This window comes from Halocatena marina (assembly GCF_023276375.1).
Taxonomy (GTDB): Archaea; Halobacteriota; Halobacteria; order Halobacteriales; family Haloarculaceae; genus Halocatena; species Halocatena marina.
Genome location: NZ_JALLPK010000001.1, coordinates 2,589,882 through 2,645,806 on the forward strand (window position 1 = coordinate 2,589,882; position 55,925 = coordinate 2,645,806).

59 protein-coding genes and 3 tRNA genes (2 of these 62 cut by a window edge) are annotated in these 55,925 nt (G+C 55.0%); 27 read left to right on the plus strand and 35 right to left on the minus strand.

The window, feature by feature from the left end:
• Nucleotides 1–455 carry the 3' portion of an NOG1 family protein gene (locus MW898_RS11875; protein ID WP_248907467.1) on the plus strand. It extends 511 nt beyond the left edge of the window, so only the last 455 of its 966 coding nucleotides appear in the window; its start codon lies off the left edge, out of view; it ends in the stop codon at nucleotides 453–455.
• Between the two features lie 47 nt (nucleotides 456–502).
• Entirely contained in the window at nucleotides 503–1,120 is a 618-nt protein-coding gene (gene engB, locus MW898_RS11880; protein WP_248907469.1) for a GTP-binding protein EngB, read from the plus strand.
• A 1,019-nt stretch (nucleotides 1,121–2,139) separates the two neighbouring features.
• Here the strand turns inward: engB and MW898_RS11885 are convergent.
• The 4 genes from MW898_RS11885 to MW898_RS11900 form a co-directional block, all read right to left on the minus strand.
• Entirely contained in the window at nucleotides 2,140–3,381 is a 1,242-nt protein-coding gene (locus MW898_RS11885; RefSeq protein ID WP_248907472.1) for a mandelate racemase/muconate lactonizing enzyme family protein, read from the minus strand.
• 156 nt (nucleotides 3,382–3,537) lie between these two features.
• Nucleotides 3,538–3,774, minus strand: a complete 237-nt coding sequence (locus tag MW898_RS11890; RefSeq protein WP_248907474.1) for a hypothetical protein — start codon at nucleotides 3,772–3,774, stop codon at nucleotides 3,538–3,540.
• A 3-nt stretch (nucleotides 3,775–3,777) separates the two neighbouring features.
• Entirely contained in the window at nucleotides 3,778–4,086 is a 309-nt protein-coding gene (locus tag MW898_RS11895; protein ID WP_248907476.1) for a hypothetical protein, read from the minus strand.
• Between the two features lie 594 nt (nucleotides 4,087–4,680).
• Nucleotides 4,681–5,421 (minus strand): SDR family NAD(P)-dependent oxidoreductase, encoded by a 741-nt coding sequence (locus MW898_RS11900; RefSeq protein WP_248907478.1) that lies wholly within the window; start codon nucleotides 5,419–5,421, stop codon nucleotides 4,681–4,683.
• A 167-nt stretch (nucleotides 5,422–5,588) separates the two neighbouring features.
• On the opposite strand from MW898_RS11900, the gene MW898_RS11905 reads away from it, so the two are divergent.
• Together MW898_RS11905 and MW898_RS11910 are read left to right on the plus strand one after the other, a co-directional pair.
• Nucleotides 5,589–6,503, plus strand: coding sequence for an ABC transporter ATP-binding protein (locus tag MW898_RS11905; RefSeq protein WP_248907480.1), 915 nt, complete (start codon nucleotides 5,589–5,591; stop codon nucleotides 6,501–6,503).
• Nucleotides 6,500–7,282: an ABC transporter permease gene (locus MW898_RS11910; protein ID WP_248907482.1), complete on the plus strand. Its 783-nt coding sequence runs from the start codon at nucleotides 6,500–6,502 to the stop codon at nucleotides 7,280–7,282. Before MW898_RS11905 ends, MW898_RS11910 begins: the two co-directional genes overlap by 4 nt.
• Before the next feature lie 177 nt (nucleotides 7,283–7,459).
• Here MW898_RS11910 and MW898_RS11915 read toward each other — a convergent pair whose 3' ends face one another.
• The 3 genes from MW898_RS11915 to MW898_RS11925 all read right to left on the minus strand — a co-directional run bounded on the left by MW898_RS11915 (nucleotide 7,460) and on the right by MW898_RS11925 (nucleotide 9,725).
• Nucleotides 7,460–7,885 carry a hypothetical protein gene (locus MW898_RS11915; protein WP_248907484.1) on the minus strand — a complete coding sequence of 142 codons (426 nt, stop codon included), beginning with the start codon at nucleotides 7,883–7,885 and terminating at the stop codon, nucleotides 7,460–7,462.
• A 68-nt stretch (nucleotides 7,886–7,953) separates the two neighbouring features.
• A complete protein-coding gene (locus MW898_RS11920) occupies nucleotides 7,954–9,357 on the minus strand; it encodes a ribonuclease FAU-1 family protein (protein WP_248907486.1) in 1,404 nt (467 codons plus the stop codon).
• A complete protein-coding gene (locus tag MW898_RS11925; RefSeq protein ID WP_248907488.1) occupies nucleotides 9,354–9,725 on the minus strand; it encodes a DUF7532 family protein in 372 nt (123 codons plus the stop codon). Before MW898_RS11925 ends, MW898_RS11920 begins: the two co-directional genes overlap by 4 nt.
• A gap of 105 nt (nucleotides 9,726–9,830) precedes the next feature.
• On the opposite strand from MW898_RS11925, the gene MW898_RS11930 reads away from it, so the two are divergent.
• A complete protein-coding gene (locus MW898_RS11930; protein ID WP_248907490.1) occupies nucleotides 9,831–10,496 on the plus strand; it encodes a riboflavin synthase in 666 nt (221 codons plus the stop codon).
• A 17-nt stretch (nucleotides 10,497–10,513) separates the two neighbouring features.
• On the opposite strand, the gene MW898_RS11935 is transcribed toward MW898_RS11930, so the two are convergent.
• Nucleotides 10,514–11,542 carry a PrsW family intramembrane metalloprotease gene (locus tag MW898_RS11935; RefSeq protein ID WP_248907492.1) on the minus strand — a complete coding sequence of 343 codons (1,029 nt, stop codon included), beginning with the start codon at nucleotides 11,540–11,542 and terminating at the stop codon, nucleotides 10,514–10,516.
• A gap of 124 nt (nucleotides 11,543–11,666) precedes the next feature.
• On the opposite strand from MW898_RS11935, the gene MW898_RS11940 reads away from it, so the two are divergent.
• Nucleotides 11,667–11,852 (plus strand): HVO_0416 family zinc finger protein, encoded by a 186-nt coding sequence (locus tag MW898_RS11940; RefSeq protein WP_248907494.1) that lies wholly within the window; start codon nucleotides 11,667–11,669, stop codon nucleotides 11,850–11,852.
• Between the two features lie 140 nt (nucleotides 11,853–11,992).
• Nucleotides 11,993–13,822, plus strand: a complete 1,830-nt coding sequence (locus tag MW898_RS11945; protein ID WP_248907496.1) for a UvrD-helicase domain-containing protein — start codon at nucleotides 11,993–11,995, stop codon at nucleotides 13,820–13,822.
• Nucleotides 13,823–13,838: 16 nt separating this feature from the next.
• Here the strand turns inward: MW898_RS11945 and MW898_RS11950 are convergent, their stop codons facing one another.
• A complete protein-coding gene (locus tag MW898_RS11950) occupies nucleotides 13,839–14,108 on the minus strand; it encodes a DUF7533 family protein (protein ID WP_248907497.1) in 270 nt (89 codons plus the stop codon).
• Nucleotides 14,109–14,171: 63 nt separating this feature from the next.
• Nucleotides 14,172–14,762 carry an LURP-one-related/scramblase family protein gene (locus MW898_RS11955; protein ID WP_248907499.1) on the minus strand — a complete coding sequence of 197 codons (591 nt, stop codon included), beginning with the start codon at nucleotides 14,760–14,762 and terminating at the stop codon, nucleotides 14,172–14,174.
• A 223-nt stretch (nucleotides 14,763–14,985) separates the two neighbouring features.
• Here MW898_RS11955 and MW898_RS11960 point away from each other — a divergent pair, with 223 nt between their 5' ends.
• The 3 genes from MW898_RS11960 to MW898_RS11970 all read left to right on the plus strand — a co-directional run bounded on the left by MW898_RS11960 (nucleotide 14,986) and on the right by MW898_RS11970 (nucleotide 20,105).
• On the plus strand, nucleotides 14,986–15,777 hold the full coding sequence (locus MW898_RS11960) for a DUF4013 domain-containing protein (protein WP_248907501.1): 792 nt from the start codon (nucleotides 14,986–14,988) through the stop codon (nucleotides 15,775–15,777).
• Nucleotides 15,778–16,001: 224 nt separating this feature from the next.
• On the plus strand, nucleotides 16,002–19,004 hold the full coding sequence (gene uvrA / locus MW898_RS11965) for an excinuclease ABC subunit UvrA (protein ID WP_248907503.1): 3,003 nt from the start codon (nucleotides 16,002–16,004) through the stop codon (nucleotides 19,002–19,004).
• A gap of 132 nt (nucleotides 19,005–19,136) precedes the next feature.
• Nucleotides 19,137–20,105 carry a WD40/YVTN/BNR-like repeat-containing protein gene (locus MW898_RS11970; protein WP_248907505.1) on the plus strand — a complete coding sequence of 323 codons (969 nt, stop codon included), beginning with the start codon at nucleotides 19,137–19,139 and terminating at the stop codon, nucleotides 20,103–20,105.
• Between the two features lie 3 nt (nucleotides 20,106–20,108).
• Here the strand turns inward: MW898_RS11970 and MW898_RS11975 are convergent, their stop codons facing one another.
• Nucleotides 20,109–20,585, minus strand: coding sequence for a DM13 domain-containing protein (locus MW898_RS11975; protein WP_248907507.1), 477 nt, complete (start codon nucleotides 20,583–20,585; stop codon nucleotides 20,109–20,111).
• Nucleotides 20,586–20,790: 205 nt separating this feature from the next.
• Between MW898_RS11975 and MW898_RS11980 the strand changes: the two genes are divergently transcribed.
• Complete coding sequence (locus MW898_RS11980; RefSeq protein ID WP_248907509.1) at nucleotides 20,791–21,882, plus strand: geranylgeranyl reductase family protein; 1,092 nt, start codon at nucleotides 20,791–20,793, stop codon at nucleotides 21,880–21,882.
• 40 nt (nucleotides 21,883–21,922) lie between these two features.
• Here MW898_RS11980 and MW898_RS11985 read toward each other — a convergent pair whose 3' ends face one another.
• The gene (locus MW898_RS11985; protein ID WP_248907511.1) at nucleotides 21,923–22,300 is read right to left on the minus strand and encodes a DUF7577 domain-containing protein; all 378 of its coding nucleotides are present in this window, start codon (nucleotides 22,298–22,300) and stop codon (nucleotides 21,923–21,925) included.
• Nucleotides 22,301–22,487: 187 nt separating this feature from the next.
• Between MW898_RS11985 and MW898_RS11990 the strand changes: the two genes are divergently transcribed.
• On the plus strand, nucleotides 22,488–22,673 hold the full coding sequence (locus MW898_RS11990; RefSeq protein WP_248907514.1) for a hypothetical protein: 186 nt from the start codon (nucleotides 22,488–22,490) through the stop codon (nucleotides 22,671–22,673).
• 127 nt (nucleotides 22,674–22,800) lie between these two features.
• On the opposite strand, the gene MW898_RS11995 is transcribed toward MW898_RS11990, so the two are convergent.
• A tRNA-Leu gene (locus MW898_RS11995) sits at nucleotides 22,801–22,884 on the minus strand.
• 126 nt (nucleotides 22,885–23,010) lie between these two features.
• Between MW898_RS11995 and MW898_RS12000 the strand changes: the two genes are divergently transcribed.
• Nucleotides 23,011–23,319 (plus strand): transcription initiation factor IIB family protein, encoded by a 309-nt coding sequence (locus MW898_RS12000; protein WP_248907516.1) that lies wholly within the window; start codon nucleotides 23,011–23,013, stop codon nucleotides 23,317–23,319.
• Nucleotides 23,320–23,465: 146 nt separating this feature from the next.
• Here the strand turns inward: MW898_RS12000 and MW898_RS12005 are convergent, their stop codons facing one another.
• The 7 genes from MW898_RS12005 to MW898_RS12035 all read right to left on the minus strand — a co-directional run bounded on the left by MW898_RS12005 (nucleotide 23,466) and on the right by MW898_RS12035 (nucleotide 28,995).
• Nucleotides 23,466–23,960: a phosphopantetheine adenylyltransferase gene (locus MW898_RS12005; protein ID WP_248909764.1), complete on the minus strand. Its 495-nt coding sequence runs from the start codon at nucleotides 23,958–23,960 to the stop codon at nucleotides 23,466–23,468.
• Between the two features lie 101 nt (nucleotides 23,961–24,061).
• On the minus strand, nucleotides 24,062–24,553 hold the full coding sequence (locus MW898_RS12010) for a winged helix-turn-helix domain-containing protein (RefSeq protein WP_248907517.1): 492 nt from the start codon (nucleotides 24,551–24,553) through the stop codon (nucleotides 24,062–24,064).
• Nucleotides 24,554–24,652: 99 nt separating this feature from the next.
• Complete coding sequence (locus tag MW898_RS12015; RefSeq protein WP_248907519.1) at nucleotides 24,653–25,783, minus strand: glutamate--cysteine ligase; 1,131 nt, start codon at nucleotides 25,781–25,783, stop codon at nucleotides 24,653–24,655.
• Complete coding sequence (locus MW898_RS12020) at nucleotides 25,780–25,938, minus strand: hypothetical protein (RefSeq protein WP_248907521.1); 159 nt, start codon at nucleotides 25,936–25,938, stop codon at nucleotides 25,780–25,782. Before MW898_RS12020 ends, MW898_RS12015 begins: the two co-directional genes overlap by 4 nt.
• Before the next feature lie 212 nt (nucleotides 25,939–26,150).
• Nucleotides 26,151–26,612, minus strand: a complete 462-nt coding sequence (locus MW898_RS12025; RefSeq protein WP_248907523.1) for a DUF5804 family protein — start codon at nucleotides 26,610–26,612, stop codon at nucleotides 26,151–26,153.
• Between the two features lie 795 nt (nucleotides 26,613–27,407).
• Nucleotides 27,408–27,872 carry a hypothetical protein gene (locus MW898_RS12030; protein ID WP_248907526.1) on the minus strand — a complete coding sequence of 155 codons (465 nt, stop codon included), beginning with the start codon at nucleotides 27,870–27,872 and terminating at the stop codon, nucleotides 27,408–27,410.
• 493 nt (nucleotides 27,873–28,365) lie between these two features.
• Nucleotides 28,366–28,995: a pyridoxamine 5'-phosphate oxidase family protein gene (locus MW898_RS12035; RefSeq protein ID WP_248907528.1), complete on the minus strand. Its 630-nt coding sequence runs from the start codon at nucleotides 28,993–28,995 to the stop codon at nucleotides 28,366–28,368.
• A 322-nt stretch (nucleotides 28,996–29,317) separates the two neighbouring features.
• Between MW898_RS12035 and MW898_RS12040 the strand changes: the two genes are divergently transcribed.
• The 8 genes from MW898_RS12040 to MW898_RS12075 all read left to right on the plus strand — a co-directional run bounded on the left by MW898_RS12040 (nucleotide 29,318) and on the right by MW898_RS12075 (nucleotide 38,367).
• The gene (locus MW898_RS12040) at nucleotides 29,318–29,869 is read left to right on the plus strand and encodes a heme NO-binding domain-containing protein (RefSeq protein WP_248907530.1); all 552 of its coding nucleotides are present in this window, start codon (nucleotides 29,318–29,320) and stop codon (nucleotides 29,867–29,869) included.
• Nucleotides 29,870–29,897: 28 nt separating this feature from the next.
• Nucleotides 29,898–30,434, plus strand: a complete 537-nt coding sequence (locus MW898_RS12045; RefSeq protein WP_248907532.1) for a heme NO-binding domain-containing protein — start codon at nucleotides 29,898–29,900, stop codon at nucleotides 30,432–30,434.
• Nucleotides 30,435–31,053: 619 nt separating this feature from the next.
• Nucleotides 31,054–32,574, plus strand: a complete 1,521-nt coding sequence (locus MW898_RS12050) for a methyl-accepting chemotaxis protein (RefSeq protein ID WP_248907534.1) — start codon at nucleotides 31,054–31,056, stop codon at nucleotides 32,572–32,574.
• A complete protein-coding gene (locus MW898_RS12055; protein ID WP_248907536.1) occupies nucleotides 32,574–33,116 on the plus strand; it encodes a chemotaxis protein CheW in 543 nt (180 codons plus the stop codon). Before MW898_RS12050 ends, MW898_RS12055 begins: the two co-directional genes overlap by 1 nt.
• 3 nt (nucleotides 33,117–33,119) lie before the next feature.
• Nucleotides 33,120–33,485: a response regulator gene (locus MW898_RS12060; protein WP_264822277.1), complete on the plus strand. Its 366-nt coding sequence runs from the start codon at nucleotides 33,120–33,122 to the stop codon at nucleotides 33,483–33,485.
• A gap of 49 nt (nucleotides 33,486–33,534) precedes the next feature.
• Nucleotides 33,535–36,423 carry a chemotaxis protein CheA gene (locus MW898_RS12065; RefSeq protein WP_248907540.1) on the plus strand — a complete coding sequence of 963 codons (2,889 nt, stop codon included), beginning with the start codon at nucleotides 33,535–33,537 and terminating at the stop codon, nucleotides 36,421–36,423.
• A gap of 175 nt (nucleotides 36,424–36,598) precedes the next feature.
• Nucleotides 36,599–37,864 (plus strand): chemotaxis protein CheC, encoded by a 1,266-nt coding sequence (locus MW898_RS12070; RefSeq protein WP_248907542.1) that lies wholly within the window; start codon nucleotides 36,599–36,601, stop codon nucleotides 37,862–37,864.
• Nucleotides 37,861–38,367 carry a chemotaxis protein CheD gene (locus tag MW898_RS12075; protein WP_248907544.1) on the plus strand — a complete coding sequence of 169 codons (507 nt, stop codon included), beginning with the start codon at nucleotides 37,861–37,863 and terminating at the stop codon, nucleotides 38,365–38,367. The genes MW898_RS12070 and MW898_RS12075 overlap by 4 nt, the downstream gene beginning before the upstream one ends.
• 128 nt (nucleotides 38,368–38,495) lie before the next feature.
• Here the strand turns inward: MW898_RS12075 and MW898_RS12080 are convergent, their stop codons facing one another.
• From MW898_RS12080 to MW898_RS12095, 4 genes are all read right to left on the minus strand, one after another.
• Entirely contained in the window at nucleotides 38,496–39,740 is a 1,245-nt protein-coding gene (locus MW898_RS12080) for an MFS transporter (protein ID WP_248907545.1), read from the minus strand.
• Between the two features lie 166 nt (nucleotides 39,741–39,906).
• Nucleotides 39,907–39,981, minus strand: a tRNA-Glu gene (locus tag MW898_RS12085).
• 153 nt (nucleotides 39,982–40,134) lie between these two features.
• Nucleotides 40,135–40,539, minus strand: coding sequence for a hypothetical protein (locus MW898_RS12090; protein WP_248907547.1), 405 nt, complete (start codon nucleotides 40,537–40,539; stop codon nucleotides 40,135–40,137).
• A gap of 165 nt (nucleotides 40,540–40,704) precedes the next feature.
• Nucleotides 40,705–40,780: transfer RNA gene (locus MW898_RS12095), tRNA-Arg, on the minus strand.
• A gap of 290 nt (nucleotides 40,781–41,070) precedes the next feature.
• Between MW898_RS12095 and MW898_RS12100 the strand changes: the two genes are divergently transcribed.
• Both MW898_RS12100 and MW898_RS12105 read left to right on the plus strand, forming a co-directional pair.
• On the plus strand, nucleotides 41,071–41,628 hold the full coding sequence (locus MW898_RS12100; protein WP_248907549.1) for an AAA family ATPase: 558 nt from the start codon (nucleotides 41,071–41,073) through the stop codon (nucleotides 41,626–41,628).
• Entirely contained in the window at nucleotides 41,612–42,085 is a 474-nt protein-coding gene (locus MW898_RS12105; protein WP_248907551.1) for an RNA-binding domain-containing protein, read from the plus strand. Before MW898_RS12100 ends, MW898_RS12105 begins: the two co-directional genes overlap by 17 nt.
• A gap of 132 nt (nucleotides 42,086–42,217) precedes the next feature.
• On the opposite strand, the gene MW898_RS12110 is transcribed toward MW898_RS12105, so the two are convergent.
• The 5 genes from MW898_RS12110 to MW898_RS12130 all read right to left on the minus strand — a co-directional run bounded on the left by MW898_RS12110 (nucleotide 42,218) and on the right by MW898_RS12130 (nucleotide 47,032).
• Nucleotides 42,218–42,769 (minus strand): magnesium transporter, encoded by a 552-nt coding sequence (locus tag MW898_RS12110; protein WP_248907553.1) that lies wholly within the window; start codon nucleotides 42,767–42,769, stop codon nucleotides 42,218–42,220.
• Entirely contained in the window at nucleotides 42,766–43,335 is a 570-nt protein-coding gene (locus MW898_RS12115) for a magnesium transporter (protein ID WP_248907555.1), read from the minus strand. Before MW898_RS12115 ends, MW898_RS12110 begins: the two co-directional genes overlap by 4 nt.
• A gap of 66 nt (nucleotides 43,336–43,401) precedes the next feature.
• On the minus strand, nucleotides 43,402–44,511 hold the full coding sequence (locus MW898_RS12120) for a DNA-methyltransferase (protein WP_248907557.1): 1,110 nt from the start codon (nucleotides 44,509–44,511) through the stop codon (nucleotides 43,402–43,404).
• Between the two features lie 159 nt (nucleotides 44,512–44,670).
• Nucleotides 44,671–45,516, minus strand: coding sequence for a halocin C8-like domain-containing protein (locus MW898_RS12125; protein WP_248907559.1), 846 nt, complete (start codon nucleotides 45,514–45,516; stop codon nucleotides 44,671–44,673).
• 139 nt (nucleotides 45,517–45,655) lie between these two features.
• The gene (locus tag MW898_RS12130) at nucleotides 45,656–47,032 is read right to left on the minus strand and encodes a signal recognition particle protein Srp54 (RefSeq protein ID WP_248907561.1); all 1,377 of its coding nucleotides are present in this window, start codon (nucleotides 47,030–47,032) and stop codon (nucleotides 45,656–45,658) included.
• A gap of 412 nt (nucleotides 47,033–47,444) precedes the next feature.
• Between MW898_RS12130 and MW898_RS12135 the strand changes: the two genes are divergently transcribed.
• Nucleotides 47,445–49,493, plus strand: a complete 2,049-nt coding sequence (locus MW898_RS12135) for a S9 family peptidase (RefSeq protein ID WP_248907563.1) — start codon at nucleotides 47,445–47,447, stop codon at nucleotides 49,491–49,493.
• Nucleotides 49,494–49,507: 14 nt separating this feature from the next.
• Here MW898_RS12135 and ftsY read toward each other — a convergent pair whose 3' ends face one another.
• From ftsY to MW898_RS12165, 6 genes are read right to left on the minus strand one after another with little or no spacing between them, the layout of a single operon-like run.
• A complete protein-coding gene (gene ftsY, locus MW898_RS12140; protein ID WP_248907565.1) occupies nucleotides 49,508–50,650 on the minus strand; it encodes a signal recognition particle-docking protein FtsY in 1,143 nt (380 codons plus the stop codon).
• 3 nt (nucleotides 50,651–50,653) lie between these two features.
• Entirely contained in the window at nucleotides 50,654–51,118 is a 465-nt protein-coding gene (pfdA, locus tag MW898_RS12145) for a prefoldin subunit alpha (RefSeq protein ID WP_248907566.1), read from the minus strand.
• On the minus strand, nucleotides 51,115–51,288 hold the full coding sequence (rpl18a, locus tag MW898_RS12150; protein ID WP_248907568.1) for a 50S ribosomal protein L18Ae: 174 nt from the start codon (nucleotides 51,286–51,288) through the stop codon (nucleotides 51,115–51,117). The genes pfdA and rpl18a overlap by 4 nt, the downstream gene beginning before the upstream one ends.
• 35 nt (nucleotides 51,289–51,323) lie before the next feature.
• Nucleotides 51,324–51,989: a translation initiation factor IF-6 gene (locus tag MW898_RS12155; protein WP_248907571.1), complete on the minus strand. Its 666-nt coding sequence runs from the start codon at nucleotides 51,987–51,989 to the stop codon at nucleotides 51,324–51,326.
• A gap of 3 nt (nucleotides 51,990–51,992) precedes the next feature.
• On the minus strand, nucleotides 51,993–52,268 hold the full coding sequence (locus tag MW898_RS12160) for a 50S ribosomal protein L31e (RefSeq protein ID WP_248907573.1): 276 nt from the start codon (nucleotides 52,266–52,268) through the stop codon (nucleotides 51,993–51,995).
• A 3-nt stretch (nucleotides 52,269–52,271) separates the two neighbouring features.
• On the minus strand, nucleotides 52,272–52,424 hold the full coding sequence (locus MW898_RS12165) for a 50S ribosomal protein L39e (RefSeq protein WP_248907575.1): 153 nt from the start codon (nucleotides 52,422–52,424) through the stop codon (nucleotides 52,272–52,274).
• Nucleotides 52,425–52,644: 220 nt separating this feature from the next.
• Between MW898_RS12165 and MW898_RS12170 the strand changes: the two genes are divergently transcribed.
• The 3 genes from MW898_RS12170 to MW898_RS12180 all read left to right on the plus strand — a co-directional run.
• Entirely contained in the window at nucleotides 52,645–53,958 is a 1,314-nt protein-coding gene (locus MW898_RS12170) for an MFS transporter (RefSeq protein WP_248907577.1), read from the plus strand.
• A gap of 260 nt (nucleotides 53,959–54,218) precedes the next feature.
• Entirely contained in the window at nucleotides 54,219–55,271 is a 1,053-nt protein-coding gene (locus MW898_RS12175) for an ABC transporter ATP-binding protein (RefSeq protein WP_248907579.1), read from the plus strand.
• Nucleotides 55,268–55,925: the 5' portion of an ABC transporter permease gene (locus MW898_RS12180; protein WP_248907581.1), read on the plus strand. 164 nt of this gene lie beyond the right edge of the window; 658 of the gene's 822 nt are visible here — the first part of the coding sequence; it begins with the start codon at nucleotides 55,268–55,270; its stop codon lies off the right edge, out of view. The genes MW898_RS12175 and MW898_RS12180 overlap by 4 nt, the downstream gene beginning before the upstream one ends.

Sequence of the window (55,925 nt, forward strand, 5' to 3'; positions counted from 1 at the left end):
CGACGTTCGTCAACAGCGTGACGAACGCCCGCAACGAAATCGCCTCGTATCCATTCACGACGAAACAGGTCCGCGTCGGTCACATCGAACGCGATCACATCCGCTATCAGCTCATCGACACACCAGGACTGCTCGACCGTCCGGCCGATGAGCGAAATGATATCGAATCGCAGGCAGTGAGCGCACTGACTCATCTCGCAGACTGCATCCTCGTGTTCATTGATGCCAGCGCATCGTGTGGCTATCCCGTGGACGTCCAGCGCACACTCCGAGACGAGATCGAAACGCGCTTTTCGGACGTTCCCGTGCTGACCGTCTGTGCTAAAGCCGACCGCTCACAGGATCTCGAAACCGATCACTACCTCAGCGTAACGGAGGACGAAGGCGTCGATGCACTGCTCGAAGCGGCCGTCGCTGCTGTCGATCACGAAATTGAGCTCCCGTTCGACGGATAGTCGATCTGGCTCGCCAGCCTTAATCCGCACGCTGTGAAAGAACAGTCATGTTCGACACCCGTCCAGACCGCGATAGTGAGGTGGTGTTCGTCGGCCGCTCGAACGTCGGGAAATCGACGCTCATGCGCGAGTTTACGGGACATACGTTTTCGACCGGTGCGAACCCCGGCGTCACACGCAAACCGAATCACTACGACTGGGCTCCGGAAGATTTCGTTCTCACCGATCTTCCTGGATTCGGATTCATGGAAGGCGTCCCCGAAGAGCGCCGCGAAGCGATTAAAACCGACGTCGTCCGCTACGTAGAAACCAACGCAGAGCACATTCTCGTCGGTGTTCTCGTCATCGACGGCAAGAGTGTCATCGACATCATCGATCGCCACACCGAACGCGGGGAGATTCCACACGATGTTGAGCTGTTTCATTTCCTCCGAGATGTCGATATTCCACCCGTGGTCGCCGTCAACAAGATGGATAAGGTCGACGACCGCGACGACCGCCTCGATGCTCTCTGTGAGCGACTCGGTCTGTACCCGCCGTGGCAGCAGTGGCGCGAGACGATCGCACCGATCAGCGCAAAGCGGGGCACCATTCAACCACTTGAGGAAGCAATCGGACACCACCTTCACGAAGCAAAGCGAGACGACCTGCTGAAGTTCTTCTGACCCCGTCGCAGTTCCCTTATCAAACGAAACGTCTAGAAACCAGATTTAGCAGACATATCGGGTGAGCTACTCGACAACATCATCTGGCGTCATACCACACCAGTAAGACACACGACAACCAATATATAAATTAAATTATAACTCATAGAGGAGAATCCATTAGAAGTAATAACTCATCTACCTACAGAGTGGAGTAAGATATACCCTGAGAATTAGTCGTATCTCGAACCGGCAATGGAACTGACCGAAACGGACAAATGAAAGCCATTCGACTCCCAATTCGGTCTATCACATGCTCGCTTCGAACGCAGATCGGCGTTATACCGCTCATTAATTGACAGCCGCATTCTGTCCGACTTATCGACACCCTCGTATACGGAGAGTTTCGTCAACATCCATCTTTCAAGCGTACAAAGCGACGTTGATCGGATATTCGGCAACTCGTTTGCGTTCGACAGCCTCAAATCGACACGCTGATCCGACTGAACGAGGATGATAAAACAACGAATTTTGCCATAGTGAGTGAGTAAAATATTCTAGTGGTATGAAACAGCTTACGAAGATTATCAGTTACCGTATGTTTATTCGACGTCACACAGCATCGATCGTGTATTAGTCAGATGCCTATCGTTCCCTTAAAGGGAACACAATTCATTCAAACAACAGGATAGTATAACCAATTTTTGGAATAGTTTATTGTTAATCTGGGTAGCAAACGGCAAAGTCGCGCACATTTCCGATCACTTGGCGATTACGAATGTACTTTTGTAATGCCAGTCGCCACGTCATACTACACGGCCGATGCGACGCGGTTCTTATCGTTTGAGATACTCTGGTGTTGAATAGAGAATAGTTCGTTCCCTTTTCGGGAACATCGGCGTGAGTATACCGATCGGCGAATCAATCACTGGCGCACCTGATCGCATAGTCACAAGGCTGGTTGTAAACAGTTCCGGGAGGACCACTTAGATGGCGAACGTCACAACCGGTCCCTCCGATTTCGAAGATCGCACTCATACTCACCGATCATCGTAGTGGAACTCTGTCCACGGACCTTCGATGAACGGGTAGTCCTCGATGACCCCAAGGTCGACATCGATTCCAAGACCGGGACCATCGGGAACGGTCAGCTGTCCGTTCTCGACTGCTGGCTGACCGTCAAGAATGTCGAACGCAAGATCGAATGGGTACATTCCTGGATCGGGAGTACCGTCAAGCACCGGATCTCGCTCGAAGACGGGGTATTCGAGGAGACGTACTTCTGGTGCACCAGCAACGAGGTGTGCGTTCGCAATCAGCCCGAGCCATGTCCCGAAGTTGTGCGGGACAAACGCAATCTCCCGATTTGTACAGTACTCGATGGCGGTCAGACAACCGGTGTACCCGTTGTGGTGTCGAACGTCTCCCTGAAGATAATCAAGCGCTCCGGTACGAGCGAGTTCCACGAGACCAGCTGAAGATGCCTCGCTTTCACCGCCCGCGAGCGGCGCACCGGTTTCGGCCAGTTCGACATAGCCGGCACGATCCGACGGCTCAACCGGTTCCTCCACCCAGTAGGCTCCGTGGTCGGCGGCGTGTTCGACCAGCGCACGAACGGTGTCTCGACCGTAGGATTCACCGAGTTTCCACCACGTGTGTACGTCGAGCATGATCTCCATCTCGTCAGTGGATTCGACTAATCGTTCAACGGTCTCACGGTCACCATCCGGTCCGATACCGGGCCGATATTTATAGCCCATAAAACCGAGATCTTCGATGCGTTCGGCCTGCTCGACGTAGCCATTCGGCTGCATGTACATCCCTGCACTCGCATAGAGCGGTATCTCGACCGTTGGTGTCGTGTCGTACTCCTCTCCGAGCAGTTCGTAGATCGGTGCCCCCACTTCCTTTCCTCGGAGATCGAACAGCGCCACGTCGAGTGCTGACGCTGCCTCCGTCTGAATCCGCTCTGGAAGATCGACCGAGTCAATCAGGTCGTGGATTTCGGCCGGCTGCTCGACCGTTTCACCTTCGATGGCGTCGGCGACTGATCCCTCGACGATGTCGGCAAACGTACCCTGTGATTCGCCTTCGAAATACTCACGCATCGCTGAGCTGCTCGCACCCGCCGTCGCGTATCCCTGTTCACCGTCCCTCGTCTCGACGACGATGAGAACGACATCTCGCTTGAGAAGCCGACGTGTTCCCCCGAAAAACAGTCTGTCTTGATGTGGATTGATTGGTGATGAGAGTGCGTACCCTCGAACGTCGCTGATATCCATGTATTCGTCGTGCGTGGCAACCAGTATAAATCATGAGGCAACTGGGACAGTCGGTCGTTCAATCGATACCCCACCACACAGCAACACTCACACAGCTAATATCCCACAATACCCCTAATAGTAGAAGATTTGAAATAATAGAATGGACGATTACATCTAATGTATCATTATGACATCAGATCGGCGCACGGTTCTCCGTGCGATCGGCGCAATGAGCATTGGCACTGTGGCTTCCCTTGCGAGCATGAGCGCCTCAGCTCCAGCGCGTTCGGCGCGTTTTGCTTCTTCGACCGCTTTCGGAGTGCTCTCACCATGAATGCACGAAACGACCATCGAGTCCGAAGAAGCGTCTGCGTGGATCTCGATCACCCGCTCTTTCTTGTCAGCAGGCATCGTTTAACACTCACCGGAATGTGTACTGGCGATGGTTGCGACCACGCCGTCTGTCGTACTGAGCGTAGTAATATGCGTATGGAGATCGTCTACTGCAACATCGAGATCCGGTGTCAGCGGTGTGACTGTCGCTGGAATGACGTCATCCTTAATCGCGTCTTTGACGTGACTGTCGCTCATTCGCATGACGTACAATCGACAGTCGGAACAACGCGACATAATACTTTTATCGTGAGCCTTGATACCACAGAGACGAGTACCGCCCTCGATAGCGTGGTCCTCAGCAGGAGATTTACACTCTTCAATTGTCATTTGATACGACCGCAAAGCACAACAGAAACGACTCGTTGTAGTAATTATTACTGCGTGGCTACAACCGAGGATCGATCCGGAGACGTCCAAAAGATAGAACTAATTGCACCTGCTGTAGAGACATAACTGTTTTACTATGGTTTTCAATCTGCTCTCGTAGTGTCGACCGACCAGAGCGATCGTGGTGTGACACTACCACCAACAGGAACGGTTGAACGAGATCGAATCTTCCGGGAAGATCGGCCATTGCTCCGTTTTTGGTGTGACAGAACGAACAGTACAGCACCGTCTGTTGTCTGCTCGGATTCAGCTTGTGAGACAGAACAACCAGCACGGCCCTCAGACGAGCGTGGGGCTGCCATCTTCGTGGGCTGGCGAATCGTATCGACCACACAGCGCTCTATAGATCGATATGGATAGCGACGGTCTTTGGAAGGTTCACGCACAATTGTCGTGTTTCCGTGCCTGACCGTATCACCGACCACTATCACCGTCGGTCAAATGACAGATAACCGGCGGCAACGAACACCAGAACACTCGCCACTATCCTCAACTAGTACCTGTGAAAATACGATTTTTAATGTTTCAGTTGTTTCAGATTGTTTCTGGAAGCCAGCCACCATCCACCTCGATATTCTCGCCGCTGATGTACTCTGGTCCATCGAGGAAAAACAGGACGGGCTGGATCAGATCGTCGAAGGCGGCTGGCCGGCCACGGGGCAGCTCCGAGGGAAACTCATCGGAGTTCTCAACGACATAGGGTGAAACAGCGTTCACGGTGATATCGTCAGATTGTGTGTCTGATGCGAGCATTCGCGTAAACATGATAACGCCGGTTTTTGCAACGAAGTAGGGGAAGTTCGTGGTGTTGACGAGTCCTTTCCCTGCGCTGGCGTAACCGATGTTGACGATGCGACCATATCCAGTCTCGCGCATCGGAGAGAGTGCGCGTTTCGAACAGAGGTAGGTTGCGTTGAAGTTCGTATCCAGCACCCGGTTCCACGTCTCCCAGTCGATATCTTCCCAGTGAGTGGGAGCGAACGCACCGACGTTGTTCACGAGGAGATCAACAGTTCCGATGTCATCCGCGACCGTCTCGAACAACTCATCGACGGAGTCTGGATCAGTGACGTCGCCACGAGCAGTCGTCGTTTCGATGTCGCTATCCCGAGCACGAGCCTGCTCTGCGACTGTCTGTGCTGCGTCAGCGCTTGTATGGTAGTGGACGGCAACGTTTGCGCCACACTCCGCAAGTGCGAGCAAGAGCGCACGCCCAACACCCTTTGCACTCCCAGTCACGAGCGCAGTCCGTCCGGTGAGATCCGGTCGATTCATACGCACAGTTCGACCACCGAGACCATTAGCGTTCGGCGACCGGCAGTCATCGTCCCACGCCTCGATGATCCTAAAACGACTACCACGACATATTACAATATCAAGCAGCTAATTCAATTCAGTCAGATCACAAAGCATATAATATGCATGTCTGAAGTTCAAATAGAATGTCCGCGATTGAATTGGAATCACTCCGCAAGCAGTTCGATGGTGTCGTTGCCCTCCACGAAGTTAACCTCACCGTCGAAGCGGGTGAAGTATTCGGTTTTTTGGGGCCAAACGGCGCCGGCAAATCGACGACAATTGATATTCTTCTCGATTACGTTCGACCAACAGCGGGGCGAGCGAGTGTTTTCGGTTACGATGCACAACGAGAGACGAAGTCGGTCCACCAGAAGATTGGGGTTCTTCCCGACGCCTACCACCTCGAGGAGAGTCTGACCGCCCGCCAACACCTCGTGTTCGCCATCGAGTCGAAATCCGCTGCCGACGATCCGGCGGTGCTCTTAGAACGAGTCGGGCTCTCATCCGTTGCTGATCGGGATGTCGGTGGCTTCTCGAAAGGGATGGCTCAGCGACTCGTTCTCGCGCTGGCGCTCGTCGGGCAGCCAGAGCTTCTCATTCTCGATGAGCCGTCAACCGGTTTGGATCCGAACGGTGCGCGCATGATGCGGACTATCGTTCGAGAGGAAAACAATCGCGGTGCGACGGTGTTCTTTTCGAGTCACATCCTCGGACAAGTCGAAGCGGTATGTGATCGGGTGGGTATCCTTGCGGACGGTTCGCTTGTCGCACTGGACAGCATTGAAGGATTGCAGGCAGCGGTTGGAGCAAAATCGAGGATTGAAATGACACTCGACAGACATCCCGGGCCATCGATCGAAGCGGTTCGTAATCTCGCTGGCGTGGCAGACGTAAGCATCAACAGTGATCACGGAACGATTTCCGTCTCGTGCTCTAGCGAACAGAAGGCAGCCGTCATCGATACGATTCGTTCGAACGGAGCACGAGTACTCGATTTCAAAACCAGCGAGGTTTCACTCGAGGAACTGTTCGCGTCGTACACGGGAGGGCGATCATGAGCTGGCTCGTTGTGGCAAAGCGGACGATACTCGATCCGGTTCGGTCGCGACATCTGTGGGTCACACTCGCTTTAGTTGGACTCGTCCTCGGGCTTCTCACGCACTTGATGACAGGACGGTACGCATCTGAAGTGCTGTTCACGAGTTTTGCGCCCTTGTTCGTCCTCATCGCCATCGCGCGTAGCTATCAGACGATCTCCAGTCGGCGTCAGAGCGGGAGTCTCCGAGTCGTGCTTTCCTATCCACACTCGCGCAAAGACGTCGTTCTCGGAACGGCTCTCGGTCGGAGCATCCTCATGGCGGGTGTCGTTTCGTTCGGCCTCATCGTGACGGTCGGAGTACAGTTCATCAACACAGGCCTCCCGGATAGCAAACTAGTCCTGTACACGTGGGGCATCGCCGTCCTCCTCGCGGTATCGATGACAGGGCTCGCTGTCGGGATCTCATCGAGCGTTCGAACGACGAACCGATCGGTGCTCCTCTCGTTCACCGCTTTTCTCCTGTTCTTCGGATTCTGGCAACAGCTTCCGGGCGTGATTCGCTACGTGCTCAACGGTCTCTCTAAACCGGCCCCACCACGACCCGAGTGGGTCGATGTATTCGTTGCACTGAATCCCATCCAAGCGTACAACACCATCCTCAGTGCGCTCGTACCGGCCATCGATTGGAGTTCCAACCTCTACTACGAAACCGCGTGGTTCGGCGTACTCGTTCTTCTCGGATGGTTGCTGTTGCCGCTCCTGATCGGCCTCTGGCGGTTCGAACGAAGCGACCTCTGAGGCGGGACGTCGATCGATAAAAGTCGTTCCACGGCAGGCAACCGTGGGCTTCAGCTAAGAGAAGATCACGCTCGCTGGAGCCTCGGTATGTGATTGTCGCAATCGATGATGCGGGCCACTCATTCATCTGGACGAAATCGACGTGCTCGAATTCCTCGTGATGAGACCCGAGACAGTTCACTCTGTTTGCTTCTCGTTCGGTCCGTTCTGCACCCTCCGTTTCCAGTCACGCTTTTGTGCTCGTTCTGCCACGTGTCGCTGTCCATCTGAGATAGACCAGCGCGCCTTTTCCTCAAAATCGGCCATTTCTTCGAGGAACCCTTCTTGGAAATTCTCCAGCAGATCGTAGCTCCAGCGGTCCCCATCGACCACTCCACGCGGAAGATGCTCGTCTCGAAGCGCGTTGGCGAGCGCTGTCGACCCGGATTGACGGAACAGTACTTCTGCACACGCAAAGTGATCCATTGCGTGACCAATGTCGTGATGGAACTCAATGAGTGCGCCGTGTGCGCGGTGCAACCACTCGATGCCGAGCTCGACCTCGTGGAGTGCCGAGCGCTCGGCATCGCTCAGCTCGCTCGATTCACCTTCGTCGATACCCATGATAAATGATAACACTCATATACAGATATATCTGTCTCACGGAGCGTGGCGCACTCGATCAGCCAATCTCACAGCGCTCGTTCGATAGCCGTCGCTACACTTCGTGCTTTCTCTGCGAGGGAGTCGGTCACCTCGCCTCGTTCGAGTGCCACATTGAGTTCGGCATCGTCGACGCGCTCGACGGTTCCGTCTGCGTGCTTTACCACATCGACGTGGAGATCGACGTACCGAGCCGTATGTGGGAAGAGTTCGACAGGGGTACAGACGTTGACGTACGTTCCTCTGCGCTCGCCATCAGATCCACGGTAGACGGTTGGATACCACCAGCGTCCCTCTTTCAGTTTCGTGATAGCGACATCGCCTGCCTGCCGTTCGACACCGAGCGCATCGTACGATCCGCCAGGAGACATCTGCCGTTCGAGCGTGATCGTCCCCGCCGGGTCGTAGTCGGTCACTTCGCCCCGGCCGAGAGTAATGCATCTTCCGTCTGGTTTGCCGTGGCTGATCGTAATGCGGTCTCCTTTCTGCGGACCGAATCGTCGCGCTGTCACGTCGAACGGGAACGATTCTGTATCACTGCGTGGTGATTCACAGATCGCTTCGGCGAAGTCAACGGCCGCGCTCGCGGTCTCGGTTCCGGCTTTGATGCGGTGGTGACCAGACATTGTCGCTGTCACCGACCGTCGCTGTTCGTCGAGGGCAAAGCGCGACTCCCTGCCGAACCAAACCCACGCTGTCCGGGGAGCTGTGAGCCGATCCGGAGCACTAATATCGCTGTTGTGTGCGCTATCGATCCGCTCGGCGCGATCGTTGAGATCTGCCATCGCTGCTTCGAGAACGTCGAATCCGACATCGGTGGCTCGGTCACGCCACCGAATGGCCCACCCGTCTCGTGGTTCGTTCGGAAGGAGATCAACAAAATCGATCGACGAGGTTTCTCTCTCACCGCCACGCATCAATCGCGCGAAGCCGTTCGAAACCGACACTTTCGTTCGAAGAACCGGACGGTCGTCCTCCCACGGTGGAACCGCTTCTTCCACCTGAACCCGGACGTTATCGTCCTCCTCGACGTATTCGGTGTTCGCGTAGGAGAGATACCCCTCGCTTTTGCCTCCGGTTTCGTCTGTGCTCTTGTTCTCTCCGAGATCGACCACAGCTCCGTTGGCGTGAGTCTCTTTCACACGGCCGTCGAAAATTGCCTCAGAGGGTGTCGGATCCGGCCACGCAAGCGTATCGATACCGGTACGTCGAAGGGTATCGACGATGGTATCGACGTTCTCGGTCTCTTCACCGCTAACGCGCACGCCCTGTCGGTCGTCGCTCGATGCGATCGTGACCGCGGCTGGTGTATCGGGAAACGATGCTTCAAAGCGGGCACGGATCGGTTCTGAACCTTGAACGATCTCGTGCTCCGAGGAGAGGAGTCGCGTCAGCGCAGTCGCGTAAATTCCCCGGATTCGGACGGTCGTCATAGACGGCTCGGGTCGTCTGTGAATCGAACGCGGTCGTGAACGGTCGGTCCGAGCGTGAGTTCGATTCGGTCATCGAGAACACGACCTCCTTCGACCGGAACGCCCCACGAGTCAAACCGAAGATAGCCGCGGATGTCCGCCGCGTGCGTGTAAAGATCGATATACTCTACGGTGTGTTCTTGTGTCTCGCTTGCGCTGTGGGCACGGTCCATGTCCGAGTAGACGACCTCGTGTTCCTCGAAAAACGTCTCGATCTCGCTTGCTGTCTCGCGGGTGGCGGTGACCGCGTGCTCGGATGCCTCTCGAATCTCGTCCATCGAGAGACCAACCGCTCGCAACGCGGCTAGTGTCCGCTGATCGAAGTGCATACCGAGCGTGGGACGGCTGGAACCGAAAAGCCAGCGGTCTCCCCGTATCAACCCATCACCCACCGAGAACGGAACGCTTTCGGGCGACAGGCTGGTAGGAAATGTATGTTCACTGGAATCGTCGAGGAAACTGGCGAAGTCGTCGCGGTCACCGACGCGGATGGGGGGCGTCGGATCCGCGTCGCGGGCTCGTTTTCGGATGAACTCACCACCGGACAGAGCATCGCTGTCAGTGGCTGCTGTCTCACCGTCGAAGATCACGACGACGACAGCTTCGAGCTGTTTCTCTCCCGAGAAACGACCGAGCGCACCTATCTGGGAACGATTGAGGCGGGCGACAACGTCAATCTCGAACGTGCGCTGTCGGCGAACGGACGATTCGACGGTCACGTCATGCAGGGACACGTTGATGCGACCGCAGAGGTGGCACGGATCGAGCGGATCGGTGATGACTGGACGTTCGAATTCTCGCTCCCTGGCGATCTTGATCAGTACGTCGTTGAGAAAGGATCGATCGCCGTTGATGGTATCTCGCTCACCGTCACAGACAATCAGGATGAGGATCGAACTGCAACGGAAACTGGATCACAAACGTTTTCGACCGCGATCATCCCCACGACGTACGAACTGACGAATCTCTCCGAGAAGCAGGTTGGTGATCCCGTCCACCTCGAAGTTGATATTCTTGCGAAGTACGTCGAAGGGATGCTTTCGGACCACGAGACAGCGCGTGATCGGCTCAATCCCGCCAATCCCGGTCCAACACCATAACTACGCGTTTCGTTCGCTTATCCATCGAACTCCGTTCGCTCGACAGCAATCGAGTGTTCGTCGTCGTCCGTGTCTCCGCAAATTTCTCGGTATGTCCGCCGATACTGATCGAGCTTCCGGAAGAGGAGGTAGCCGAAAAATCCCTGATAGATGAGCACAAATCCGAAAAAGAGCACGATGACTGGCACCGACGGGAACACGGCGTTGACAGCACCGACGACGAGTGCGACCAGCGTGTTGTAGCTGGCATGGATGAACGCCGCAATGAGGAGTCCCTTGACGATGATGGGACCGGACCGGCCGGGGTTAAATTTCGCTAATCCGAGATAATACCCCGCGAAAGCGGAGTAGATGACGTGGCCCGGCCCAGCAAGCGCCCGGGTCGCAGTGATGTCGGTCCCAGCTACAATATCTTGCAGCACGATCGCCCCAGACGGCGCTCCGATGAGGCTCAGTCCACGGATGATGTAGATGGCGTTCTCAATGGTTGCGAACCCGAGCCCAGCCACAGCACCGTATATTGCTCCATCGATGACGGCGTTGAAACTCGGCTTTCGGTAGGCATAGAGACGCACAGCGAGGAGCTTTACTCCCTCCTCAACCGGCCCTACGACCAAGTAAAAAAAGAAAATAAAGCCGAACGGAATGGACTGAACGATCGAGAAGCTGGTGTTAACGACGGATGCGAAACTCGCAAACAACACACTGAGAACGAACGTCGCTGCAATGAGATCGATCGGTTCGGATGTCGTAACGTCTGTGACGTAGACGTACGCCACAAGCGCTAACGCTGGTATCGCAGAAAGCAACGTCAGTATACCAACGGTAGGAACGGATTCCGTTCGGAGTTCCGTGAACGCCCCGATGAGAATGAGTATTGTGATGATGAGCGCTGCAAAAACGGTCCCCCACCGTATGCCTACGAGCCCCAAGCTGTAGAGTCTCGTTGCCAACCGATCGAGTGCCGTCCGAGGCTCCCACGTCGCCACGTCGTACAGGTCGCGTGATTGGTTGGCCCGAGTTTCAACCGGATCACGTCTCGTCATAGTGGAACATCTCATGGGAGTGTATAAGACGCTTCGTTGCGCGACTCGAAAATATCTCCAGAAATGTCAATGGGAATCTATTAGCCGGTAAGTTTATTGCAATGTCATACCATGACACGATTGTATGGTGCTTGGGAAAGACGATATGTTCGACACGTTTCTTTCACAGCGTGGACACAGAACCGAATCCGAGCGGGTGGGCTGGGAGAAGGACTATAACAAAAAGCAGTGTCCGGAGTGTGGCGGGTTGCACGATTCGTCTGCCACAGAGTGTTCAGTCTGTGGCTGGACGCCGTATGAGCCAAGCTGAGTCAGCAGGCAAAGATCGAATCGGTGTCGAGATGTAATTACTAACGGACGGGACTCCGTTCGTTTCAATTCGATGGTCTAACCGTCTGTTTCGCCAGACGAAGTCACGTGACTTATACTGCTGGACGCCCTGTACCCTCCATGACTCAGACGCGTGTGACTCGGTTGTTCGGCGGACCGGGATGTGGGAAAACGACGGCATTACTTGACCGTGTCGATGAGATGCTCGAATCGGGTGTCCAGATCGAGGATATTCTCATCGTTTCGTACACCCGTGCAGCGGCCGCAGAGGTGCGAGAGCGGTTGGCAGAGCGCCTCGATCGCAGTCCTCGATCGCTCCGGAGCAACGTCTGTACGATGCACGCGAAAGCATACGAGCTCCTCAATCTCTCCCGGCAAGACGTGGTGAGCGAGAAACACAAACAGGAGTTCTGTGAGGATTACGGCCTCGAGTACGAGGACGAGTACGACTCATCTCGTCGCCGATCATCGCGGTCGACGACAATCGGCAACAAGATTATCGCAACGAGTCAGTGGCTCCAGCGTACCCGCCGTGAGGTCTCCGAGTGGCACGATGTTCCGTTCCAGTGGGATGTCGAGACGGTTCGACTTCCACCAGATATCGACCCGAACGCCCAAACAGGAAACAAGTACACACCGACGTGGTCGACTGATGACGATCGCATCGACGTGCCCCAGACAATCAGTGCGTGGCGAAGCTATAAGGGTGCGAACGATCTCATCGGATTCGCGGATATGCTTAAACGAGTACAACAGCGCTCACTCGTTCCATCGGTTGATTACCTCGTTATCGACGAGTTTCAGGATATCACAACCCTCCAGTACTCAGTCTACGACGAGTGGAAATCACACATGGAAAAAGTGCTCATTGCCGGTGATGACGACCAGGTCGTCTATGCATGGCAGGGTGCCGATCCCATGTTGCTCCTCGAAGAGGGAGGAGAAAACATCGTTCTGGATACGTCCTATCGACTTCCTTCACGCATTCTCAACGTCGTGAACCGCGAAATTTCCCACGTCGAGAAGCGCCAAGAGAAAAATTTCCTCCCACGTATGGAGGGTGGCGTAGTCGAGGCCGTCCGCAATCCTTCGATGTACGATTTGATGCGCAACGTCCGTGCGACGATCGAAGAGGACGACGGCAGTGTTATGGTTCTCTTTCGGGCACGCTATCAGATGTTCCAGTTCATGGATGAGTTCATCGATCAGGGCATCCCGTTTCGGACGATGACCGACCAGCGAATGTGGACCGACCGTCTTACGGACTACATCAACGCGGTCGAAGCACTCGAAGACGACGAACCACTCACGGCGCTCCAAGCGCGACGACTCGCAGAGATGCTCGATAGTGCTGCGTTCGGGACAGGAGAGCGTGATGATCTGTTCGATGCAGTCGACGAGCGACAGGAGTCGGTGGGCATCGATGATCTCAACGAGATCGAAGTCAAGCCGTCGTTCGTCAAAGAGCACGCTCCGTTTGCGCCGGGTCGTTCGAGCGCCGACGACATGGTTCATAAGGTTACGAACTACCAGAAGCGATCGATCCGGGCGTACTTCTCCGGTCCGTATCAGGATATTGACCGCGCTCGTGTTCGTGTGGGTACAATCCATAGTGCGAAGGGTCGAGAGGCAGACCACGTCTTCGTCGCCACCGACCTCACCGAAAAAGTCGTCGAGCAGATGGCTGCCACAGTGGATAACCAAGAGAATGTCCCCGGTGTCGAGCAGTTCACAAAACACACCGATCCCGTTCCGACACTGACTGACAACGAACGACGCGTCTTTTACGTTGGTATGTCCCGGGCCCGCGAACGGCTCGTTATTCTCGAAAATCTCGTCGACGGCGCACCAACGCTCCCGATCGATGTGCTTCTCAACAACCAACCGTCGGACCGCGCGCTCGAAGAGCTCGTCGCCGAGGCACAAGAACCACCTGTAACAGCTTCGTGAGGTGTATAATCGGTAGTTAGTCTCCTTTTTTTCCACGCTCACTCTGTTCTGTTTCGTCGTCGGTTTTCACGATGGCGCTGGTAACCCGCCGGGCGGCCATGCCAGGAATGTCACCCGGTGTCGTGACGTACTCTTCGAAGACGACCATCAGTACGGCGAGCGCCACAAAGACCCCACCGAGAAACTGACGGCCCGAAAATAAAAAGTTCAGACCAAATAGTCCGACAGGGATAGCGAACGCAACCGTGAGTGCGAGCGTGATCGTTCCTGTGATGCTCTTCACCATGTAGGTGTCGTCAGGGATCCGTCGAGTAAAATCGTTCGACAACGGTTGATGAGCGCGATTGAATCAGTTTCCTTCGATCGCATCGATGACCATCGCGGCCGCAACGATAGCTTCCTTCGGTATGTCGGATGCATCGTCTATCGTAACCGTGTACTGATCTTTGAGCGAGAACTCTCCCTCAACAGAGCCAACGTGAGTATCGTCCGCATCGGTGATTTCGTACTCGTGTGGAATGAGTTGGAAGATGATACCGATGTACGGGATGTGTCGTAGCACGTCCACGAGCTTACTGGTCGAACTAATGGTGGCGATAAGCGCCTCCGAGTTCGGATCACGAATTTTCCACTTGTGCATGAACAGCTTCCAGTTTTTATCGAGGACGACCACCGGCTCCTCGGTGACATCGTCAACGAGCATGTAGTTCCCGGCAACGTCAAGGATCCCTCCAGCCTTCACAGTGAACGCCGGATTGCCGTCACCGTCTAGGAACGGAAACTCCTCCTTGAGCTTGAACATTTTCTGCTTGCCCTGAAGGACGAGCTCACCGTTCGCGTCGTATGCCTTGTACTTGTTCCGGATCAACGACTGCACGACCGTGTACTCATCACCGTCCAACTCGACACCTTTCAGAACATCCTCGGTATTAACCGCCACAGTCAGTCACAGGATAGTCACTCGATTGCTGATAGATTAATGTTGTCTATTCCAACTGATATCGTGTCCACAATTCATGTATGGTTCTATAGAGAACGTACAATAACAATAATTTTGTACGTCAGTAATAGCGGTCCTCCGTAGAACATTCGTCGAATCAGTATTTTTAGCGCGCTACTACCATACGATAGACATAAATAAAGCCACACATGACCCATACGAAATGTTAGAGAATGCACTGTTGTATCCACGGCGTGATGGCGGGTGGCGAACGATACTGATTGGAGGGATATTGTCATTTTTTGGATTTCTCATCCTTCCGATTTTTCTATTGCACGGGTATACCGTCCGGTTGCTCCGATCGGCTGCGCTGGACGTAGATGAGCCACCTCAGTTCAACGATTGGGGTGAACTGTTCGTTGACGGGCTCAAGGCTTTTGCTATCAACATCGTATACATCTTCGTCCCGTATGTGCTCGTGCTCATCTCCGTGGGACTCACTGTGTTGGTTGGTGAAGCAGTGTTTGGGGGCGGAGCCGCTGTGGCTGGTCTCTCGATCTTGGTCGGTCTCGTCGCAATGGTGTTTCTGCTTGTCGTAGCTTGCACACTTCCAGTCGCGTTGACCAACTTCGCGGTCGAGGACCGCCTTGGCGCAGCATTCGAGGTTAAAAAAATCATCAGCGCAGTGTTTACTCGTGAGTACGGTATCGCTGTGCTCCTCTCAATCGGTGTCGGGGTTATTGTCGTCGTTGCGTTCACCATCGTCGGACTTATCATTCAACTCATCTTCATCGCTGCTATATTAGGCGCAACCGGGGGAGCAGGCGGCGACCCGACGATGGGTCTCGGTGCGTCGTTCATCGGCATCATTGGTTTCATGGTTATGATCGGTGCCATTCTTATCGGGATATTTGTCGGATTTTATATACATATGGTCGTATACTATCTCCTCGGTCAGGGATGTGGACCTTCGCTCGTGAGTACTCCTCAAATTGAGAGTTCGACTTCTGAGTAGTTCGCCGTTCGAGAAAGCAGGACAACAACCACTTCCGCACCGAATCAGTCGAATTGAGAGCACGAATCTGGAGACTGCGTTGATAAAAAGCGAAGCCAATCACGTTCACTTTCACTCCGGTAGCCGATCGTTCATGCCCGCGGAGAGTGCCGGTTTTTGTATGAGAGTAAATCAATGGAATCGAGACCGACAGTGTTTCACAGCACCAGATCGTTCCGAACACAATGAGTGAGTTCATCGAGGTCCGGGGTGCTGAGGAGCACAATCTTAAGGACATCGACGTGTCCATCCCACGCGAGGAGTTCACCGTCGTCACAGGACTATCGGGATCGGGTAAGTCATCACTCGCGTTCGAGACTGTTTACGCGGAGGGTCAACGTCGGTATATCGAGAGCCTCTCAGCGTATGCTCGGAACTTCCTCGGACAGATGGACAAGCCGCAAGTCGAGACGGTTGAAGGGCTTTCACCAGCGATCTCGATCGATCAGAAAAACGCTGCCAACAATCCGCGATCGACCGTCGGAACGGTCACCGAACTCCACGACTATCTTCGCTTGCTCTACGCTCGCATTGGAACACCACACTGCCCTGAGTGCGGTCGTGAGGTGGGCGAACAGAGTGCCCAGAATATGGTTCGTCGTCTCTTCGAACTCCCAGAAGGAACGCGAGCAAAGATCGCCGCCCCTGTGGTCCGCGATCAGAAAGGAGCATTCGCCGATCTGTTCGATGAACTCGTCTCCGAGGGATACGCACGCGTCGAAGTGGATGGAGATGAGTACGACCTGACGCTCGAAAAGCCAGAGCTGGACGACAACTTCGATCATACGGTGGATGTCATCGTCGACCGTATCACGGTCACAGAGAGTGCTCGCTCGCGCATTACCGACAGCGTCGAGACAGCACTTACCGAAGCAGATGGAATTCTGAAAGTGATTCTCCCGAATCCACCGGAACAGGTCGAATTGGGGGCCAAAACACGCTCGACAGGCGACCTTTCAGGGACGAATACGAGCTCGAGAGCAGAAACAGAAACGAAAACGAAAACGAAAACGGAAACGAATTCAGCGGCTGATACTGACCGTCTTGTCGTGGAATTCTCGGAGGAGCTCGCCTGTACACACTGTGGTATTGATCTTCCCGAGATCGAGACCCGGAGCTTTTCGTTCAACAGCCCGCACGGTGCGTGTCCTGACTGTGAAGGAATCGGTGAGACCAAAGAAATCGACGAGTCGTTTGTGATCACGGACTCCTCAAAGCCACTTCGAGACGTTTTCGAGCCATGGAGCTATCACCGGTCGTACTACCAGACGCGGCTCGATGCGGTTGCTGCTCACTTCGATGTGAGTCTCGGGACACCATTTGAAGACATCAACAAAGAGGTACGTCGAGCGTTTCTCTACGGTACGAGCGAGGATGTCGTGTTCAAGCGACAGACGAAAAACGGCATTCGGCGCAAAGAGAAACCATTCGAGGGTATTATTCCGAATCTCGAACGGCGGTACGTCGAAACCGACTCGCAGGGCACGCGAGATCACATCGAGGAGTACATGGCAACGACCACGTGCCCATCGTGTAACGGGACGCGGCTCAAACCCGCAAGCCGGTCAGTGCTAGTCAATCAAACAGCTATCACCGAGGTGAATCAGATGAGTATCGGTGATGCGCTTGCCCATTTCGAGGGATGGGAAGCGCAGTTGACCGAGCGCGAGCGAATCATTGCGGCAGAGATTCTCAAGGAGATCCGCTCTCGCCTCGGATTCATGTGCGAGGTTGGTCTTGATTACCTGACGCTCGACCGTGAGGCATCGACGCTGTCCGGTGGTGAAAGCCAGCGCATTCGGCTGGCAACGCAGATTGGCTCCGGTCTTGTCGGCGTCCTCTACGTCCTCGATGAGCCGTCAATCGGTCTTCATCAGCGCGACAACGACCGACTCCTCAATACACTCGAAGAGCTGCGTGATCTCGGTAACACGCTCCTCGTCGTCGAGCACGACACCGAGACCATGTACCGGGCGGATACGATCATCGACATGGGACCGGGTCCCGGAAAACGCGGCGGGGAAGTCGTCGTCAACGGCGACGTTGATGAAGTCATGGCCACAGAGGAAAGCATTACTGGCGAGTATCTCGCTGGGCAGCGGGAAATCCCTGTGCCATCAGAACGCCGAGAGCACTCTGGACATCTGGCTATTCGAGGAGCCCGACAGCACAACCTCCGTGATCTCGACATCCAGATCCCGCTTGGAAACTTCACGGCAATCACCGGTGTTTCCGGCTCCGGAAAGTCCACACTGTTGCATGAGGTGCTGTACAAAGGACTCGTCCGACGAATGAACGATACGGATGTCAATCCCGGCGAACACGACGACATCAAGAATATCGATCTGATCGAAACGGTGCGGCTCATCGACCAGAGTCCGATCGGACGCACCCCGCGATCGAATCCAGCGACATACACCGGTGTCTTCGATTACATTAGGGAGCTGTTCGCCGAGACGAAGCTCGCAAAACAGCGCGGGTACAAGAAAGGGCGGTTCTCGTTCAACGTCAAGGGTGGACGATGTGAAGCCTGCGGTGGTCAGGGGACGGTGAAAATCGAGATGAACTTCCTCTCAGACGTGTACGTGCCTTGTGAGGAGTGCGATGGTGCGCGGTACAACGACGAGACACTCGACGTTACATACCGAGGAAAAACCATTTCAGAGGTCCTTGAGTTGAGCGTCGAGGAGGCATACGACTTTTTCGAGCACGACACGCGCATCGAACGTCGCCTGAAACTGCTTCGAGACGTCGGGCTCGACTACATGAAGCTCGGCCAGCCCTCGACGACGCTTTCGGGCGGTGAAGCACAGCGAATCAAGCTCGCAGAGGAACTCGGAAAGCGTGACACCGGTGACACGCTCTATCTGCTCGATGAGCCGACAACGGGCTTGCATTCTGAAGACGAACGCAAACTCATTGATGTGCTCCAACGCCTCGTCGACAACGGCAACACGGTGGTCGTCGTCGAACACGAACTCGATCTCGTGAAGAACGCAGACCACATCATCGACCTCGGACCGGAAGGCGGTGAGGAAGGTGGTGACCTCGTTGTGGCAGGGACGCCCGAAGTGGTTGCGCGAGACGATGACTCCTACACCGGACACTACTTACGCGATCTGTTGCCGAGCGTCGATCTCGACGGCCCACGAAAGAAACGCGTACGGGCGGCTGTGAGCGATGACTGAACGATAACAGTCCCGACTTCGCGTGATTGACGCCTGTCGAGATGATGGCTCGACGATCACCTCACATATCACAGGCATTACTATAAATAGATTCACGAACAGTATATTATCCTAGCTAACGTTTAATCAGACATGTACGCGGCCTTCGAAAACGCATTTTTGACCGACAATGGCGGGTGGAAACGACGAGATCCACCGACAGATGCACAGATCCAGTGTCTCGACGCTTCAAACGAAGTGCCAGAGCGCATCTTCTGTGGAACGTTCGGTGACGGTCTCTACCGATCCGTGGATTCGGGCGAGACGTGGGAACACGTGGATGTGGCCACGAACGTGATGTCGCTCACAGTCGATCCACACGACCCCGATGAGGTTTGGCTCGGAACCGAACCGAGCGCAGTTTATCACTCGACAGACGGTGGCGAGACGTGGGCCGAGAAGCCGGGACTGACGGACCTCCCGTCAGCTTCGGAGTGGTATTTCCCACCACGACCGGACACCCACCACACTCGGTGGATTGCCGTCGATCCAGGGGATCCAGAGCATCTGTACGTCGGCATCGAAGCAGGTGCACTCGTTCAGACACACGATAAGGGCGAGACGTGGGAGGACCGCGTCTCTACTGCACGGCTGGATAATCACACGCTCGCCACCCACCCCGACGCTCCCGACCGAGCGTATTCCGCCGCTGGCGACGGATACGCCGAAACACACGACAAAGGTGAAACGTGGACATATCCACAGGACGGGCTGAAACACCGCTACGTATGGAGTATTGCCGTCGATTCTGCAGATCCAGACACGGTGCTCGTCTCGTCGGCGAGTGGCGCACGGCGTGCGCACGCTTCTAGTAATCCAGAATCGTACGTCTACCGACGAGACAATGGTGGGACGTGGCAGCAGTGCCTCGAGGGCCTTCCAGGACCCGATGGAATGATACGGCCGGTTCTGGCAGCGGGTGCTGCACACGAGTTCTATGCACTGACCAACCGGGGGCTCTATCGGTCTTCGGATTCGGGCGAACACTGGCACGATCTCGGAATCGAGTGGGATGAATCGCTCACAACACAGCGACCCCGAGGACTCGCCTGTATCAAGTAATGGCTACACCCGTGACAACGTCGCCGCACCGAAGGGAACCGAGAAGTTCTCACACCAAATCCCGACACCACTCAAATCAGCTATCTTCAACCCGTTTGGAAGTCGTTGTGAGAACGTCCCAACCGTCGTTATTTCGCCCCCGTCTGCACCATCATCAATGAGAATTTTCGTCCCAGCGTCGATCTCCTCGCTCGTGTCTGGGTCCTCTGCTGGTGTGAGATAACAGAACACGTCGGGCCCTTGTGTCTGCTGATACTCGCGGAACTGGAGGAACAATCCATCAGCGTCTTCGACGAGTTCAACCGTCCCAGAACATTCGTGATCGGCCCTACCGGCGAACGGTCCGGATTTGAGCACTGTTCCGCCACTCGGTTCCTCGTTCCCCCGTGTTGCCGGTTCCGGAGCGAACAGTTCGTATCCGAGATATCCACCGCCGAGCGCAATCGTACCAACTGCGCCAATGAACGTTCGACGGTTCATACGTGTAGTTGTACAGCAGACTGCAAAGCAATTTCTCAAATAATATATCGAATCCAATTGCGCACCGATTTGATACACGTGTTGTTATTGTATATTGATCGAAGATGTCCAATATGTTAAAAAATAATCACATATTCGATGACGGAGGGCGCCTATCTCCATCGAGTGAGAAGGTATTTCTCTGCCGCCGTGTATTCGCCCGATAATGTATGACTTCATCGTGGTGGGGGCTGGGCCGGCTGGTTCGCGCTTCGCTCGCGGTGCTGCGGAGCGCGATCGTGACGTACTCGTCTTCGAGCAAGGGGAAATCGGTCGGCCGCTCGCCTGCTCAGGTCACGTCAGCACGGATATCTGGGACTACGTTCCCGACAGCGCCCACGATGAGCTATTTCAGAACGAAATCTATGGAGCACGGTTTCACGTGGGCGGACCGGAAACGGACGGAGAAGCATTCTACAAGCACGAGAGCGTCTCAAATGCCATCGACCGCGTTGGGCTGGATAAGACGCTCGCGCGCACAGCGGTTGAGGCGGGTGCAGACGTACGCGACCACCACACAGTCACAGCGGTGCGCGAGCGCCACGATCACGTTGCAGTCGTTGTGAAAGGGCCAAGTGGCACAGAGACCCACAAGGCTCGGATGGTCGTGGGCTGTGATGGACCACGTTCGCGCGTTCGTTCCGAGTGTGATCTTCCCCAGCCTGGTGAGTTTCTCCACGGAGTCCTCGGATTCGATTCGACACCAGACCACCAGGACTTCGTTGATGTCCACCTCAGCGTTCCAAAGTTCTTTGCGTGGCGGATTCCGCGTGGTGATGCTGGCGTCGAATACGGTCTCGCAGTCGCCCCCAGCGCAAGCGTTCCGGACCGATTCTCTGCGTTCTGTGATGCATACGGCGTCGACGTATCGCACCGCTGCTCGGGGGCGATTCCCATCGGACCGCCGCGCCGAGTGACAGGTCGACGGAGCCTCCTCATCGGTGATGCTGCAGCGCAGACGAAGCCGTTCACCGGTGGTGGGATTCTCTATGGAATGCGAGCAGCCGACCACGCTGCCCGTGAGATTGACCCAGAGCAACCGGGAACGCTCGGTGACTACGAACGCGCGTGGCGGGACGACCTCAGTAACGAGATCCGTCTCGGTCACTGGGTGCGTCGCGCGTATTCGCTCCCAACACCGATTCAGTCGCTCGGGCTCCAAGCTCTCTCTGGGGAAATCGGTGTCCACATGGATCGTCCATCGACGTTGTTCTCGCGAGAACAGATGCGGACGCTGCTCTCACAATCGAACCGCTAACACGCCGAATCAGGCTGCACTTTGCTATGCGAGATCACGCTTATTGTGCACCGATCGTCGGGAGTCTCGCAACGCAGTTCCGACAGTACGTGTAGTAGCGGTCGTTTTCAGCACCACAGTGTGGGCAGGTAATTGTCGACGAATCCGTTTGCCCAAACGATTCGTCATCGAACGACTGGACTGGTTCGTGACCCCCTACCTCGGGCCAGTAGTGCCACGTCGGTGGAGTGTGTGGCCTACCTGTATCGATAGTAGCAGTAGCATCAACGTCGGGGTCAGCGTTGGTATCGGTATTTGCGTCGGCGGCTTGGTTGGTGTCGCTCTCGACCTCCAGATGCCGAGCGATATAGACAATAACCGGTATCTGAAGGAGCGGGCAAATCACGATCACGAGGATTCCCCACACGATCGCACCCATGGATGCCCTACGTTAGCTCATAACTTACTTATTACGGGCATCAAATGGAATGTTCACTACTCAATACGATACACCGACCGACAAAAAGACGGTTTGTGACCCTCTATCGCCGTTTTCCACGTTTTTATCTGTTTTGTGTCCAATAGATGGAATAGTATTATAGTCGTGGAATCGAATAACATACCGCATGGCTACCGAATCACATTTGCCACTCATTTCGATCGGTGGCGTCACGATCGGACTGCCCATTCTCCTCGTCGGAGTCGGGATTCACGGTATGGAGATACTCCAATCCATCGGAGGAGCGATTGCATTACTCAGCATCGGACTGTTGGCGCTGCATCTGTCGCGGTTGGAAGCGCAAGCAGAATGACTGAGCGCTGAGTCAACAGAATAGTGCAGATACCGAGAGCGAAGAGCTGCATCTGATTCCAAACGCTCACAAGATCACTACTTGCTGGTATCCAAGATGCTGTCGACCGAACCACGGAGATAAGAAGTGCGTGGGACCGGATTTGAACCGGCGGACTCCTACGAGACAGCGTCCTAAGCGCTGCGCCGTTTCCTGGCTTGGCTACCCACGCGCATTCATCTCTACAACAAACAAGGAAAAGAACCTGTCGTTACGGCTCTATCGTGTACTTATCTTGCTAACAGATCTCACGAAAGTGTTTAATCTGATGCGTGATAGAAACAAATAAGAAATAGGAATGTATAGCGCGAGAGATCACGTCGAAAATGAGCAATGGCTTTCAGAAATTGAGCGTGCCGCAGACAGCCTCGATCTTGAACCGTCGGCACGCTCACGGGCTGCCGACCTCTTTCTGTCGACCGTCCCTGAATCAGACCGCTCAAAACAGGCCACCCTTGCGGCGAGTTTGTACGTCGGCGCACTCATTGAAGGCGATCGTCGATCACAGAAAGCCGTTGCCGATGCGGTGGGTGTCGCTCGGCCGACAGTACAACAACGATGGAAAGAACTCATCGAAGAAGCCGGACTCAAACGCCCGAATTGGTAGCGACAGCATTCTTATTCGTTCCGTATCCTATTCTGGGTCTGTACCAACCAGACAACGGCTAACGCTCGCGATTGCGGTCTTAATTAACGCCGATCCACTAATTATCAATCAACAATTATGTATAGTTCGCAGCTCAGTATTCAATCCTACTGTTCCCGGATCGGTGGTCGGCCTTGTCGGTTTGGGGTGATATTACCGTGTTCATCGATTTCGCCGTTGACGATTCGTGTGCTAGAGATGCGTTCGCCGTCAGCCGCTTCGACGTGATCGACGACGACGATTTCGAGTGGATCGAGATCACGCTCTTTGCGGATGCTGTTGATCTCTTTTGCGCCCTGCGTTGTTTCTGGAGAAACGACGATAGAATCGAAGCCTGATTCGGTCGCAATACCGGTCGGTTCATCAAGTGATCGGATCTCGAACTCGTGGTCGTGGCGGTCGGCAAACCGTTTGAGTTCGTGTTCGAGATCGCGCTTTCGCGCGTCGAACGGGCGCACATAGCGCTCTTCGTTGCGGGTCTGGGGAGCCAGCTCATCGCTCGTGAGTCCGACTGTAACGTCGCCGAGTTGAAATGCCCGGTCGAACAGGTCTCGGTGCCCGTCATGAACCGGATCGAACGTGCCCCCTAGCGCGACTTGCATATCATCGGACATGGTCGCATGCGGCTTATTGGCTTCGGCTCGGAGGCCAGCTTCGGCAGTACGCACAGCACATACGCTGAGTGCTGGACAGGATGACTGTATTAGTCATCGTTTGCACGCACATTTTCATCGACCGTGATGGAAACGGGAGTGTCGTCACACTCACGATCTTCGAGTCGTTCATCGAGCGTGAACACCATGTTCAACGTCTCTTGTACCTGTTCGACAACGTCGAGGACAAGTTCTCTCGGTGAAATAGATTCGTACTCGTAGGGGTTGTTGCCGGCACCATTCAATTCGCGCTTTTGCCGGAGGACGTTCCCCTCATCGTGGAGTGCAGCTAATGCCTCTCGAACCGTGCTCGGATACAGTCCTGTTCCCGTTGCGATTTCGTCGCTCGTCGAACTTGGTTGCTTTCGGAGATACAGATAGATGCGAGCACGGGTATCGGTGTCGAGCACCCACGTAAGCAAGTCGATGATTCCTTCATCGAGTTCCCCGGTGGCTGCACTCTGCTCGATCCGCTCGCGGACGGAACGCTCTCCTCGTTCTGCATCTGTACTGGAATCATCGTGCGTGTCGTCCGTGGACATGGCTCAATCGATGTCCATGAGGTCGGAGTTCTCGGATTAAAAGCCTTGCCTACACCGGTCAACGGAGCGGCATTGTATTGTCAATAGATAGTAATTCAATCATATTCGTAGCAGCTCACACACCCCATCGAGACCAGTTTCTCGACGAACCCGCCGCTGTTGCTCTGCGCCGCTTTCCTCGTCGTACAATCTGCGAAGACTGGAGATGCCGAGTCTGTCGCACTCGCGTTCGACAACCTCTCCGAGATCGACAACGGACGCACCGTCGCGGTCGATAAACGACGCGTCGTGACCGTGACGCATTGCTCGCCACTTGTTCTCATCGAGTGTTTCACGACGGTGGGGGCTACCCATAGTTGCACTTGGCATCGAACGTGCGCTCGTGTTCGTCTTCGTGTTGCTCACAGAACGGTCCTCGTAGCGCTCTGCGTAGTCCATGACGAGCGCGTGGGTGTACTCAACGAACGCGAGCGTACGATCGATGTCGGCTTGTGCGTCTGGGGTGCGCACCTCAACAGTCCCGTGTTCAGAATGGGGGCGAACCTCATACCACAGTTCGCCCCGGTCGCGGATCGAGCCAGACTCGATCATCAGCCGTTCGAGTTGTATGTACTCCTCAAACGACTCGAATGCGGTTGGCATCCCCGTGTTCGGGAGTGCTTCGAATATCTTTGCTCGTGCAGATGCGAGACCGGTGTCGTATCCGTTCCAGTACGGTGAATTCGCCGAGAGTGCGAGCATCACCGGAAGATGCCAGCGAAGCTCGTTTGCGATCCACGTCGCCTTATCCGCGTCGTCGACACCGACGTGAACGTGTAAACCCGTAGTGGTATTTCGGTGCTGGGGATACTGTATACGGTCGAGTTGGGATCGGTACCGCGGCTTTTGTGCGTGCTCAAGTTCACGCCACTTCGCGGCCGGATGGAGTCCTGCCGAAGCGATGCCGTATCCGTGTTGTTCGGCGTGCTCAAGGAGCGCTTCACGGACCGCAGAAAGCGTCCGAGCGGCTTTGCCCGGATGCTCGATGAGTGGCGTTTGTGTCTCGATAACGCACTTGAACAACTCGTGATCGAGTCGGTCTTCGAGAAGCGTTGGCGGTTCGCTCTCGTAAACGAGTTCGTCTGTCCCGGATGTGGGACGACCGTATTCATCAACAACGAAAAACTCTTCTTCGATGCCAAGCGTCCCCATCCTCTCGAACGCCTCAGCAGACCCAACGTCGGTCGTCATGTTCGTCCCCATCTCGATTTCGTCTTCGTCTCCACTACCATCGTCATTTCCATTTTTGTTCCCCGCTTTTTCTCTATCTCGGTCTGTGTTCCAAGTTCGATGTTTGTCCTGGCTCCCATCCCTGTCGTTCGTGCGCTGTTCCGCTTCGAAGTCATACCTGAACTCCCTTCTCCTGTGGATAAACACTTACTCTCCTGATTCGTCGGATGCGAACGGCGACGCTAAACTAAAGATGGTCGCCTCAGTTCGACCATGCCGCGCGAAGTACCCCACAAGCATCGAGTCACTCTAATCAACCGTAAGAAACCGTATTCAGTCGATCGTACGGTACCTCGATCCTTCTTGTGTCACAGACGTTGTGCGTACATTACGCCCCGAACTCAGACTCAGTGACACGAACAGCGAGCGTTTCCTCTACATCACGCAAGTCGTATTCTGGAATCGTCTCTCCGGCCCTCGTGACGAACATCGGTTCGACGAGGCGTGGTTCATCGCCAGTTTCGACACCATAGATCATAAGATAGCGGCTGCTCTCGTGAGGATCGATCGCACCAGTGCGGACCGCAGTCGCAAGCTCCCGGGAGAGCCATTCTGTGTCACTGATCGAAGGTTCGAGAACAAACGAGGCATCGGTGTAACGAATGAGATACCAGTTCAGGTCATTGAGAAGTGAAACGGCTGCACCGAGGCTGATTGTCTCGACCGCGATAGTGTTCGCGTAGGGTTGATCGAGATGGTACGTCGCCAGCGCGTCGCGGGCGGTCTCCCGGGAAAGCAACGCTGAACGGAGATCACAATCCGCCGTCCCAACGAGATGAACCCTGGTCATAGCAAGAATTCACAGAGAGTCGTCAAAGCGGTTTCGTCAAGCGAATCGTATGATATTCAGCTGAATCAACGTCGAATACAGCGCATCACACCCGATCACAATGATCGTACTGTGTGTCGACTGTTAGACATTCCTGACAGAAGAACTGGCAGAGCGATAGGGTGGTGTACAATACGCTCGGAGGGAGCAAGAGAACGATGGAACGGACGATACGTTCTTAGCCAAGGGCACGGCTGCCGTCTCGTCCCCACCGTTCGTTCCAGATGTTCGTTCCGGTATATAATGAATGTTGCGCAGTGAATTATTGTTACTACTATCTCATATTTGTCGCCACTTATCCTATCAGAGAAGGCTGCCTCAAACCGAGCAACATCCACACAAAATGACATATGGGCGATTATGGTGGGAGTGTTTCAGTACGTAAAGCGCGCTGGCTGTAACGTTCGAATGAACCAGGAGTAGTAAATAATACCGATATCTACCATTTCTAAATATGATTCAGTCACGAGATGAGTAACGTGGATTTGGTAGTTATAGCCGGTGAGGCGCGGATAATAAACCGATCCTAACGAAGGAATTGATCCACAACATGTATAGTACGGGTGTACATATCGCGTACTGATGTATTCGATTGCAATCAGAATGGGGGGTGAATTGGATGGGGGCAACTAAAGAATGTCCTTCGTGTGGTGGTACGATGAAAATCGTACAGGAGGGCATTGGACATCCATTTTGGAGATGCTCTGAGGATGGGTGTACGTACGAAGAGCACCGGACCTCTTTCTGACTGGTATATTACTCAAATCCAATGAATTCCAAGTCACAAGTGACGTTGTTTTTGAAATCTTGATGGTGTCGCCCCCCCTTCTCGACAAATTCGCTCCATTTTCCGTTTTCAAAACGGTCTATTGCAACTCGAAGACACGTTACGTCGGTGCTATTTCCTGAGTACGATTCCCACATCTCCACTCCGAACAGTTTGATCCGATATTCGGTGTCGTTTACTGAGAATGTTGCCCATCCGCCAGGTTCTATGACGGTTTCGGTTTCGAACTCCCACTCGGAGATGTTTCTTCCAGTCGTAGCCTTTATACATATTTTGGCAGATTTGTCGTCGTGGAATGTGTGGCCTTCACGACGATTTATCTCTTTAATCATATTATCTCTTCTCGAGAGGAACCCATCATTTATCTCTCCTTTTTTAGATGTTTTCCCAGTATCATCATTAAAATAATCTGAGTTTTTCGTCGATTCAGTCATTGTGTGTTCCATAGTAGCCGTGTGGGTAAGTGTTTCCATTACCGTCGTCCATTTGTCAGATAAGCACCCATATATTTCAAATTGTTAAACCTATAGCGTATTAGTGCTTCTGAATCAACTCGAATCTATTTTGGACATCTTCTCGTCAACCGACAGCATTAGAGTATTCGGCCCGTGTCGTCTCTCATCCATTTCTACCCGCCAGATAATGAAATTTTATTGTTACTACTACCTCCTATCTTGCGTTGAAACAGCCAGAGAAGTGATGTTGTAAGAAACCAGCCAAATTTAGAACAATTGCACTCATTTTCACAGTATTATGAAAGGAAGACGACTCTCGGCAAGCTACCGAAACCCAGAGATGTGATCCAATGTACTAGCGATAAGTGATAATTGTATTATTTTCTACGTCGTCTTGGAAGCCATTCACGTTCATAACCGCCGTCTCAGAGTGAGAATGGTGAAGTTTAGGCAGGACATCCGACACGATCATTCATTCTGTGGAGAAATAACCAGCACGCTTCGCGTCACGATCGTCTGTGCCCCACGGCGGATCGAACTCCTCGATCGAGAGTTTTGGGACATGCTTTGCACAGTGGATATAGGCCTCCTCAACATGGAGTTCGACCCAAACTTTCCGGTGGTCAACGCCAGCGGGATCAGTGAGCCCATCGATACTGTCGCGGAGTTCGACTCGACCATTGACGTGACAGCCGACAGTTGTCTCCCACCAATCAATGAACAGAAACGACGCGTGCGGGTTTTCAATCATATTTCCGAGCGAGGCCTGTACGCCGTTACCTCGATATTCAGGGTAACAGAGGCGATTGTCGTCGAGAACACTGACGAATCCTTCTGGACCAAATCGGGGCGAACAGTCTGTCTCTCCGTTCGCGTCGGCGGTTGAGAGAAAGAACATGATCCGCTCACGGATGAACCGCTGCATCCGATCTGTGAGAGAATCATTCATCGCCTCCTCGTAAAATCGCTTGGCCCGCTCGCGTGTCTCGAATAGCTCCTGAAGGTCGTGCTCGCCCGCACTGCCGGGCAAATCGTCGGTCATGTGTCTATTAAATTCGAACGGGCCCTCATTTGTGTCGTACTCGAACGGGTCCTCGGCCATGGTCGTTAACAATCGAATTTAGGGTATTATAGATTTAACGATGAATCTGAATTATAATAATATTGGTATTTACTGGTCCGTTTCCTATCCGACATTATGAACGCCAGTGATGATCGGATTTTTGAATCAACCCAATCCTGATTTCGTTTGTAGTTCAATTGAATCGTTCAGAACTCTTTTATCGATTGATTACGCTATGTGCAGCCATGCTAACCCACAGAGGATCGAGAGAAGCAGGCTCCGTACACAATTCCGGGGTGGGCAACGGCGGTACGTCCAGAGGTTCCGCACCGTACCGGGCGTCCGAATCAGAGAAAGCCTAATGCATGGAATTGTACTGAAAGGTCTCAAGGATTTCGTCGTCACCCACCATGGCCACGAGGCGTGGCAAGCGATCCAGACTGAGGCAGGACTCAAAGGAAAGATCTATGTCCCCGTGACAGAGTACCCGGACGAGGAAGTCATGACGCTCGTCGGAGCTGCATCGTCGATCACCGACACCGATGTGCCGGATCTCCTCGAGGAATTCGGGCAGTTTTTAGTGACACCACTGTTGGAGACGTACGGTGTGCACGTGAACAAGGACTGGACAGGACTCGAGTTGGTCGCTAACGTCGAGAAGTATATTCACACCTCCCTCCGAGCAAAGGAAATTTCAGCGTACACTCCGCCTGAGCTACAGTCGGGCTGGATCGAAAGCGACCGCGTTGGAATCATCTACGACTCGGATCGTAAGCTGTGTCACTTCGCGAGAGGTCTGATGGTTGGCATCGGTCAGTACTTCAACGATCCACTCAGGATAGAGGAACCGTCTTGCATGCACAACGGCGACAATCAGTGTAGATTCGTCGTGAGTCGGGCGGGGACAATATGAATCACCAGATCGTGTGGAGGCGATAACCGTGCATGGAATTCTCTACAAGTCGCTGAAGGAGTTCGTCGTTGATCAGTACGGGCGTGATACGTGGAATGAGATCCGAGCAGAGGCGAGCGTCGGGTCGAAGCTTTACCTCCCGGTAAGCACGTACGAGGACGAAGAACTCTTCGAACTCGTTAGAGCAGCAGCCGCAGTCATCGACCAAAAGGCTGAGGACCTCCTTGAACCGTTCGGTGAGATCATCGCCGCGCAGCTTTTAGACGCGTATGGGAACCTCGTGAGCCCCGACTGGACGGCCATCGATCTCGTCGAGCACACTGAAGAACACATTCACACCGTACTCCGTACACACAACCCAGAACTGACGCCGCCGGAACTGGAGTGCCAGCGTCAGAGTGACGATCGGGTAATTGTCCGTTACCAATCGGAACGAGAACTGTGTGGCGTTGCAATTGGTATTGTTCGCGGTGTCGCCGCTCACTATGGGGAAACGATCTCCGTCTCCGAACACCGGTGTATGCACAGCGGAGATCCGTACTGTGAGTTCATTGTGAGTGCCTGACGTGTAGATCTGACGGAACCCACACCTCAGGAAGTTGATACTTCGTGGCGACGGTGTAGCGCAAACATCAAAATCCCACTGTGGACGGCAACGGTTTGAATTCACAGCAGTACGCAGCTGTTTTCACGACAGGACTCAGTTTGGAGACCGGGGGCACTGAAATGACTCGAACAGTCACCACTGTATCCACCGATGCTCACTAACAGTCTCTTCACGTTCGGTGTTGGATAAGATCCTCTGGAAGCGGTACGAGCGCACTGCTCCCTCGTGCTCTAAACTGAGACACCGATGATTTCACGCACACTATGGAGAATTTGATCAGTAATCGATGAGACGGTACATAACATGCAGAACTCACCTATAGATAAATGAAAGTTACATAATTTGGCCTTTTTACTCATGTAGCAACTATGTCACACACAGTGTGTAAGATATGTTCAGAGATATATGAGAAAAGCACAGCATGAAAGAGATATCCACAGATCGGCAACCTCATGCGTCATATGGAGATTTACTCAGGTAGATCTGGGAGTCATCACCTATCCACTAATCCACACAACGCTTAATATAATCGTGTGAGAATCTTTATAACAGCTCATCCGAAATTCTATTCCCAACGATGGGAGAGCCCGGTTCAGCGCGGATGCGATATCCATTTAAATTCGGGATAATGGTGCTCGGTATTGGTGTGCCGATAGGGATCGGTACAATCGTCGTGACTGGACGATCTGAGAGTGAGATCTTCATCGCGATGGTAGGAGGAGTCATGTTCGGCGCCTTGCTCGGGATGATCATTGTCTCCCGAACGATGGGAGCGATCGAAGAGCTGATGGACAAGGTCGAGACAGACATGGACCCTGAGGCATTCGCGTCGACAGCAGAGCAATCCGGACTAGTCGGCCGGTTAGCATCGATGCTCAAGGGCACCCAGTCCTTGCGGCGGAGAACCACCAATGCCGAGCGAACAGTTCTGGAGTACCAAGTGGCGGTTCAGGAGTGCGCAGATGGCGACTTGACCCGCCGACTCAACACAGACGTCCAGAGCGAGGAACTCTCTGCTCTGGCAACCGGTATCAACGAGATGCTCGCTGATCTTGAAGATACGATCGGGAGTCTGACTAATTTCGCAAACGAGGTCGCCACCTACAGTCAGGAGGTGCGGATGAGTACCGAGGAAGTGCGTGACGGAAGTGAGCAGGTGACAGCATCTATCCGTGACATCTCCGAAAACGCAGAACGCCAGCTTCAGGGACTCACGGTCGCCTCGTCCGAGATGGACGAATTCTCAACAACAGTTGAAGGGATTGCTGCCTCATCGAACGAGGTCGCGGAGCTCTCAGAGCGGACGGTCGAAACAGGCCGACAAGGCCGTGAAGCCGCCCAAACGGCAATCGAGAGCATGAATCAGATAGAAAATGAGTCAGTAGAGACAGTCGAAGAGATCGAGCGCCTCGAAGCAGAGGTCGAGCACATCGATGAGCTCATCGACTTCATTACCGAAATTGCAGAGCAGACGAACATGCTGGCGCTCAACGCGAATATTGAGGCCTCACGTGCAGGTGAGTACGGCGACGGATTCGCGGCCGTCGCAAACGAGATCAAGGCGCTTGCCGAGCGGACCAAGGATGCAGCCGCGGACATTGAGGGGCGACTGGCAGAGATACAAGAGCAGACAGATCGGACGGTAACAGAGGTTCAAGAAACAAGCGAACAGATCGCGGACAACGCTGACTCCGTCGAAAACGCGGTCAATGCACTGGACGAAATTGCTACCCTTGCACAGGAGACGAACTCGGGCGTTCAGGCGATCAGTCAGACGACCGAACGAGAGGTCGAGACCACACAGGAAGTCGCCAAGATGGTCGAAGGAGCCGCAGAGACGGCCACAACGATCAGTGATGAGACCACCGCCGAGTCCGAAACTGTCGCTGCTGCTGCTGAGGCACAGACGACTGCGCTCGAACAGATCGCACTGAGCGCAGCCGATCTGGCCGACCGAGCAACCCACCTCAGCACGACATTGGGTGATTTCGACGCAGCCGTCGCCGGAGACTTCGGATTCGAGACCGAGGGGCCTCCGGAGAGCACCGACGCCAGACACGATGGCGACGTGAACACATTTCTAAAGAATGCTGACTAATGAGCGTGAGTAAACCCGAACCCAATTCAGACGCCGAAGCCGAATCCAGCTCCAATTCCAATTCCGCTGCTGCCGTTACCGGCGCTTCCGGGAACGTTGAGTTCGTCCGCGTTCACATCGGCAGCGAGGCGTACGTCTTCGAGCTGGGGTGTGTGAATAAACTTGTCCGCAGCCCCTCACTCGCACGTGTTCCCCGGACACCACCGACAATCGCCGGTGTGGCGGAGATTCAGGGGAACGTTACAGCAGCGATCGACGGGCGAACACTCCTCGAGACAGACAATCGTGAAGGAGTCACACAGCGAATTCTGGTGGTATTCGCCAGAATGACGCACGATCAGACGGCAGGCATACTCGTCGACGGTATCGAAGGTATTGAGACGCATCCCGTTGACATGATTGCGCCGTTGAATTCGACTGACGAGCCTGAGGAACCAGACGGTGACTGGTTCAAGGCCGTCGTTGACGAGAAAACGTGGGTGTTTGATCCAGAGCAACTGACCGAGGCAGCGCGCAGGGATAGTGACCAACAGGTGAACTGAAGAATGTCATTACGAATCCTACTGGTGGACGACTCAGAATACATGCGGAGGCGGATTGCGGCCGCGCTGGACGATGAGTACGAGATCGTAGCCGAAGCTCCGAACGGAGCACAGGCCGTGAAGGAATACAAGATCAACGCTGGCAAGATCGACATTGTCCTCATGGACATCGTCATGGCGCAGGCGAACGGCATCAAGGCGACCGCAGCGATCAAGCAGATTGATCCAGATGCTCGGATTGTCATGTGCACGAGTGTCGGCCAGCGAAAGAAAATGAAATTGGCGGCCCGCGCCGGAGCGGACGGCTATCTCGTGAAGCCGTTCGCCGACGCGGATATCGTCGACGCGATCAATCTCGTCCTCGCATGATGTCCGTCGCCGACAGGCACTGCCATTCGTGGAATGGAGGAATCCGCGGATGAGTACCGATGACGAGGTGCTCCGCGAGGTGACTTCCATCGTCAGAGATCTGGGCAACGGCCTCGTCACTCTTGAGCAATCCTCGGACGACGAGACGATTGCAGAACTCTTTCGCGCTTCCCACACCCTCAAGAGCAACTGCGCCATGGAAGGGATTGATGGGGCCGCCACCCTTGCCCACGCGGTCGAGGATTTCCTCGCAGCCGTCCGCTCTGATGATGTGATTCCATCGTGGACGCTCGTGGACGGTGCCCTCGATGCTGTAGACGATACGGAGGCAATTCTGAACGCAGTCGAACGGGGCGAGGAACCAACGGTCGATCCCGATGCGACGGCCGCCGCACTACGCGATCTGATCGAAGAACAACACGAAACTGAGAATGGGACTACGTCGACAGAGGGTGACGGGACTGAAAAATCTGAGTCCGATATTGATCTCATACTACCGGAGCCCGACGAAGACCTGTCAGCTGAAGAGGCACTCGAACGAGTGAGTATCTTCGACGACCTCGATAAATTAGCGGCCAATATCGACGATGATGACGAAGCATTCGGCGAGCTAGAGGGAGCAGGGAGGTTCGATACGATCGGAGAGAGCAAAGCACCATCTTCGCGGTTGGATGAACCAGACACCCCAAGCACAGTCGAGACATCGACACCGGATGCATCCGAAAAGACACCCACGGATAGCAGGGCAGCGTCAACAGACGACAGTGTTGATCCGGGCGATCGTCCCTTCGAATGGGTGAAAGCTGAAACGAGCGAAGAGACGGATATCGAGGCTCTCGAAGCCGATCTTGAGGACGTTACCTTCGGCGAATTCGACGACGAGGACGAGATGAGTATTCAAGAGCTCATCGAACTCGATCCCGAAGAAGAGTTCGACACACCAGCGACGACCGAAAACGACGCGGCCCAGACACCGACGTCGGATGCATCTCGGGACAGACAACCAGATGGTGAAACACACCCAGGAAACGACACCACTGATTCGACAGACGATACAGATTCAGCAGCGTACATCGAAGAACCCGAAGACGACCCCTTCATATGGGTGAAAGACGAGACGAGCGAGGAAACGGATATCGACGCCCTCGAAACAGATCTTGAGGACGTTACCTTCGGCGAATTCGACGACGAGGACGAGATGAGTATCCAAGAACTCATCGAGCTCACTCCCGAGACACCAGAAACAGCCGAAGAGTCGACTACTCTCGACGAACCGACGTCGGATGTATCTCGGGACAGACAACCAGATGGTGAAACACGTCCGGTAAACGACACCACTGATTCGACAGACGATACAGATTCAGCAGCGTACATCGAAGAACCCGAAGACGACCCTTTCATATGGGTGAAAGACGAGACGAGCGAAGAAACGGATATCGACGCCCTCGAAACAGACCTTGAGGACGTTACCTTCGGCGAATTCGACGATGACATCCTCGACGCGATTGAGGCAATTGATCTGGAACAGTCCGAATCCCCAACGGAAATCGAGGATGTCGAGTTCGAGAGCGAAACGGGAACCAAGGAGTTTACCGAGCGATTCGGAGGGCTGTTCGATGTCGAGTCCGACGGCGAGGGACCCATCAGATCTGTTGGGACGATCGAGGACAGCACACTCGACACCGAGCAGTTCCGTCGGGACCCATCGATGGAGACCGACCCGGCTGAGACACCACTGCATTCTATCAGTGTCGACGTAGAGACGGCTGACGATCTGTTGAACCTCGTCGAAGAGCTCTCGATGGCTCGGCTCTCGTTCGAGGATGCGATCGGCGATACAATCAGCGAGGAAACCAGCGATGTGCTCGGTGCGCTGCAGTCGATCGAAGCTGCGTTCCGTCGATCCGTGATAGATCTTCGACTGATGCCACTCTCGTCATCTGTCGATGGACTGCCTCGCGTCGCCCGAGATATTGCGCGTGATCAGGGCAAGCGTATCTCCTTTGATATTGAGGGCGAGGACGTGAAGTTGGATCGGAGTGTCGCTGAGCGGATTGGTGAACCGTTGGTCCACCTCGTACGGAACGCAGCTGATCACGGAATCGAATCTCCCGACGAACGCAAATCGGCTGGAAAGCCCGCCGAAGGCCAAATAGAGCTCCGAGCAGAGCGAGTCCGCGACGGAGCCGTTATCGAAGTCACAGACGATGGTCGCGGCATTGACCCCGACGCAGTACTCACGAAAGGAGTAGAGGACGGAGTAATAACGCAAGCCGAGGCTGAAACGCTCGACGAAGAGGACGCTTACGATCTCCTATTCCACCACGGGCTGTCAACATCCGAGGAGATTACCAGTGTGAGCGGTCGGGGGGTCGGCATGGACATCGTCTCGCGGGTCTGTTCCGACCTCGATGGCACAGTCGAAGTGGAGAGCGAACCGGGCGAAGGAACTACTGTTCGGCTACGGCTTCCAGTCACCGTCGCAATGGCGAAGTTGCTGTTCGTGGAGGCGAGCGATGAGAAGTATGCAATTCCTATGTCAGATGTGAGATACATAGGAGAGCCAGAAGAGCAGAATACGATCGACGACAGAACGTTCGTCTCGGAGCCAGCACTCGATTGGGATGAGACCAACGACGAGGACGAGAGCACAAACGGAGACAAAGACAATGACGAACAGGAACAGGAACAGTATCGACTCGTACGGCTACACGAAGCATTCGACGTGCCCGCACGGTCGACTGGCGATGGGACCGTCATTTGGCTCCGGCCCGAGATAGGGCGTGTTGCGATCCACTGCGATGGTGTCTTAGAGTCTCGTGAAGCGGTTGTAAAGCCGTACGGACCACCCCTTGATCACGTTCCAGGAATCAGCGGAGCGACGATGGGAGAGAGTGGAGACGTCATCAACATTATCGACGTGACAACGATAGCATGAACTGGAAAGACCAACTGACCAGAAACGACTCCTGCTCTGATCCGACCGGCGGCGGATCGTCGGACGGCTCGACAACTGGATCCAGCAGTGAGATCACGAGCAAGAACAGAAATAAGAACGGAAACGGGTCGTTTGTCGAGTTTTTCTATTGTCTATCAATCGATCACGGAGTAGTATGAAACTGGATGTCAACACGATGGAGACGTTCTACGAGATGGCGCGCGAGGGTGCGGGTCTCGCGGCTGACCGCCTCGCACCGATGATTGACCTCCAGACACGCGTGAGCGTTACCCGTCTGCACTTTACGAGTCAGGCTGCAATTGCCGATGAGCTCGACAACAGCCGGAATAAGATTGGCATCAGTGTCAGTCTCGTTGGCGACGTCGAGGGGCGTTCACTGATTCTCTTTGATGAGGAGAGTGCAAACGACGTCGCACGGATGCTCGTCTCAGACGTTCCCGGTGACGAGCGCGAATGGTTAGCCAGAAGCGCGATCGCCGAAGTTGGCGCGATCATGAACAACGGCTTCGTGGACGGCTGGGCAGACGTGCTTGGGACGGAGATCGATGTCTCACCGCCAGAGTTCATCACCGGGGTCTCCGCTGATGCCTTCGTCGATGACCCGACTGACGATGATCTCGCGGTGGCGTTCCGGAGCCGGATCGAGGCCGTCGATGAGGAGATCCGGTTCCAGCACTACCTCGTCCCAGAGCACGACACAGTTGTTCGGCTGCTTGAAGGAGAGGATAACGACCGAGTCATCGACTCCGAGAAACTTTCTGGGTTCGATCAGATGGCCGGTAACGGCGCAGCGAAGATTTCCGAGAATCTCGAGCAAATGACCGGCATCGACGCCGAGATCGAGGTCTGGCGGATTGAATTCATCTCGCTCGACGCCATTCCAGAAGGCATTGCGACCGAGCGTCTCATTAGCGTCGCATTCACGTTCGACGGGATGCTGAGTGGCTATCTGCTCTTCCTTTTTGATCGTGATTCAGCGGTCAATCTCGTCGAGTCGACGCTCGGTTCCACACCGATCGGCGACCTCGGTGCGCTTGAGCGCGACGCGATTCAGGAGCTCTCAAACGTTATGGCGAGTGGTTTTCTCGACGGTTGGGCGAACGTGCTCGAGACAACCATCGACCACTCGACGCCCGCCTACACTTACGACATGGGGGCTGCCGTGGTTGACCCACTGGTTGTCGGACTGAGCGAGCGTCAAGAGTTCGCTTTCGTCTTCGACGTGCGCATTCAGGCCGCTGGAACAACGTTTCATCTCGACATCTACGCAATTCCAGACGAGGACGACCTCATCAACGCGCTCGAGACGCTGGATACTGGACGCGTTGATGAATCGTCGATCACGCCGGAGTTTGCGCCCGCCGAAGCCGTCCCGTCGTCGTTTGAGGTCGAAGGCCTCACCAAACTCGATCATTCATGAAAACATACAAGAAACTCCCCGATTCAGAAGAGAGCGACCGGCAGCTCGTCCGTGTCTCTGAGTACGGTGTTGCGGACAGCAGCGAGACGCTCATTGCCTACGGACTCGGTGCCAGCGTGGCAATCGCGCTCTACGCCCCAACAGGTGTCGGTGGGCTGGCTCATGCTATGCTCCCACGGAAAGACGATGGCGTTGGGAGTGCTGATGGAAAGTTTGTCGATACTGCGATTCACGCCATGCTCCGTGAGATGATCGGGGCGGGTGCCGGTTACGGAACGGTCGAGGCTCAGATCGCTGGCGGTGCGGACATCTTTCAACTCGATGGCCTTGCCACTGATGCGGGGCGACGCAACATCGAAGCCGCCCGTAACGAGCTTGCGGCACTCGACGTGCCTATCGTTGCCGAAGATATCGGAGGTGGACGCGGCCGTCGTGTCGAGTTCGATACAGCCTCGGGCGATCTCGTGGTACACACCATCGACAGCGACGCGATCCGCTTGTGAAGGCTTCTGTGTAAGCTCACCGCAGAGCCATCAGTACAGCGCTGTTGTCCTGTTCGAGATGGGATGGCTGTCGAAACAATCGATATGGTGGTTCATTCAGATTCGAGAGATTCGTGTGTGTTTCTCCGTCAGCCGAGTTCGCCCTGAAGCCATGCAGCACTCGCAATGAGTCCGACACCGACGAGTCCAACGATGCCAGTCGTCGAAAAGACCGGTGCATAGGTTCCGAATCGGTCGAAGCCGAAGCCGGCTGCAAATGGTCCGAGTAGTCCGGGCACCGCGAACGAGAACGAGACAAGACCGAACAGTGTGTTGAGATTGCGGCCACCGAAGAGATCTGCAGGCACAGAAGACAAGAGCGCACCTGTGCCGCCGTAGCCGACGCTAAAGAACACCGCAATAGTGAGCAGCAGTAGCGGCGCACGTGCCAACGGGAGTACGAACAGCGCGAGCGCCATCGCGGCCCCGCAGACGACGAAGACGATCTGACGACCGAGACGGTCGGCGACACCACCCACGGCGAGACGGGTGACGGCCGTCGTGCCACCGATCAGGCTGAGCGCGAACACACCCGTTTCCCGTATTCCTTGCTCTGCAGCGTAGTTGACGAGGTGGTTGAGCAGGACATAAAGCGTCCCGTACATCAGTATGTAGCCACCGAAGAGGAGGAGGAACGCACGACTCCTGACGGCTTCGCGGATGACTCGCAGCTGCTCGCGCCAACCGTTGTCCGACTCCGGACGACCATCAGGAAATTCGGCGTTGACACCGTTGACGTGTTCGGGATCGTCAACGATCAGGAGCGCCGCGAGGAGCAACGTGATCCCAAGACCAGCACCGAGCAGCGGGAGCGTCCCGCGCCAACCGAGTTGAGTCACGAGCATGGAAGCTGTTGGGGCGATGACGAGCATGCCGACTCCGAGACCAGCGCTTGCCAGTGCAGTTGCCATTCCGCGTCTGCGCTGGAACCACTGGGGAGGTGTCGCGTAGCCGATGACGAATGCGAGGCTCATCCCGGCTCCAGTCACGATGCTGTAGGTCAGGATGAGTAGCGGGAGGCTATCGGCCAAACCTCCGGCGATCATGCCGCCACTGACGAGTGTTGCGGCGAGCACTAGTCCCCGGCGGGGACCGAGCCACTCAACGAGTCCGCCCATCGGTGCCGCGGCGGCGTAGAGGACGAACAGTTGAACCCCGAAGACGAGTGAGGTGCGCGCTGTCGAGGTGTCGAATGTCACGGCGAGCGGGTCGAGAAAAACACCGAACGAGTACGTCATCCCGAAAACGACGCCTGTGGCGAGGAAACACGCCGCGACGACAACCCATCCGTAGTAGAACGTTCCGTCGGCAAGCCAAGCACGAATGAAACGCATGAGCACACCAGACCGGGCGATGATACAAATGACTGTCGAATTATTGTTTGTTATTTGTTACTAGTCAGATCAACAGGCGTGATTGCGATCTGATCAGAATCACAATACACTCAGCAAGATCTGGTTGCTTTGTCTCTGGCTTTGACCACTTGAACTGAGAAAGGGATGCTCGGTACGGGATTTGAACCCGTGTCGCAGGCTCGAAAGGCCCGCATGATTGGCCGGGCTACACCAACCGAGCGCAAATGTATGTCTGTACTGACCCTTAATAAGCGCTGCCTTTCGGTACGGGTTATTGGCCCCCCTGGTGCGCTACTGTGTCGCATTTTCACACAATCGATATCCTGTCGTCCGTTCCAACGGAGCAAAGCTACCAACCTACCACAAGATACGATTAGGCAACTCTCGTATCGCGGAGTAAATCACAGAGGAGGTGCGCGTACAGCACGACAGCGGTGTAGACTGCGAGAAACGGCGTGATTACGAACGTAACGAGCGTGAGTACACCCCCAATGATCGTGTGGCTCAGGAGTCGCTCTGTTCGCATGGTTAATCCCTCAAAGAGCCACGCTGGTGCAGTGAACGCCCGTTTCGGATCGGAGAGTGCCTCAAACAGCAGTTCCCAATCCCCTGTGAGATAGCGAGCAAGCAGGAAATGATCGAGATCGATGAAGACGCTCAAAAAAACACCGTAGCACCAGAGCACTACTTTTGCCGGACGCGAAAGACGCTCACCCAATGCGAGCGCTCCTACTGCGCCGACGATTGCGCCAACAACCGCATGCTCGGTCGATTTCATCGTAAGGCCATTTGCCGGGATCGGTCATTAGCCTACCGACGGCGACGCGTACAACCCAGTATCTGTCACCGACGTTGTCTACAGACAGTAGTTACTCACCGACCGTATCGTCGTATTGCAGAAGGGAGGTCACACATCCCCAGTCGAATAAACGAGAACGCAGAACGAGCACGGTGGGATTCGAACCCACGGCCGTCGGATTAGAAGTCCGACGCTCTAGTCCTAGCTGAGCTACGTGCCCTATGCGCATCAACCGTCCCAATCCTCAAAAACGATCTGATTCTCCTCCCACGTTCGCGGTCACAACAGAAAGAATTGACACTGTTGGGTCCGCGTTGCAGTTCCATACAAGTCCAATCTACGATTTGTACAGAGAGGTGCGATCGACGGCAGTGAATTTCGATCAGAACGGATCAATTGTGATCACGAACGGAACCGTCGAGCCGGTGCCCCAATCGGAATAGTTGTTCACCATACGAACTGACCGAGCAAACACAGCCGTTAAGACCGAATCGGCCCGAACTGAGACCGATGCGAATCATCGGAACCGTCGGGCTACCGGGGAGTGGCAAGGGCGAGGCCGCCAGCGTCGCGCGCGAACTCGACATCCCGGTCGTGACGATGGGCGACGTTATCCGCGAGGCGTGTCGTGCGCGAGGACTCGATCCCACAGATCATCACGGTGAGGTTGCAGTCGCGCTCCGTCAAGAAGAAGGTGAAGCTGCCATCGCAGAGCGTTCGCTGTCGATGATCCGTGAGAAACTCACCGAACACGATGTCGTTCTCGTCGACGGGATCCGATCCGACACTGAAGTCGAACGCTTCGAAGAGGCGTTCGGATCGGACTTTGTGCTCATCGCCATCGATGCCCCATTCGAAGTCCGGAAGAAACGAATCGAGCGCCGAAAGCGGGACGATCCGAACGTCGAAAGTCTCAAAGATCGAGATGAGCGAGAGCTCAACTTCGGAATGGGCGAAGCGATCGCCGACGCCGATATGACGATCGAAAACACGAAAACCATCGAGGCGTATCACAAACAGATTAGGAAAGTGCTCGAAGAAGGCGAATACAATGATCTACAGCGTTGATGTGACGGTCCGCGTGCCGGTTCGGCCGACAGAAGTCACAGAGCGGGTCGTCGACTGTGTCGAACATCTCTTTCCCGGAGCCACCATCGAAGAACGACCGAGGCAACCGGAAGAGAAAGAACCAGACAGAAACAGAACGTCAGGTGGTGAAATCGTCGCTGAAACGCACTCGCTCGAACATCTCTCGGAACTGTTCCACGAACAGACGATTCTCGATACTGCGCGTGCCGCGCTCCTCAATGGTCTCGACGGTGAACAGGACGATTCCTTCGAATTCCGGCTGAAAAAACAGGCAGCGTTCGAAAGAGTTGTCAACTTCTCAGTTGGGAAACCGAGCGAACTCGGTGACATCCACGTCTCAGTGACGGTCAACGATCCCGATCCCGAATCCTACATTCAGTATATCGCGCCACCAACCGAAGACGGCGTGCCGGTTGAAACCGATAACGAACGGTAACACGCCTCAGGAATTGATACTGGATACCGACACCGTGCTGGTATCGGCAACCACCGATCCGTAGGTGGCGACGATTACGACGGCACTATCGTCGGTACACACGAATCAGGCTTCGACGATAGAGTACACAACTCACACGAGCAGTTGTGTGACGGCGAATAGCACGAGAACGCCGAGCACATCACAGGTATTTGTAACGATTGGGATCACCACATCGTCAGGATCGAGTCGGAGACGATAGGCAGCGTACGTCACAAGAACGGTCACAAGAACTGAAATCACGGCTAGCACAACACCGCTTGTTATCGAGACGAGCAGGACAGTCACGAATGGGAGGCGTGACCCACCCGTGAACGCCGCGAGCGCCCACGCACCGATACCGATGGCCGGAAACATTGTGAGTGCGAGCGCCACTGTTGCGAGTGCGTTGCCAAGGAGCGTCTCATCGACGAACGACAGCGTACCGAGGTGGAGTGCTGTCGAGAGCCGCGCTGCCAACACGCTCCCGAGATTGCCTGCCGTTCCAATGACGACAGGAACGAGGATCAACAGCGACGGATATTGGAGCAACGTCGCCTCGAAACCAAGGAGGACGAGACCACTTCCGAGTTCGACAAGCGTCAATACGAGGAGTATGGGCAGCGTTGCGCGCGTGATGGCTCGAATGGTCCACGCGGTTGTCACAGTGCGAGCACCACCTTCGCTGCGAGAAACAGAAATGACATGCCGAACACGTCGCCGGTGGTCGTCACGATCGGCCCAACCAACGTATCAGGGTTGTAGCCTCGACGGTACCCAGCAAACACGACACCGACGACGATGATAGATAAGGTAAGTCCTGAGAGGATCCCTGCCAGAATTGCAACAGCGAGAAGGGTCACGACGGGCGCAGTCTGCTGGGAGAGCACCGTGAGAAACGCGAATGTGGCGACCGCGGCAAATGCGCTTGCAATCAGCCCGTTGGCGATCGCCGCGGCAATCGCCGATACGAGTCGCTCATCACGCTGTCGCAGAGAGGGAACAATAAGTCCCTGGTGGAGAGCGGTAGCCACGCGAGCACCGAGCGATCCATAGACGTTTCCACGGGTCGCAAGCAGCGCTGGCACGAGAACGAGCAAACCAGGAATTTCCCGGAACTCCGCGCGCATTCCTCCGAGAACGACTCCAGCGATCAATCCACCGACCATACTCGCAGCGAGAGCCGACACTCCCTCGCGGTAGGCAACGATGGCAACCGCACGGACGCTCATACTCATTCGGCGTCCGCTGACCACAAAAAGGAGTCTGGTTACGAATAGTTGTTATATTTTGAACGTTCAGAAATCAGATAGCATATCGATTTTGGCTCGCTGGAGGCTCTCGTCTATATCGGCCGAAGATGATGTGACCGGCTCGTGAGAAACCACGTATTCGTCACCACCATCGTTGATGGTAACATCGGACACCGAGTAGAACTGAATATCTTTCTCTTGTTTTGTCATTACAGAGAAATCGTAGTTGTTTGCCTCATACTGCACTGGGTCTCCCTCTACGAAGCGCTTCCCAGTGAACTCCCGATGGGAATCAAGTCGTTCGTTCACAACCTCGTGGGATGTCTTTGCAATGTCAGCAATCCGTTCGTCGAAGACGTCTGCAAACGCCGTTTCGATCTCGTATCCAGCCGAATTCCGACCCGCGATCATCGCACCGATGGTCGTCGTTCCGGTCCCCCAGAATGGGTCCAGAACAGTATCACCGTAGACAGAGTACATGTTTATGAGTCGGTACGGAATTTCGAACGGGAAGGCAGCAGATCGATCGCGTAACGCATCGTGTTCGAGCGGTTGGACCTCGCCGTTGACGTCCGTCCAAACATCAGTGAACCACTTGTTTCGTTCCTCCCAGAAGTACGCAGCACCGTATCGGCGATCCGAGCCGGCCTCGAACTGCCGTCGCTTCGGACCGTTTCGGAACACGAGGATATACTCGTGTTCGAGTGTGACGTAGGCGTTTGGCGGGAGCATTCCACTCCCCATGAATTTCGCGCCCGAGTTTACCGGTTTGCGCCATAGCAGATCTGGAAGTGGCTCGAAACCGAGCTCCTCGAATGCGGTGCTGACCCGAGCGTGATTCTGGTACACTCGGAAGCTCTCACCCACTTTTCGGGTTGCATCCCCAATGTTGATACACGCAATTCCACCATCGACGAGGACACGACTGAGTTCCTCCCACGTCGCGGTGAGTTCTTCGTGCATCAGATCGAACGCTGCCGATCCGTTCTCGGCCTCGAGTTCTCGTCGGATCTTCGGAGAAATCTCGGAGAATAGATCATCCCACATCTCGATCATCGGATAGGGCGGTGACGTTACGACAAGTTCTACGGAATCATCTTCGAGGTGCTCCATATCACGAGAATCCCCGATATGGACGCGGTGTGACGTTTCCATCGGGTGGCTCTAGTGGGTGCTAGACTTATATTCTTCGTCACAGAATTCAAACAGATAATATAATCAACCGATCGTAATCAATGCATCTTCGCAACCTGAAATGTAGAGACGTCGATCAGAATGGGTGAAAAGACGGAAATGTTCGAGATTACGCTGGTTTCAACAGAACCCAGCGTCTTTACAGAGCTGCCAATGTTTGTGGGTCGTATCAGATGTGCAGTTATCGGGAATCGGCGTGTGACTGCAGATGAGATCGGCCGCAACACCACAGGCGATGCCACCGATTCCGCCTGTCGAAACGGTGCAGATGAGACTTGATGGTGCAGCACAGCCCACCTGACAGATTGATCGCATCAGATCTTTGCAGTCGCCACATCCGATGCCGAGTAACGACTGCGTCGAAACACGCTGCGCTTGTACCGCCTTGATTGTCTTTCCCGAGCGAGTCATTGTGAGTGACTCCTGTTCGAGTTCGCCGTCTTCAATCCAGAATTTCGTTCCCGTGGTGGTGTTTCGATCGAGCCGTTCGAGAATGAGCGCAGTTGATTCCTGAACCGTCGACCCCTCAACCCGGAACGTAACGTCTGCAGACACGCGACGGTTGTCAGTCGTTGCATCGGTATCAGACGTGCCACTGGCATTTATTCCAGTATCTACGACGCCGAGGACAGCCGGCGATCGATCGACAAGGTCGAACGTGATACCGTACGTGGTGGGCTTACTCTGAGTCTTGATTTCGTAGACAGCAGGGTTCTCGGTACGGAATACAAGATTTTCTCGTTCCTCGAAATACGCTTCGTACAGCTCGTAGGTCGCTGACGACTTCACAGTCGAGATCAGTGCATCAGTCGTCAGTTCGTTCGTGACATCCGTGTTTTGTTCAGATGTCGTCCCAGTTGCTCGGCTGTCCCCGGATATCTGTTGCACCCCAATAACGGACGTCGACCCAACCACGGCATGTCTCAGCAGAGCCCGTCGCGTGGTCGATGAGGGATCATCTGTCATCAGTTTCTATTTTTCTTTTCTACACTATAACATACGTGCTTACTCCTCAACGAGATACTTGTCAAATGTATATATTTTAGAAATGGCTCATTTATGCGGCTCGCTTTGCTACCAGACGCTGACGAAAGCTCCAGATAACTCAGAACGGTCCCATTCCGCCGAGTCCGCCACCTTGATTCTCCATCTTCTTCATCATACGCTGCATGTCACTGTCGCCCATCCCTTGGAACTGTTTGAGCATACGTTCCATCATCTGATGTTGTTCGAGCAGTTCGCGGACGCGATCTTCTGACTTACCCGACCCGCGTGCGATGCGCTGGACGCGTTCAGCCCCGACCGATCGTGGATTTTCGAGTTCATCATCGGTCATCGAATCCATTACGACTTCGAAGTCTCGGAGTCGATCTTGAGTGACATCCATCGCATCATCGGGGAGCTGATCACGAATACTGCCACCGAATCCCGGAATCATATCGATCACTTGATCGAGCGGGCCCATCCGGTTCATTGCCTGCATCTGCTTTCGCATGTCGTTTAGGGTAAATTGGCCCTTCATCACGTCTTCGGGCTCCCAGTCGTCGTCCTCAGCCTGCGTTTCCCGCATCGCGCGCTCGACCCGTTCGGAGAGCTGCTTCAGATCACCCATTCCGAGCAGCCGCGAGATGAATCCGCTTGGCTCGAAGCGTTCGATGTCTTGTACGGTTTCTCCCGTTCCGAGGAATGCGATCGTCGAATCGGTTTCGTTCACCGCCGCGAGAGCACCACCACCTTTGGCTGTCCCGTCGAGCTTCGTAATGACGACACCGTTGATGCCGATCGAGTTCTCGAATTCTCGGGCTTGGTCTTTCGCACCTTGACCGATAGCCGCGTCGAGAACGAGCAGGCTCGTATCGGGATCGACGACGGTGTTGATCTCTTCGATCTCGCTGATGAGATCCTCTTCGAGCGCGTGGCGCCCCGCCGTATCGACGATGTGGACGTCTCGTTCACTCGTCTGTTCCAACCCCTCTCGGGCGATTTCGACAGGATCGTCCGCATCTGGATCGCCGTAGAACTCGACCTCTGCGCGCTCGCACATCTGTTTGGCCTGATCGTACGCGCCAGGACGGAATGTATCCGTCTGGATGACTGCCGGTCGAAGTCCCTTCTTCGAGAACCACCACGCCATCTTCGCGGCAGATGTCGTCTTCCCTGAACCCTGTAACCCCGCGAGAAGAATGGTTTGTGGTTCGAGCGGTAGCTTAGTGCTCTCGCCGATGAGATCGGTCATCTCCTCGTAGACGATACGGAGGACGTGATCGCGGGCGCTTGTCCCGGCTGGTGGATCCTCGTCCAGCGCCCGCTGTTTGATCGAGTCCGAGAGATCCATCACGAGAGCCACGTCGACGTCAGCTTGCAGAAGTGAACGCTGGATCTCTTTGACGACTTCTTGAACATCTTCCTCGCTCAGTCGGGACTTCCCTTGAAGTTTAGAGAGCGTCCCTCGGAGCGAGCTTCCGAGATTATCGAGTACCATTGTCTGATACGCCCTAGCTCATCCGTCAGTAAAGGCTTTGCTCGTCGGGAGGGCCAGATATCCAGACGCTGTACGCATTGGTTTGAACAGTATGTAAATATAGTTATACATGTGGAGTATTTCACAGAGTTGATACCGCCGTCTGTTTTTTCTCAGTCACGCTTCCGGCTACGAGTTGTGTCGAACGCTGTGGATCGTCGAGACCGAACCATCAATCAGGCAATATGTTCTAAGTATACGCAGAACAGCTCTCATAAGCATACACCGGCCATAATTGCCAGAACATTTCGTTGTTTGTGTCTAGATATCATAACCCATACAGAACTGTACAGAGAATTTAACACCCGGATTAAACCGGTTGTTAACCGATCAAAACCCACAACGTTACACTTGCCCCCTGTGAGCGTCCAGCATGCAGACTGTCAAAGCAAAGGAGTACCACGAAATCGTACAGGTGAGCGATCCACAACTCTCACCTGACGGAGAAACCGTTGCGTTCGTCCGCAAAGAACCAGTCGAAGATGAGTACGAAACGACGGTGTACGTCGTCTCGGTTGATGGCGATCGGATGCGACAATTCACCGCAAAAGAGGGAATCGACGCGAATCCACGCTGGAGTCCGAATGGTGATCACCTCGCGTTCACGAGCATCCGTGGGGATTCAGATACCTCGCAGTTATGGGTACTGCCGGTCGATGGCGGAGAAGCTCGACAACTGACTGACGTAGTCGGTGGGGTCGAAACGTTCGTTTGGTCTCCCGATGGTAATCGTATTGCATTCACACAGAATTCGATTGATGATGAACGCGAAGTGGGCCTCGACCGTGATACGAGCGTCAACAAGGAGTACAATCGAGAGCCACCGGATCCGAAGGTTATCGATCGGATGGTCTACCGCGCACAGGAGCAGTATTTCGATGGGACGCGAAGCCATGTGTACACAGTTGAGCTGGAAAACGAGCTTGTGATGCGTCACACTGCTGGTAACTATGATTTCGTAGCGCCGGAGTTCGGAGATGCAACGACGCTCTATTACGCCGTCTGCCGAGACACACCGACTGATGATAGCACCCGGTATGATATTGATTCAGTTGATCTCGAATCGGGCGAGGTCGAGACGATCACGCAGACGACGAGCTGGGCACCCTCGATCGCCGCGACCGAAGATGGTTATCTCGCGTATCCACGCACACCCGAGCCGAGGGCCTCAATGCAACAGACGGACGTAGAGGTGTGTGATCCGACTGGTGAACAGACAGTAATTACGGCGGATCTCGACCGAACCGTCGAGCCACAGAGCATTCAGTGGGCAGGTGATGACCTCTACTTCCTCACACCTGATACGGGAAACGTCGTCCTTCGGCGGGCAGTACTCGAAGCTACAAACGATCCGGAGCGAGATCTTGAGACCGATAGTTCGATCGTCGTGAAGGATGGTGAACTCACCGGTGTGTCTGTCGAAGGTGATACGATTGCGTTCATCAAAAGCGAGTGGGATCATCCGGGAGACGTGTTCGCGCTCGTCGACGGTGACGTTCGGCGTCTCACAACCGTCAACGCAGACTATCTCGACAGTCACCACATCGGGCAGCCAGAAGCGATATGGTTCGAAAACGATGGACGCGAGATTCAGGGATGGCTGCTCACACCGCCCGAAGCCGACATCGATCGATCAGAACAGTATCCACTAGTGGTCGAGATACACGGCGGCCCGCACGGGATGTGGTCGACAAGTGGAACGATGTGGCATGAGTTCCAGACGCTCGCCGCGCGAGGGTATGCTGTCTTCTGGTGCAATCCGCGCGGGTCGGTCGGTTACGGCGATTCATTTGCGACAGCAATCGAGCGAGACTGGGGACAGGTGACCATGAACGACGTGCTAGCTGGCACAGACAGAGTAGCCGAGAGAGAATACATCGATACAGACAATCAGTTCGTCACCGGCGGGAGCTTCGGCGGCTACATGACGGCGTGGATCGTCGCTCATACGGACCGCTTCTCGGGAGCCGTCGCCCAGCGCGGCGTCTACGATCTCGCATCTTTTTACGGGTCAACAGATGCGTTCAAGCTCATTGAAGGAGATTTCGATGCACTGCCTTGGGAGGACAGCGAATTCCTCTGGAAGCATTCACCCGCCGCGCACGCGACACACGTTGAGACACCAACGCTCATTATCCACAGTGACAACGACTTTCGCGTCCCAGTCAACAACGCCGAACTACTTCATCTGTTCTACCGAAAATTGGGCGTCGAAACGCGCCTTGTTCGGTACCCACGCGAGGGACACGAGCTGTCTCGGAGCGGTGAGCCGAATCACATCGTCGACCGTCTCGAACGCATTGTTCGCTGGTTTGATGGCTACTCGGACTATCACGACGTGCCGAAAGCACTAGAACGAGGAAGCGACGGACTCTCGAACGATAACAGAGGAGAAAGGCGGGGTAACGAGCGGCCGGTGTGATTCGATCGCTTGTTTCAGGATTCGGCTTCTTCTCCGAGCAGGTGGCTGACGATGACTTCCGGATCAAACGGTTCGATGTCGTCGTATCCCTGCCCGACACCGAGAAAGAGGATCGGCTTCCCGGTGACGTGTGCGATCGAAATAGCCGCACCGCCTTGTTGGTCGGCGTCTGCTTTTGTGAGTATCGCGCCGTCGATCTCTGCGGCCGCGTTGAATTCGCTTGCGCGTTGCACCGCATCCTGCCCCGCAACAGCCTCGTCCACAAAGAGCGTCATATCGGGTTCGACAACCCGATCGATCTTTTCGAGTTGTGCCATCAAGTCGTTACTCGTGTGTAATCGACCGGCAGTATCACCGAGCACGATATCCACGTTGTTCGCCTCGGCGTACTCAACCGCGTCGTAAATGACTGCTGTCGGGTCGCCGCCTTGCTCGTGGCTAATGAGCCGTTTATCGAGTGCCTCAGCGTGCTCGCGGAGCTGCTCGTTCGCTCCTGCGCGGTACGTATCGCCGTTGGCAAGCACGGTCGAATGACCTTGTGCTTCAAAATAACGGGCAAGCTTCGCTATGCTCGTCGTCTTACCGACACCGTTGACGCCAGTAAAAACGATAACAAGCGGCTTCTCGGCTGCCGCGACGTACTCATCGAAGTCAAACTGTCCGACGCTGATGACATCGACCAACGCCTCTTTGAGCGCTTCCTCGACGACCATTCCAGTCGATTGCACCTGCGCTCGAATCGTCCCTTCGAGGTTTTCACGGATGCCAGACAAAATCTCCTCTGCAACACCCATCTCCACGTCGCTCGAAAGCAGCGCGAGTTCGAGATTTTCGAGTGGTCCATCGAGATGTTCTGGCTGAATGATGATTCCACCGGTGGCAAACGCTTTAGCGCGCTTTCCGAAACCGACCTCGATCTCACGCTCTTCCCCCTCGCCCGATTGCCCTGACTCAGTCTCCACGACAGATTCATCGCTGTCTGTCTGGGCATCGACGTCAGTTTCCCCGTCCGATCCGACAGGGCCCTCGGCGGCGAGGTCATCGGCATCAAGCTGATCGACCTCTTCGGCGTCGACCTCTTCGGCGTCGACCTCCTCAGCTTGTTCCTCGACGTCGTCTTTGAATCGCCCGAGGGTTTTTTTCAATCCGTCGAACATCGGCTACTCGTCGTCTGTCCCGCCTTGCTGCTGTTGCATCTGCTGTTGGAGCTGTTGGAGCTGTTGTTGTTGCATCTGCTGTGCACGCTGTTCGATCTCTGCTTGCTCCTCTTCGAGTTCACTGATCTCTTCTTGTAGCGTCGAAATCTGGTCATCGAGCGTCTCCTTTTTGTGTTTGAGACTCTCGACGGCTCCATCCTTGTCGCGTTCGGCTGCGTATCCGCCACCAAGTGCGACGATAATTTCGTCGACGTCCTGTATCTCAGCACGGACGTACGCGTCGCCACCGAGTGGTACTTGCACGATATCGTCGCTTTCGAGCCGATCAATCGCGTTGATCGCTTCGTCTGCCTCGCCTTTCTCGCTTCGCAGCCCTTCGACCTCTTGCTGTAAGGATGATACTTCAGACTCGATGGCGTCAAGCTGTTCTTGCAACTGGCGCATACCGTTGTCGCCGGAGACACTCATTGGTCGACCCCCTCAACGTCTACCTGCGTACGTTTGAGACCGTGTCGAGAACCGAATTCGGCGTACGTGTGCTCGATTGCAACTGATTCGTTCGCAGCGGTAACGGTTCGCTCGAACGGTTGCCATCCCCCTCGTGTCTGGAAGCGGCCACTAACAGTAAATTCGCTCATATACAACCGTGCGGCTGCAAGCGGGAAGAATGTTGCTAGTCGATATAGCCAAGCGCATCTTCGATGCGTCCGAGCTCGGGGCCGGTCGAGTCTTGCCCAGCGACGTATCCGTTGGCGTTCGCTATCAGTCCCGAGCCGACCAATGGTGCACCGTAGTTGATTGTGCCGATATCGGCGCGCACGTCAAGTAGCTCTTCTAAGAAGTCGAGTTCGCCATCAGCCGCCTTTGGGTGACAGAGTACACCCACGTTCGTCGCTACGGCTGCCGTGCCGACAGTCCGAACGCCAGCGAGTTCGCCCCGTTCGACAGGGACATCGAGCGCTTCAGTCACCGCTCGAACGGCAGTACGGGACAGGTCAGCGTGGACATACGCCCCGTAGTCGTTGGCGAGAACAACATTACCTGCGGCGTTGATGTTTCCGGGGAGTTCGGTCACCGGCCGATCTGCGACTTCGCGGATGTGCTCTAGTTCGTTGTCGCGGATGCGGTTGCTCACGAGAAGACCGTTCTCGTTGCCCGTAGCGAGCGCACCGACGGTGCCCGATCCGCCGACAGTCGTCGTGATTGCCGGCACCTGAAGCTCCGAGGCGAACGACGAACGGAGATCTTCGTCGACACCGGGACGAATGAGTAGACAGTCATCGGTGGCAACTGCGAAAACGCCGACGTACGAAGAACCCGAGAGGCTCGCTCGAAGCACGTCTCAGGCGGTTTCAGCCTCGACAATTCGCTCGCCCTCCTCCTCGAAGCGGGCGGCGCGAACACGAAGCTTCCGGGGTGGTTTCTTGCGTCCACGGGACCACACCTCCTCGTTGATCGACGGATCGAGTCGGACTTCGCTCTCGTCGACCGAGAACTGTTTCGCGAGGTGAGCACGGACAATACTCATCGCTTTATCGGCTCGCTTGTGCTTTGCCTCAGCAAGCACGTCACGGAGCGGAACTGTGATGACTCGTTCTTCGAAATCACTCGCACTCATGGCTTACTCGTCCGTGTCTCCTCGCCGCCAGTTGCGACGCTTCGGATTCTGCATGACATCACGGTCGGTTTTCATCATGACCCATGATGGGACGCGCGTGTTCTGGCGCTCTAACTTCGCCAGCCGCTTCTTCTTGGACTTCGACTTCTTACCCATAGTGTCGGTGTTTCCGCCGCTGTGGTTAAATGGTTGTTCCTTTTGCTCTCTGTTGAGCAGTCAGTCATCGCGCAAGATCTTCCGGAATGAGTGGGACGGAACGCCCTCTGGCTACAGTTCCGAGCCCGGAGCTGGCGTTCGTTCGCCCCCAACGTACCTACTTCCAAACAAAAGTTGAGTTCAGGGAGTACTTTTGCGATCAGGAATTGAGAGGGTGGGCATGTTCGGCGCTCCATCCGATAGCGCATTGATTCGCCGGTACTATCTCTATCGTGCTACACTGTCGGTCGGGTTCATCACTCCCATCTTTACTTTGTTTCTCCTGCGTTCGCTGACGTTTACGCAAGTCGGGATGTTATCTGCGCTGTATTCGGTGCTATCAGTCGTCGGTGAGATACCGACAGGGTACGTCGGTGACCGACTCGGCCGACGGGCGAGTCTCCTGCTCAGTGTGGCGTTCACTGTCGGATCGCTAACGGGATTTGTCGTCAGCGAGGGATTCCTCCCGTACGCCGTCCTGTACGTGCTGTGGGCGCTTGCCCTGACGTTTCGCTCGGGAAGCATGGACGCGTGGTTGTACGATATGCTCGATCAACGGCTCAACACCGAACGATTCAGTCACGTCCGAGGGAAAGGTGACGCAGTACAAAACTGGACGGCAGCGATATCGATGGTAGCAGGTGGTCTCCTGTACGGAATAGAACCAACGTACCCGTTCATTGGGGCTGTCGTGTTCAACAGTCTCGGCTTTGTCTCTCTGCTTTCACTGCCGAAGAATCGTCAGTATGACGGCCGTAGCGAGGACGAACCCGATCGAATTGATCCACGAGAAGCCAGCAGAGTCATCCGCGATCAACTGATGCGACCGCCATTGCGGTCGCTGGTGCTGTACTGTGGACTCTTCTACGCCATCATGGGCGTTGGCCACACCTACGTACAACCGATGGCGATCGAGACGCTTACCCCCTACGCCACTTCGGTCGGTGTTCAACTCCCCGCTGACACCACGAGTGCGACTGCCACAGCGCGTTCAGGCGAGGCGGGCGCTGCAGTGGCGCTCGGGTTGGGCCTCCTGTACGCCGTCCTGACCGCGATTTCGTCAGCCGGTGGCTACTATGCCGGTGCAGTCGAGGACCGGATCGGTGTCCGTCGAACCGTGCTGCTCGTACCAACCGTGACAGCCGTCATACTCGTAGTTCCAACCCAGCTTGCAGTACTGGCACTCCCGATGTTTGCAGTGATGCGGACCTCGGTACCGCTCGTCCAGCCCATCGCAAACGGCTATATTAACGACCACGTCGAGGAAGTCGGACGAGCGACGTTACTCTCTGCCGTGTCAATGTTTTACATGACGCTCCGGACTCCGCTAGCGCTGGGAGCCGGACTGGTGGCCGATGCGAGCACAGCAACCACGGCAATTGCGATGCTCGGAGGCGTGTTCCTCGTCATCGGTGGCGCTGTGTGGCTGCTCGGTGAGGTCGCACCCGAAAGCAGAGCGACCATCGGGGAGCAATCCGGCCCTCCAGTGTCGTAGTTGGGTGTTGTGCGCCCGCCGATGATTGGCCTCGGATGAGCGTGCGCGTCGCGGAAATTTGAGGCACTTTCTCTGTCTGTGATAGTACTGTCCTCTCAGGCGCTGTATCCGGGGAGCGTTGAGACGGTGTGAAAGTGGTATGACAAACCGTAAACCACCACAAATCTGGGCGTACAGACAGCAATAGATCACTTACACTCTGCACATGGCTCAGGTTCATGACTTCGAGTGTCGTCTGGATCGTGAGGAGAGATAAACAGATGAATGAACAACATCAGAGAGATCAATCTTCGATTACAATCGAAGCACAAAATGTTGGGTTCACGTATCCGGACGGCACCGAAGCAGTACAGAACGTGAGCTTTACAGTTCCACAGGGTGAGTTCTTTGGCTTTCTTGGGCCGAACGGCGCGGGAAAAACCACGACAATCAAGACGCTCGTGACCCTGCTCCGACCGACCGACGGACAGATTTTGGTGAACGGGATCGATGTCACCGAACATCCACGTGCGGTGCGTGCGTCAATCGGGTATACAGCCCAGGACACGAGTATCGATCCACAGCTTACTGCACGCGAGAACATGACGCTCGCCTGCGAAGCCTACCACGTCCCAAAGCCACAGCGAACAGAGCGAATCGACGAGCTGCTCGAACTCGTCGATCTCGCTGACGTGGCCGATAAGCGTGCAGATACGTTTTCTGGCGGGATGAAAAAGCGTCTCGACGTCGCCACCAGTCTCGTCCACGAGCCACCACTCGTGTTCCTCGATGAGCCGACCACGGGTCTCGATCCAAGAGCTCGCCTGCGTCTGTGGGAGTATTTCCGGCGCATCAACGAACGAGGGACGACGATTTTCCTCACGACCCAGTACCTAGAGGAGGCCGACCATCTCTGTTCGCGCCTCGCAGTGATCGCTGACGGTGAATTCGTCGCCAGCGGCTCTCCCGACGACCTCAAAGCGCAGATCGGTGGTGACAGCCTCGATATTACCCTTGAAGAGACACCCGCGATGACCGCCGATCAGGCGTGCGCCGTTATCGAGTCGTCAGGACTCCTCATCGGTGGTGAGTCGGTCGGAACCACTGCGGATGGAATCGTCGTCACCTCTCCGCGTGCCAGAGCGATCGGGACTGACGTACTCGTTGCGCTGCGTGAGGCCGGTGCCACCGTCACGGGATTCACAGTTCGATCACCGTCGCTCGATGATGTGTTTCTTCACTACACCGGTGGGACGCTCACAGACACCACCGAGCGGCCTCCAGCCACGGTCGGAAAGCAGTCGAACACCGAGAAGACGGAGGTCGTTCAATGAGCACAGTCACTCGGACCGATGCGGACGTATCGGTTCGTGGAGGAGCAATCGCTGACACGTGGTCGTCGTTCAAACGATGGATGCTCAAAAACCTCCGGAACCCGTATATCGTGTTCTTCACGCTGGTGCAACCGATCGTCTGGCTCGTGTTGTTCACACAGGTGTTCGAGTCGATTGCGCGACTCCCTGGCTTCGAGAGCGGTAGTTATCTCGCGTTTTTTGCGCCAGCGGTCGTTATCCAGATTGCGCTGTTCGCCGCTACCAGTTCGGGGATCAATCTCGTGTACGATATGCGCGAAGGCGTCTTCAATAAGCTTCTCGCGTCGCCGATCCACCGCACGGCGATGTTCGTCGGGAAAGCCCTCGCTGAGGCCGTCGTGACGACAGCACAGGTCGTGATCGTCCTCGTACTCGCGTTGGTGTTGGGAACGACCATCGCGACCGGCTTCCTCGGTGCTCTCAGTATCATCGTGATTGCGCTCCTGTTCAGTCTCGGATTCGCTGCGTTATCGAACATCGTTGCGCTAATAACCCAAGACGAGGACGCGACGATCCTCGTGACAAACTTCCTCTCGCTACCGCTGTTGTTCGTCAGCACAGCGTTTCTCCCGAAAACTCTACTACCGAAGTGGGTACAGACCGTGAGTACGGTCA

Excerpts from the sequence above, each read along its gene's own strand:
- ftsY (WP_248907565.1), bottom strand. The coding sequence starts at position 50,650 with ATGTTCGACGGATTGAAAAAAACCCTCGGGCGATTCAAAGACGACGTC.
- MW898_RS12025 (WP_248907523.1), bottom strand. The coding sequence starts at position 26,612 with ATGACCAGGGTTCATCTCGTTGGGACGGCGGATTGTGATCTCCGTTCA.
- MW898_RS12105 (WP_248907551.1), top strand. The coding sequence starts at position 41,612 with ATGATCTACAGCGTTGATGTGACGGTCCGCGTGCCGGTTCGGCCGACA.
- MW898_RS12135 (WP_248907563.1), top strand. The coding sequence starts at position 47,445 with ATGCAGACTGTCAAAGCAAAGGAGTACCACGAAATCGTACAGGTGAGC.
- MW898_RS11960 (WP_248907501.1), top strand. The coding sequence starts at position 14,986 with ATGTTAGAGAATGCACTGTTGTATCCACGGCGTGATGGCGGGTGGCGA.
- MW898_RS12080 (WP_248907545.1), bottom strand. The coding sequence starts at position 39,740 with ATGCGTTTCATTCGTGCTTGGCTTGCCGACGGAACGTTCTACTACGGA.
- MW898_RS12040 (WP_248907530.1), top strand. The coding sequence starts at position 29,318 with ATGCATGGAATTGTACTGAAAGGTCTCAAGGATTTCGTCGTCACCCAC.
- MW898_RS11975 (WP_248907507.1), bottom strand. The coding sequence starts at position 20,585 with ATGAACCGTCGAACGTTCATTGGCGCAGTTGGTACGATTGCGCTCGGC.
- MW898_RS12035 (WP_248907528.1), bottom strand. The coding sequence starts at position 28,995 with ATGGCCGAGGACCCGTTCGAGTACGACACAAATGAGGGCCCGTTCGAA.
- MW898_RS11905 (WP_248907480.1), top strand. The coding sequence starts at position 5,589 with ATGTCCGCGATTGAATTGGAATCACTCCGCAAGCAGTTCGATGGTGTC.
- MW898_RS12120 (WP_248907557.1), bottom strand. The coding sequence starts at position 44,511 with ATGGAAACGTCACACCGCGTCCATATCGGGGATTCTCGTGATATGGAG.
- MW898_RS11990 (WP_248907514.1), top strand. The coding sequence starts at position 22,488 with ATGGCTACCGAATCACATTTGCCACTCATTTCGATCGGTGGCGTCACG.
- MW898_RS11985 (WP_248907511.1), bottom strand. The coding sequence starts at position 22,300 with ATGGGTGCGATCGTGTGGGGAATCCTCGTGATCGTGATTTGCCCGCTC.
- MW898_RS11895 (WP_248907476.1), bottom strand. The coding sequence starts at position 4,086 with ATGACAATTGAAGAGTGTAAATCTCCTGCTGAGGACCACGCTATCGAG.
- MW898_RS12130 (WP_248907561.1), bottom strand. The coding sequence starts at position 47,032 with ATGGTACTCGATAATCTCGGAAGCTCGCTCCGAGGGACGCTCTCTAAA.
- MW898_RS11940 (WP_248907494.1), top strand. The coding sequence starts at position 11,667 with ATGGTGCTTGGGAAAGACGATATGTTCGACACGTTTCTTTCACAGCGT.
- MW898_RS11920 (WP_248907486.1), bottom strand. The coding sequence starts at position 9,357 with ATGACGACCGTCCGAATCCGGGGAATTTACGCGACTGCGCTGACGCGA.
- MW898_RS11885 (WP_248907472.1), bottom strand. The coding sequence starts at position 3,381 with ATGGATATCAGCGACGTTCGAGGGTACGCACTCTCATCACCAATCAAT.
- rpl18a (WP_248907568.1), bottom strand. The coding sequence starts at position 51,288 with ATGAGCGAATTTACTGTTAGTGGCCGCTTCCAGACACGAGGGGGATGG.
- MW898_RS12070 (WP_248907542.1), top strand. The coding sequence starts at position 36,599 with ATGAAACTGGATGTCAACACGATGGAGACGTTCTACGAGATGGCGCGC.
- MW898_RS11950 (WP_248907497.1), bottom strand. The coding sequence starts at position 14,108 with ATGGTGAAGAGCATCACAGGAACGATCACGCTCGCACTCACGGTTGCG.
- MW898_RS12075 (WP_248907544.1), top strand. The coding sequence starts at position 37,861 with ATGAAAACATACAAGAAACTCCCCGATTCAGAAGAGAGCGACCGGCAG.
- MW898_RS11910 (WP_248907482.1), top strand. The coding sequence starts at position 6,500 with ATGAGCTGGCTCGTTGTGGCAAAGCGGACGATACTCGATCCGGTTCGG.
- pfdA (WP_248907566.1), bottom strand. The coding sequence starts at position 51,118 with ATGAGTGTCTCCGGCGACAACGGTATGCGCCAGTTGCAAGAACAGCTT.
- MW898_RS11890 (WP_248907474.1), bottom strand. The coding sequence starts at position 3,774 with ATGCCTGCTGACAAGAAAGAGCGGGTGATCGAGATCCACGCAGACGCT.
- MW898_RS11970 (WP_248907505.1), top strand. The coding sequence starts at position 19,137 with ATGTACGCGGCCTTCGAAAACGCATTTTTGACCGACAATGGCGGGTGG.
- engB (WP_248907469.1), top strand. The coding sequence starts at position 503 with ATGTTCGACACCCGTCCAGACCGCGATAGTGAGGTGGTGTTCGTCGGC.
- uvrA (WP_248907503.1), top strand. The coding sequence starts at position 16,002 with ATGAGTGAGTTCATCGAGGTCCGGGGTGCTGAGGAGCACAATCTTAAG.
- MW898_RS12005 (WP_248909764.1), bottom strand. The coding sequence starts at position 23,960 with ATGCAAGTCGCGCTAGGGGGCACGTTCGATCCGGTTCATGACGGGCAC.
- MW898_RS11980 (WP_248907509.1), top strand. The coding sequence starts at position 20,791 with ATGTATGACTTCATCGTGGTGGGGGCTGGGCCGGCTGGTTCGCGCTTC.
- MW898_RS12055 (WP_248907536.1), top strand. The coding sequence starts at position 32,574 with ATGAGCGTGAGTAAACCCGAACCCAATTCAGACGCCGAAGCCGAATCC.
- MW898_RS12000 (WP_248907516.1), top strand. The coding sequence starts at position 23,011 with ATGTATAGCGCGAGAGATCACGTCGAAAATGAGCAATGGCTTTCAGAA.
- MW898_RS12160 (WP_248907573.1), bottom strand. The coding sequence starts at position 52,268 with ATGAGTGCGAGTGATTTCGAAGAACGAGTCATCACAGTTCCGCTCCGT.
- MW898_RS12050 (WP_248907534.1), top strand. The coding sequence starts at position 31,054 with ATGGGAGAGCCCGGTTCAGCGCGGATGCGATATCCATTTAAATTCGGG.
- MW898_RS12100 (WP_248907549.1), top strand. The coding sequence starts at position 41,071 with ATGCGAATCATCGGAACCGTCGGGCTACCGGGGAGTGGCAAGGGCGAG.
- MW898_RS11930 (WP_248907490.1), top strand. The coding sequence starts at position 9,831 with ATGTTCACTGGAATCGTCGAGGAAACTGGCGAAGTCGTCGCGGTCACC.
- MW898_RS12010 (WP_248907517.1), bottom strand. The coding sequence starts at position 24,553 with ATGTCCACGGACGACACGCACGATGATTCCAGTACAGATGCAGAACGA.
- MW898_RS12060 (WP_264822277.1), top strand. The coding sequence starts at position 33,120 with ATGTCATTACGAATCCTACTGGTGGACGACTCAGAATACATGCGGAGG.
- MW898_RS12125 (WP_248907559.1), bottom strand. The coding sequence starts at position 45,516 with ATGACAGATGATCCCTCATCGACCACGCGACGGGCTCTGCTGAGACAT.
- MW898_RS12175 (WP_248907579.1), top strand. The coding sequence starts at position 54,219 with ATGAATGAACAACATCAGAGAGATCAATCTTCGATTACAATCGAAGCA.
- MW898_RS11935 (WP_248907492.1), bottom strand. The coding sequence starts at position 11,542 with ATGACGAGACGTGATCCGGTTGAAACTCGGGCCAACCAATCACGCGAC.
- MW898_RS12030 (WP_248907526.1), bottom strand. The coding sequence starts at position 27,872 with ATGACTGAATCGACGAAAAACTCAGATTATTTTAATGATGATACTGGG.
- MW898_RS12090 (WP_248907547.1), bottom strand. The coding sequence starts at position 40,539 with ATGAAATCGACCGAGCATGCGGTTGTTGGCGCAATCGTCGGCGCAGTA.
- MW898_RS12115 (WP_248907555.1), bottom strand. The coding sequence starts at position 43,335 with ATGAGCGTCCGTGCGGTTGCCATCGTTGCCTACCGCGAGGGAGTGTCG.
- MW898_RS12170 (WP_248907577.1), top strand. The coding sequence starts at position 52,645 with ATGTTCGGCGCTCCATCCGATAGCGCATTGATTCGCCGGTACTATCTC.
- MW898_RS12015 (WP_248907519.1), bottom strand. The coding sequence starts at position 25,783 with ATGACGACCGACGTTGGGTCTGCTGAGGCGTTCGAGAGGATGGGGACG.
- MW898_RS11945 (WP_248907496.1), top strand. The coding sequence starts at position 11,993 with ATGACTCAGACGCGTGTGACTCGGTTGTTCGGCGGACCGGGATGTGGG.
- MW898_RS12065 (WP_248907540.1), top strand. The coding sequence starts at position 33,535 with ATGAGTACCGATGACGAGGTGCTCCGCGAGGTGACTTCCATCGTCAGA.
- MW898_RS12165 (WP_248907575.1), bottom strand. The coding sequence starts at position 52,424 with ATGGGTAAGAAGTCGAAGTCCAAGAAGAAGCGGCTGGCGAAGTTAGAG.
- MW898_RS11915 (WP_248907484.1), bottom strand. The coding sequence starts at position 7,885 with ATGGGTATCGACGAAGGTGAATCGAGCGAGCTGAGCGATGCCGAGCGC.
- MW898_RS11900 (WP_248907478.1), bottom strand. The coding sequence starts at position 5,421 with ATGAATCGACCGGATCTCACCGGACGGACTGCGCTCGTGACTGGGAGT.
- MW898_RS11925 (WP_248907488.1), bottom strand. The coding sequence starts at position 9,725 with ATGCACTTCGATCAGCGGACACTAGCCGCGTTGCGAGCGGTTGGTCTC.
- MW898_RS12020 (WP_248907521.1), bottom strand. The coding sequence starts at position 25,938 with ATGACTTCGAAGCGGAACAGCGCACGAACGACAGGGATGGGAGCCAGG.